Source organism: Vibrio sp. SCSIO 43009 (assembly GCF_023716525.1).
In the GTDB taxonomy this organism is placed as follows: Bacteria; Pseudomonadota; Gammaproteobacteria; order Enterobacterales; family Vibrionaceae; genus Vibrio; species Vibrio alginolyticus.
Map to the genome: position 1 here is coordinate 3,055,136 of NZ_CP071842.1, position 55,190 is coordinate 3,110,325.

Sequence of the window (55,190 nt, forward strand, 5' to 3'; positions counted from 1 at the left end):
AGGCAAACTGACTTGCCAACCGCCTTGTTCTGTTAACGACCCCGAAGTCGAAAGATTACCGCTGATATCCCCTTCGGCTTCTTTCCACTGCAATCCTGGTTGAATGTTCTTCAGGTTTAAGTCAGCTTGCCAGTTGATTGGCGCGGCCCAATTGGCCATGACTTTCCCAGAGAGTTCGCCCCCTAAGGTTTTCACTACAAGGCTTTCGAGGTCAATTTGCTCTAACGTACCTTTGCCGTTTAGTGCGACATCAACGGCGGGAATATCTTTGCCCGAAGCTTTGGTTTCTAATGCGACTTCGTAGCCATCAAGTGAGCCTTTTGCCGCCAAGCTTGGTACAGAAACCTGGTAATCGCTTTGTCCAAATAGCGGCCATTGCGCCTGTACATTTTTAATCGCGACATCAAACGGTAACTGCGTTTTAAGCGGTTGAATATCACCTTTGATCTCCGCTTGTACAAGCTCAGAAAGCGTAGCATTTAGTGACAAATCACCAACCGAACCCGAGACCGAAAGCGACAGTTTTTGTCCCTTCGCATCCGCTTGCTTCACTAACGCGTCCAATTGCGCTTTGATAGGGTAATCAGAAGAAAGCGTCACTTGTGTGCTCAACTTGCCTTCCACTTCTGGCATGTCGAGCTCTAACGTTTTGACATCAACACGTTCACCGCCTGCTCTTGCAACCAAACCAAGATGATTGACGATCACTGGCGTTTCACCCGCCAGTTTGAAATTGTGAATATCAAGACGACGCGCTTCAACCGTCAGTGGAATCCATACTTCGGGTAACACAATATCTTGCGGCGTAACGTCAGTTTCTTTCGGCTCCTCGGCAGCCGCTTCAGGTTCAGCCTCACTTGGTGCTAAAGCCACATTAATGTCTTTCAACGCGGTAGGTGCGATCACCAAACGATCACCCTGCATCGACAAAGCGGTCGAGAATGTTTGCCAATCAATTTGATTGCCCAGCACATTGACATTGATGTCATTAAAGCTGACTTTATTAACAAAAATTGGCACTGGCGTACTGATAGAACGCAGTGGTGGTGTTTCCTCTTGCTCCTCGCTTGCTGGCGGTAGCTCTGGCATCTTAAAGTCAAGCCCCTGCAGTCTTAACTCATCGACACAGACCTTAGGGTCAAAGAAACAGCGGAAGTTCACTGCCAATGCTAAACGCTCGACTTTGGCGTCGATATTCAAAGACTCATCGACAAAACTGACGTTATGCAGTTCGAAGCGAGGAAACAATGAACCCTGCACTTTTTCAATCTGCAATTGTGGTAGTGCTTTTTCGGCTCCCCACAAGGCAAATTTGAGGCCTGGGTGGGTAAATAAAACTGTCGCGACAATAATGATGAGCAACAGCAATAGACCAATCAAACTGAGCGACAGCCATTTGGTCCACTTAAACATCATTTTGATCATAGCTCAGGCCCCAATGAGAAGTGGATACGAAACTCTCGTTCTGGTTTTGCATCCAACCCCCATGCAAAATCAAAACTAACAGGGCCCACCGGAGACGCCCAGCGGATACCAACACCAGCACCTGATTTCCAATCTGGTGTTTCATTAAACGCATCACCAATATCGTAAAACGTTGCAGCCCACCAGTTTCCATAAACACGATATTGGTATTCTAATGTACTGCTAACAATGTATTTACCCCCCGTCAGGGCGCCACTCTCATCCACAGGTGAAATAGATTCATAGCCGTAACCACGAATATTATTGTCACCACCAGCGAAGAAACGCAGCGACGGTGATAGTTTTTCAAGTTCATCGGTAATATTCGCACCACCTTCTAAGCGGAACAAACCACGATGATTCTCTCCAATACCACGAATCCAAGAAGTCGAGCCAATTAAGCGGAGCACTCTAGTTTCAGAAAGCATAGCGGTATCACCATACTCAATAGTGATGCTTTGCTTGTCTCCCCACATTGGCATATTGCCCCCTCGAACCCTAGTCCGAGAAAATGTCGCACCTGGAAGTACGAAGTTGAATTCATCATCTTGTAAACCTTGCGTAAAGCTCTCGTACAAATGACGAACATAAACGGTATTATGCCAACCACCGTCTGCTAACCAATGACGCTCCACTGCAAGGTTAGACTCGATACTCTGCGTGTCACGGTTGTCTAGGTTTTTAAGCCCATATTGAACTTGATAATAATCGTTAGCGACATCTTCTAAAGGAATTTTGTAAGAAGCAGTCACGGTTTGCTCTGGCTTAGATAGGGATAAAGCGGTGTTGAAACTGTGTCCTCGGGAGCTCACCCAAGGTTTCTTCCACTTCAACGTTCCTCGAACGCCGACATCCGTTGAGTAACCAATACCCGTCTCGATCTGATTCTTCGAAGCAGGAGATAAAGACACTTTAATTGGCAAGTCTCGGCCATCATCAAGCCTATCCAATTCAGGCTCAACAAAAACTGAGGAAAACCACTCCGTATTTGATAGCTTCTGGTTAAACTCGCCCAGCTTCGAAACGTTGTATGGGTCCCCTTCTTTAAAAGGTTGTAGTGATGCGACACGGTCTTCCCAGATGTGGTTGCCAATAAAAGAAACGTCGCCAAAATTGAAACGTATTCCACTGCTGTAGTGCAAACGGACATTAGCTTCGTTCAGATCAGGGATAACCTCTAATCGACTTAGCGTAAACTCACCGTTGAAGTAACCACGCTGAAGCGCCAAGTTACGAATGCCTGACTTAAGGCTGTCGTATTGGCCTTGATTCAAAACTTGACCAACTTTGAGCGGAGAGCGCTCAATAAGTTTTGCAAACTCTTCATCGTCTTTAGCCTCTCCGGTGATGGCCACATCCATGACTTTCACTTTCACTGGCAAGCCCGGCTTGATGAGCACAATTAACTCATCATTCGCTTCAGGAATAGAGTATGAAATTTTTGCATGATAATACCCAAGCGCGTTAAGCGCTTCAGTGATACTTTGATCTAATCTCGCTTGAAAACGCAGAGAAGTGGAGTAATCCTTCTCTGGAATAGATGATAGATACGCACTGACATTCTCTTCTAAAGCGCCATCAATGCCTTTCAAAGTCAAAGAAACATCGGCATAGGCACCATGAGAAAAGGCAAACAGGCCAACAATGGTGGGGAGAGCTTTTTTTATCATGCTTTTATGGCTGAATGAGGTTAAGTAAACGTAAATAATGATAACGCCAATTAGATTCTAAGTCTGTAATATTAATAGGTTTAACGCGGTCTATGTCATCACAGCATCAGATACAGACGAAATGAAAAAGTTCGCAAATTTAAGACACGTATTGAAGGACAAATACCATGCTCAACAAACAAACATTGATCAGTATAGAAGATGCCTTGCCAGGTAGAGATCAACCAATGCAGATTGACGATCATCATTTTGTAAATAAATCTAACCTAAAGGCGCCTCTGACGTCACACCAACAGCAGATTTTGCTCGGAATGGGCTGTTTTTGGGGCGCTGAGCGCGTATTTTGGCAACTCGACGGCGTTGTATCCACTTCGGTCGGTTACGCTGGGGGTTACACACCCAATCCCACCTATGAAGAGGTCTGTACAGGTAAAACGGGTCATACAGAAGTCGTACGAGTCGTTTTCGATGAACGCGTCATCTCATTAGAAAAGCTACTGGCTGTTTTTTGGGAAAAACACGACCCAACTCAGGGAATGCGTCAAGGTAACGACTTAGGTACTCAATATCGTTCTGCAATTTACACTTATTCGACGGAGCAACTCGAGAGCGCAGAGAAATCGAAACTCTTGTATCAACAAGCACTGCAAGAAGAGCAACGCGCGAACATCACCACCGAAATACAACCAGCAGGTCCGTATTACTTTGCGGAAACCTACCACCAGCAATATTTGGCGAAAAACCCTGATGGTTACTGTGGCATCGGAGGAACGGGAGTTTGCTTCCCACTAAGCCTCCAAGGATAAACCTAACCAGCAACAAAAAGAGCGACCGATATGGTCGCTCTTTTCTAAATCTAAGTGGGTACCAAGCTAACTAAGCCGATAATGATGCTATCACTTGGTTGACTTCTTTAAAGATGGTGAGCCTTTTATGATCGTTGACGTCAGGTAGTAACACTTTGCCATTGTCGAACTGAAAACAACCAACCCCGACAATAAAAAACTGACCTTTGAACAACGTTTTAACAAAACGGGCCACTTGTAATGGTCGATATACAGCAAACTCACGTAGCATAACTCACCTCAATTCCTTTGAGAAAACACGGATTGCTTATTTTTCCTCTGCAATCTTAATGCGCAATTTGCGACGGAACTCATTTTAGCAAATTCTAAATATAACGCAAGATTACACCACCCCATACGTTAAATAAATGTTATAAACGGTCCTACAAATTTCTAAGATCTGGATATATACTGGAAGCTTCCAAACCTCGTACGGAATATAACAATATGAAAACTAAGACTCTCCTAGCTCTACTACTGGCCTTAACGCCAAGCTTGACCTTTGCACACAACTTGTCAGTAGGAAAAAGCGTTCCTCCTGTCAATGTTGCCGCTTACGGCGAGATTGTTTTACAAGGCGAAGGCGTTGCATACCAACCCTGGGCAACTCAACATATGCAAGGCAAAGTTCGTGTTATTCAAGCCATCGCAGGCCGTAGCAGTTCAAAAGAGATGAATGCCCCTTTAATGTCGGCAATAACAGCGGCAAATTTTCCACAAGAAAGCTACCAGACCACGACTATCATCAACCAAGATGATGCAATTTGGGGGACAGGCTCGTTCGTGAAGTCTTCAGCTCAAGACAGCAAAAAAGAGTTTCCTTGGTCATCCATGGTTCTTGATGAAAATGGCGTAGTTGCTAATACTTGGGACCTGAAAGAAGAAAGCTCGGCCATTATTGTTCAAGACAAAACGGGCAAAGTTCTGTTTGTCAAAGAGGGCGCACTTGAGCAAGATGAGATAACAAAAGTCATTGAGCTTATTAAACAGAACATCTAGCTTCATTGAATGGCTCCTTGTTCTTGTTGTAAGGAGCTATATGAATTTGATTAGAAGCATGGGCAGTGACAACTCTGCTCTTTATAAGTGCGACACTTCCACAGAGAGTATTACCAATATTTTTCGGCACGTATGTGTGGAGTTAAATTTTTCTGCTAGCCAACAAAAGAGTGAACTTTTATTCATTATGGGTGTTATATTATAACAGTCGGTAAGAGGAGCTCAGATGTACCACCACCAGCAAAAACCACTAAGATATTGGTATCGCACTGCTTTATTTTTCAGTGTTGCGTTGCTGATCGCTTGGAACTTTGCGGTTGTACTCCATCAAGTCGATCTGACGCCCGACCATCATACCCATCATCATTGCCAATTATTTTCTGGTGTTCAGCACGGTATAGCAAAGGTACAACCTACCCTCTCTACACCGACTTTTACGCGCGCCCAGCATCATCATGTTTTTTTGCATCTCGTGTACGGCGAAGAAGTTCTTGGCGCTGCTCGTGCCCCTCCTTATTTTGCTTAATTTCCAAACTATTCCACACTCAAAATTATTGAGTTCATTCCCGCACCTAGTGTGTCAGGGAACAATAACTTAGTGAAACTCGAATCTGAGCAATACCGCCTTTGGTTAATGCCAGTAAAATTAGGAAAAATACAATGTCATCAAAACACGTTTTAGCCCTTGCTATTGGCCTCACTTTATCGACAGCAGCGAATGCAAACGAATACCGCCAGCATGGTGCTCATGTGCATGGTCACGTCGAGTTTAATATCGCCCAAGATGGCAAAGATCTGTTAGTAGAGATCACAGCTCCTGGAGCTGATGTTGTGGGTTTCGAGCATGCTCCAGAAAACGCGCAACAAGAGCAAGCGCTTAAACAAGCCGTCGCTACACTCGAAGACAGCAACGCATTGTTCGCTATTAACTCACAAGCTGATTGTAATATTGAAGAAGCTTACGTGAGCCACAACCTAAGCGAAACTCATGAGGAACATGATCATAGTGAGCACGACCATGATGACCATGCACATCACGATCATGAAGGGCACGAACATCATGATCATAATGATAAACATGACCACCATGACGATCATGATGAGGCGCACGATCATGGCGGTCACGGTGAATTTTCGGTGCAATATCGCTTCAGTTGCGAACAAGTTAATCAGCTTAGCCAAATCCAAACCGATTGGTTTAACCAATTCCCAACTACAGAGTCCATCAGCGTCAATATATTCACTGATACCATGCAATCAGCAATTAAATTAAGCAAAGATAACACCCAAATCGTAATCAAATAACACGAGTGGCGTGTAAGTACCCACTTACACGCCACAGCTTTGGTGATTTAATATGACTGAAACCACACCAAATGTTGTCGAGCTAGAGGATGCCCAATTTTTCTGGCCCGGTTCAACCAACGCAACCATCCGCATCCCCAAATTACACATTACACAAGGCGAGCATGTGTTTATCAAAGGTCCAAGTGGCTGCGGTAAATCGACCTTGCTCGCTTTGTTGACGGGGATTAACACATTAACTTCAGGCTCTCTATCTGTACTCGATACTGACCTTGCTAGTTTAAGTGCCAGTCAGAGAGACCGCTTTCGCGCCAATCATATTGGCTACATCTTTCAACAGTTCAATTTATTGCCGTACCTTAACGTACTTGAAAACGTATTATTGCCATGTCAGTTCAGTAAAATACGACGTGACCGTGCCCATTTAGGTGCCTCATCTCAAACGTTAAATGAACAGGCTCAGGCCCTACTAGAACGACTGCACTTGCCAAACGAGCTTCATACACGCCCTGTCTCTGAATTGAGTATTGGTCAACAACAACGTGTGGCTGCGGCTCGAGCTCTGATAGGACATCCAGAGTTAGTGATCGCTGACGAACCAACCTCAGCTTTAGACTATGACAATCGTAAAGCATTTATTGAGCTCCTTATGGAGCAAGCGAATCAAGCCAATGCCACACTGGTATTCGTTAGCCACGACCCAACACTCGAACCCTTATTCGATCGCACGCTCAATCTACCCGACATTAATCAAGTATCTAGCCTAGGAGCCATATCATGAGTGCTGTTGTAAAGCTCGCCTGGAAAAGCTTGATGAACCGCAAAGCGACGGCAATTCTAACCATCATGACCGTTGCGATTTCTGTGGTACTCCTCTTGGGCGTCGAGCGTATCCGAACTCAAGCCAAGGATAGCTTCGCCAATACAATTTCAGGCACAGACCTCATTATTGGTGGACGCTCTGGGCAAGTGAACCTATTGCTCTATTCTGTGTTTCGTATTGGTAATGCGACCAACAACATCGATTGGAAAAGCTACCAAGAGTTTGCCAATCATCGTTCAGTCGATTGGGCTATTCCAATCTCGCTTGGCGACTCGCATAAAGGCTTCCGAGTTATGGGAACCAATCACAGTTACTTTGAGCATTACAAGTTTGGAAGTAAGCAACCACTAACATTTGGCAAGGGTAGAGAATTCAATGGTTTATTTGAAACCGTGCTAGGTTCTGATGTCGCTAAACAACTTGGTTATGATATCGGTAGCGAAATCATCATTGCCCACGGCATTAGCGACGTTGGCTTTAGCCGTCATGACAATCTGCCATTTAAAGTTGTCGGTATCCTTGCACCTACAGGAACACCAGTCGACAAAACTGTCCATGTATCATTGGAAGCCATCGAAGCCATTCACGTCGGATGGGAAAGTGGTGCGCGTTTGGGCCCGACACCCAAGGCACAAGATCTCAAAAACAGAGACTTTCAGCCCAAACAAATTACCGCTATGCTCGTTGGTTTGAAATCTCGTATTCAAACTTTCGCCCTGCAAAGACAAATTAACACCTACCCCAAAGAGCCGCTCAGCGCCATTATGCCCGGCGTTGCGTTGCATGAGTTATGGGGAATGATGTCGGTTGCAGAGCAAGCCCTAATGGCAGTATCTGGTTTTGTCGTGATCGCAGGGTTGTTAGGTATGTTAAGCAGTCTATTAACTAGCCTACAGGAACGCCGCCGTGAAATGGCGATTTTGCGTGCCATGGGAGCAAGGCCTCGTCATGTTTTCTCACTCTTAATTAGTGAAGCCAACTTGCTTACTGCTGCTGGTATTATTACTGGCGTTACTGGGCTGTATGCCATTCTTGCTATCGCGCAGCCGATCATCCAACAGCACTATGGAATACATCTCACCTTAAGCATCTTATCTACTTATGAGTGGATGCTATTAGGTTTCGTACAATGCGCTGGTATTGTGATTGGTTTCATTCCCGCACTCCGCGCCTACCGACAGTCACTGAGTGACGGAATGACAATAAGGATTTAATAAAATGTGGAAAAAAATACTCGCAAGTTGCTTGCTGGTCGTCGCATTCACAGCGCCTGTTATGGCCAGCGAAGAACCATTAAAGCTTGACTGGATTGACCTTGTTCCAGAAAAAGAGCGTAAATTGTTCGACAGTATAGGCATGCCCGCATCTGATCACAGTGGTGGCGCAGCCCAGCAGTCCAAGATTGGTAACGTTCGACCAGAACTGAACGGAAGCCAAGTTAAAATTCCGGGGTTTGTTATCCCACTTGAAGGTGATGCCGATACCGTCACCGAATTTTTATTGGTGCCATATTTTGGAGCTTGTATTCACGTGCCACCACCGCCTCCAAACCAGATCATTTACGTGAAGTTTCCGAAAGGCGCGCCTGTTCAAGAGTTGTGGGATGTTATATATGTGGTTGGAACGTTGAAAACCGAGACGATAAACCACGAACTGGCAGAAACGGCTTACGTTATTGAGGGATCAGAAATAGAAGCCTACGACGATATGTAATTTAAGTCGTCGATAAGCCTCGCTACACCTAAGGCGTCACACTGGCGCCTTTTTTAGCTTTGTGCTACACGATATAACGAGATAAATACGCTAACACGCCCACATAAATAACCAAAAGAAACGCTATCGACAGGTGCTTTTTGAGTTTACCTGCTTCTGAGAACTTCATAGCCCCTCCAAAATAACGATAACAATTTTAACAACTCATTATCATTTTGAATAGCCCTATTCGTTCAAAAACTGAGAACTCCTGTCTGGTCGCTTGGTCAGATAAGGTGTAAATTTAAACGTGCGAACCGCGCAGTTCTTGGTAGGAAAACGAATGGCAGACCCGACAAAGCAACCTGTTGTCATCGAACATCAGTCAGACACAAAAAAAAATACGCAACAAGAAAAGAAACAAGGCTACATAAAAGACAGTGCTAGTAAGGTAAAAACCATAGCCCAAATACACGGTCTTGACGCCTTACTGCAAACCGAACCGCCAGCCAAATCTGCGTTTGAAAGAGCCCAATTGCGAGAGCAACGACGCCAAGAACAGCGACAAAAAAACTTAGAACAGATTTTAAAATTAGCGCACAGTTCATGCCGAGATGAGACAGCGGGAGAGCCAGACCAAGATTGGTTGCATCGATTTTTTGAGATGGCTCAAGACATCCATAACAGCGCGATGCAAAAGCTATGGGCTCAAGTGATGAAGCGTGAAGTGACCAATCCGGGTTCAACGTCCATGAAAGCGTTGAAAACCCTCAAGGATATGTCACCAAAGGAAGCACAAACTCTGCAAAGAGCCGCCTCTTTAGCGTGCAGTTTTGGAGGGGATCACAGCAGAAAACTGCTGATTGGTTACAAAGCCCAAGGAGGCATATTTAGCTTCGGCAAGCGAGACGTCGCTAACAGCCTAAATATGGGAAGTTTTCAACTGCCGTATTCAAGCTTGTTGCTCTTAATTGAATTAGGGCTGCTGCACAGTGCCGAACTTGAATCTGGCGAAATTAGTATCGAAACACCGTTGGTCCTCACCTACCAAGGTAAAAACTTGTCACTGAACGTAAACAGTAAAGGTGTCCGCCTTTTATATTACCGCTTCACACCCACAGGCAATGAGCTCTGTACCTTGCTCGGAAACAAACCACATGCCGAATACTACGATCAAATGCTTGCACTGTTAAATCATAGATTTAGTGTCCATAGTGAAGCTAAAAGTACGGTTCATCATACCGTCTAGCCAGCTTGAGAAGCATTTGATCACCTATGATCCAAATACTTCTCCAGCTGCTCAAAGAGCTTTAGGTCACCTATGATCTAAATGCTTTTTTATCGGATCACACCGCGTTGTTTAAGATCGATTAAGCACAAATCCACCAGCTCATCGACACTCTTTTCTCCCGCGGGCAAATCGATTTCAGGGTTCTCTGGCGCTTGATATTCCGAATCAATACCAGTGAAATTAGGAATCTCTCCCGCACGGGCTTTACGGTATAAACCCTTAGGATCTCGACCTTCGCAAACCTCTAGAGATGCATTGACATACACTTCGATAAACTCGCCTTCTGGCAATAAATCGCGCACTAACTTCCGCTCTGCACGATGCGGTGAAATAAACGCCGACAGAACAATTAAACCCGCATCTGCCATCAACTTCGCCAGTTCACCAATACGACGAATGTTCTCGCGACGGTCCTGTTCAGAAAAACCTAAATCGCTACACAAACCATGTCGTACATTGTCACCATCCAATAAATAGGTGTGGTAACCCAATGCTGCAAGGCGATTTTCCAACGCCCCCGCTACGGTTGATTTACCCGCTCCAGATAAGCCAGTGAACCACAATACGGCAGGTTTTTGCTTCTTTAATTCAGCACGAAACTGTTTATCAACCGAATGCTGGTGCCAAACAATGTTTTCATCTTTTACCGTCGTTTCGGCAGTCATAACGTATCCTTGTAAATATCGGAATTAAAACGGGAAAAAGACCGGGATCAAAGTAAGTACTAATACAGAGTACACAATCGAAATTGGCACTCCAATTCTCACGTAGTCGGTCAATTTGTAATTTCCTACGCTGTACACCAGCAGGTTAGTTTGGTAACCGTAGGGAGAGATAAAGCTCGCACTCGCGCCGAACAAAACCGCCATGATGAATGGCATCGGATCCACGCCATAACCCACCGCCATGCTATAGCCGATAGGAAAAGAAAGCGCAGCCGCGGCATTGTTTGTCACCAATTCAGTGAGTACCAATGTCATGATATAAGTCGCCACCAAGGCACCAAATACTCCCCAGCCATTAAACGCTTCAATAAACATCACTCCCATTCTTTCTGACAATCCAGAAGAGATCATCAGTTGAGCAATAGACAAAGCGGAACCGACAATCACGACGATATCGATCGGAAAACGGCGGCGCAGTTCTGAAATCTGCACAATACCAAACGCAATAAGCGCGATAAGGTACGCAGCTAGACCTTTAATAATCGGTACTAACTCTAATAGAGCGCATCCAATTACGGCTGCAAAGCCCAGTAATACAATGGAAGACTTATTCGTATCAAGCCGAGCGCTAGAGTCCAAGTCATGCACTAAAACAAACTCTTTACGATGAGCTCGGCGTTCAGACTCAAAACGCTTTCCTGGAACCAGAACTAACGTGTCCCCAGGCGCTAAGGTAATACTACCCAAGCCACCTTCTAGGCGTTCGTGGCCTCGGCGAATCGCCACAACAACGGCATCGAATCGGTCGCGGAATCGGCTCTCTTTGAGGGTTTTGTAGCAAAATGTCGCCGACGAGCTCACCACAACTTCGATAAAGTTTTGCCCATTTAAGTGCTGCTGACCAAACAACTTGAGGCCCGGAATTTCTTGCAGGGTCGCGACGCTCTCAACATCGCCACAAAATAACAGGCGGTCTTTTGCATTGAGCACAAAATCCGGTCCCACAGAAGAAACAGTAACACCATCGCGCACCACTTCTGCAAGAAACAGTTTGCGCAGCGCACGTAAATTATTCTCGCTGATCGTACGCCCAACTAGCGGTGAGCCTGGCTCAACGCGAGACTCAAGAAAGTAAGGTAAATCTTCTTGACTTTGATCATCATAATTCGGTAGCAAGTAGCTCAGTGGGATAAGAATCAGCATCCCTCCCACCAGCACAGCCAAACCTATCATCGTAGGTGTAAAGAAGCTCAGGCTCGGTAAGCCTGCGTCTTCGACAAAGCTGTTGATGATTAAGTTAGTCGACGTACCAATCAAAGTTAACGTGCCACCAAAAATGGCGGCATAAGACAAGGGAATAAGTAATTTCGAAGGTGCATGCTGCTGATTACGCTTAATCGCCCCAATCAATGAGACAACCACAGCGGTATTATTCGTAAATGAAGAAAGCAAGGCGGTCGACACACCGAGCTTAGCAATCACGCTGCCTAACTGACCCTCAGAGATACTTCGGCTCACCCAACTGATCAGCAGTGTTTTTTCTAGAGCACAGGATGCAAGAATCAATAGAACCAGGGTTAACAATGAAGAGTTGGTAAAATTGGATGCGATAGTGGCTGAATCCATCATCCCAGCCATGAATGCAATAAAAGCGGCACCCGCAAAGACGTAACTAGGCTTAATTTTCGTGACAAGCAAGCAAGTGATAATGCCAAGCAAAATCGCTAACACAAACCCTTGTTCCCACATAGCCTTTCCTTACCAAATAGCCCCAAAGGGCACAACAACGACTCATTTATCCATGAAACACCGACAAACGAGTAAACAGACAAAAATCAGCGCAAGCGAAAAGAACATCAGAATGCTCGGTTTTCTTGGGCTCCACCGAAGCATTCTGGTATTAGGAGAATACCTAACGACATTTCGCAATTCAGTTAGGTAGCGACGCCCCAAGTACAACAGCAGACAGAGCCTGAAATTATCGTACTTGGGTAAGCCAGTTACTTTTTCAGAAACTGGCTGACGTCTTTTGCTTCCCAGTGTGGGAAGTGTTTACGGACAAGCGCATTAAGCTCAACTTCAAACGCAGAGATGCCCGTCAAATCGCGCTCAACCACGGCGAGGCTCTCTTTAACCATGCCAGCACCAACCGTCACGTTTGTCAGACGATCGATAATGATAAAGCCACCGGTATCTGCACAGTCTTGATAATTGTCCAGCGCGACTGACTCATTAAGAGACCATTCACACAAACCAATACCATTCAATGGCAGCTCTGCCGAGCTATGAGTCGAGAGATTATTAATGTCATATTGATGACGAATCGCTTCAACATGACCTACGGTTTTCTTACCTGCGATTTTGATGTCATAGTCACGACCCGGTTGCAGGGGGTGCTCTGTCATCCATACCACATCGGCAAGCAAATGGTTTGTGGTTTCCACTTGAGCATTATCTAGAACAATCAAATCGCCACGGCTAATATCGATCTCATCGCTTAGCGTCAGAGTGACAGCTAATCCGGCACGAGCTTCTTCGATATCACCATCAAAGGTCACAATACGAGCCACAGTTGACGTTTTACCCGATGGCAATGCTTTAATGGCATCACCGACTTTGATCGAACCAGAAGAAATGGTCCCCGCAAAACCACGGAAATCGAGGTTAGGACGATTAACGTATTGCACAGGGAAGCGGAATTCACCCGCGCCTTTTTCTTGATCCACATCGACCGTTTCAAGAAGCTCAAGCAATGATGGGCCTTTAAACCAAGTCAGGTTTTGGCCTTTATCCACCACATTGTCCCCTTCAAGCGCTGAGATCGGGATGATTTGAATATCAATATCCCCTGTCAGATTCTCAGAGAACTTCAGATACTCATCGCGGATCTCTTCAAAGCGCTCTTGGGAGTAATCCACTAAGTCCATCTTGTTGATCGCGACAACAAAGTGCTTCAAGCCCAACAGGTTGGAAATGAAAGAGTGACGACGAGTTTGATCGAGAATGCCCTTACGTGCATCAACCAGAATCACAGCTAAGTCACATGTCGATGCACCTGTAGCCATGTTACGTGTGTACTGCTCGTGTCCAGGAGTATCTGCAATGATGAATTTACGTTTCTGCGTCGAGAAATAGCGGTAAGCTACATCAATCGTGATCCCCTGCTCGCGCTCAGCTTGTAAGCCATCGACCAACAACGCAAGGTCAGGTTTTTCACCCGTGGTGCCCACACGTTGGCTGTCTGAATGCACTGCCGCTAGCTGATCTTCATAAATTTGTTTTGAGTCATGGAGTAAGCGACCGATTAATGTACTTTTACCGTCATCCACCGAGCCACAAGTCAAGAATCTAAGTAACGACTTGTACTGGTGTTGTGTTAAATAGCCTTCGATACCAAGCTCGGCTAATTGAGCTTCAACTGCACTGTTCATTATCTTTCCTTAGATCCTTTAGAAGTAACCTTGACGTTTCTTAAGCTCCATCGATCCTGACTGATCGTGGTCGATCGCTCGGCCTTGGCGCTCACTCGACGTTGCCACTAGCATCTCTTCAATAATGCCAGTTAAAGTGTTTGCTTCAGACTCGATGGCCCCGGTCAATGGATAACAACCAAGGGTACGGAAGCGCACACTCTTCTCTTCAATCACTTCACCCGGTTGAAGCTCCATACGATCATCATCAACCATGATCAGCATGCCATCGCGTTCAACAACTGGGCGTTTGTCCGCGAGGTAAAGCGGCACGATCTCGATGTTTTCTAAATAGATGTATTGCCAGATATCAAGCTCAGTCCAGTTAGACAGCGGGAATACACGAATGCTCTCACCCTTATTGACCTGGCCGTTGTACGTCTTCCATAGCTCAGGACGTTGGTTTTTAGGATCCCATGTATGGTTCTTATCGCGGAATGAATACACGCGCTCTTTCGCCCGTGATTTCTCTTCGTCGCGGCGCGCACCACCAAAGGCCGCATCAAAACCGTACTTGTTCAGCGCTTGTTTTAAGCCTTGAGTCTTCATGATGTCAGTGTGCTTAGAAGAACCATGAACAAACGGACTACAGCCCATGGCTAGACCTTCTGGATTCTTATGTACCAAAAGCTCAAAACCGTATTTGGCCGCGGTGCGATCACGAAATTCAATCATCTCGCGGAACTTCCAATCGGTGTCGACATGCAGCAATGGAAATGGAATCTTACCTGGGTAAAAAGCTTTACGCGCTAGGTGCAGCATCACTGATGAGTCTTTACCAATCGAATACATCATGACTGGGTTATCAAACTCAGCCGCAACTTCGCGGATAATATGGATACTCTCCGCTTCGAGTTGTTTAAGGTGAGTTAAACGTTGTTGGTCCATGTTTTGTATTTCCTTTTTAAGCTTGAAGGCGCATTACGTCTCTAATCTTTGGTCTGAAATTATATGGAGTTGGCAATAGCACTTTTGTTGAATTCAGTACTAGACAAAAACCAGTCTAACTTTTGAGACAGTCGCACTACCTCTCCGACAACAATCAAAGATGGCGATTGTGCTTCCTTCGATAAATCAGAGAGTTGGGAGAGTTCTCCCGTAAATACTTTTTGTTGAATCTGCGTGCCACGCTCAATAATGGCAATCGGAGTCGACGCTGAACGGCCATGCTTAATGAGTTGATTCTGAATATAGTGTGATTTCATCAGCCCCATGTAGATCACTAAAGTCTGATTCCCACGCGCCAACGTGGACCAATCCATCTCATCACTTTCTTCTTTCAAGTGGCCAGTCACAAAGATGGCCGATTGCGCATAATCACGATGAGTCAGTGGAATACCAGCATAAGCGGTTGCGCCAGCTGCTGCGGTAATGCCAGGGACAACTTGAAAACGAACGCCGGCATCAGCAAGCACTTCTAACTCTTCACCACCACGACCAAATACAAACGGATCCCCACCTTTAATGCGCACTACTTTGTAGCCCTGCTTGGCAAAATCCACCAAAAGCTGATTCGTCTTCTCCTGCGGCACACTGTGATGCCCAGCTCGCTTCCCAACGCACACCAAAATCGTATCGCTTGGAATCAATGCCATGATTTCTTCAGACACCAAGTAGTCGTACAAAACCACGTCAGCTTGCTGCAAGCAGTTCAGTGCTTTCACCGTCAGAAGTTCAGGATCGCCTGGTCCTGCACCTACTAAGGCGACTTCACCAGGCTGTAGCGATTGCTTTGCAAAACGAGTAACACCAGCGACTGGGTTGTCAGAAACTAACCGGGGCTTTGGTTTAGGAAAAGAAGTGACTGAATCGTTCGTTGCCATGTGCTTGCTCATCGTCCATTGATATCGTCATGCAAGCATTATGGCGGGGCGTTTATATTACCTGAAATTCTAAAATTTCATTTTTTATTCAAAAATCTGCTAAGAAGTTTTTGTTTGGTCTCATTCAAAAGCGTGAAAAAGTCGGCGGTTAATATGAATAAGGTTCAGTAAACTGATTAATGTTCACAGTTTTCTGTATCTTTATCATCGAGTTGCATCTGTGTTTGATACATTACGCAGTGCGATTTCCCCTTATCATTGAATTGGAGCACCAAATGAAAGTGGCAGTTCATCCTATTTCCCTCGCAGTATTAAGTGGCATGCTAACGCTTGCTGGCCCAACAATGGCCGATACCATCAAGCTTCGTATTATCGAAACCACCGACATTCACACCAACGTGATGGATTACGATTACTACAAAGACCAACCATCACAGCAAATCGGTTTAAGTCGCGCAGCGACAATAGTGAAACAAGCTAAGTCCGAGACAGAAAACACGGTACTAGTAGATAACGGTGATTTAATTCAGGGCAGCCCAATGGGCGATTACATGGCGGCGAAAGGGATTAACGCTGGCGAAATCCACCCGGTATACAAAGCGATGAACCAGTTGGATTACGATGTGGGTAACATTGGTAACCACGAATTCAACTACGGCCTTGAGTTCCTGAAAAACTCTATCGACGGTGCGAACTTCCCTTATGTTAGTGCTAACGTTTTCGACAAGAAGACAGGCGAGCACTACTTCAAACCTTATCTAATTAAAACGCACACGTTCAAAGACACTGATGGTCAAAGCCACGAAATCAAAGTGGGTTACATCGGCTTCGTCCCGCCACAAATCATGGTATGGGATAAGAAGAATCTAGAAGGAAAAGTCTTCGCTGAAGACATTAAGGAAACAGCAGAGAAACTGATTCCTCAAATGAAGAAAGAAGGCGCAGACGTTATTGTGGCGATTCCACACTCAGGCATTTCTACTGATCCATACAAACTAGGCGCTGAAAACTCTGTTTACTACCTCACAGAAGTTGAAGGTATTGATGCGATTGCTTTTGGCCACTCTCACGCCGTCTTCCCAGGGAAAGACTTCGCAAACCTACCTGGTGTTGATATAGATAAAGGGACCATCAATGGTGTAACGTCCGTGATGCCGGGCCGCTGGGGAAGTCACGTAGGTGTGATGGATTTGATGCTGAAAGAGAAAGACGGCAGATGGCAAGTCGTCGAAGGCCAAGCAGAAGCACGCCCTATCTTCGATAAAGTAAATAAGAAGTCATTAGCTAAAGCCGATGCAGATATTGTGAAAGCGTTAGAAGAAGATCACAAAGGCACTCGTGAATTTGTAAACCAACCAATCGGCAAAGCAAATGATGTCATGTACAGCTTCTTGGCATTAGTGCAGGACGACCCCACCATTCAAATCGTTAACCTTGCTCAGAAAGACTACGTAGAACGCTTTATTCAAGGCGACCCAGACCTTTCTGACATTCCAGTACTGAGTGCGGCAGCACCATTTAAAGTCGGCGGTCGTAAGAACGATCCGAATAACTTTACAGAAGTAGAATCCGGTCAGCTCACCTTCCGTAATGCGGCCGATCTTTACTTATATCCAAACACCTTGGTTGCGATGAAAGTGAAAGGTAAAGAAGTTCGCGAATGGCTAGAGTGCAGTGCGGGTCAATTCAACCACATCGACATCAACAATCCTAAACCGCAATCTTTGATTGATTGGGATAATTTCCGTACGTACAACTTCGATGTTATTGATGGGGTTAACTACCAAATCGACGTTACCCAACCGCCGAAGTACGATGCGGATTGTAAAGTGATTAATCCAGATTCTCAGCGCATTGTGAATCTGACGTTCAATGGTAAGCCTGTCAATCCGAAGCAAGATTTCATCATCGCAACCAATAACTACCGTGCTTATAGCAATACTTTCCCTGGTACAGGCCCAGATTTCATTGCATTTGACGCACCAGATGAAAACCGCTCTGTCGTCGCCACTTATATTTCTCGCGTGAGTGAAGAAAAAGGAGAAGTGACACCAAGCGCTGACAACAACTGGTCTTTCGCACCGATTAAGTCCGATAACAAGCTAGATATTCGTTTCGAAACCTCCCCTAGCGATAAAGCGGCGCAGTTCATCAAAGAGAAAGGACAATACCCAATGAAACGCGTGTCAACAGACGACATTGGTTTCGCAATTTATCAAATCGATCTGAATAAATAAGGTTGATTTGACAGCAACATTAAGCGGCTCTCATGAGCCGCTTTTTTGTTATCAATAAAACCCGTTAAAATAAAGAAAACCGTTTCCGAGTTATCACATGCACATCGATCTTTTTTCAGACTTAGTCAATCATGGCTTTTTAGAGACAGAAGCAAACCAACTTATTGAAAATGGTGAGTTGCTCGAACTGCCTACACGCCACATTCTTAATCACCAAGGGGAGTTGAGCTCACACCTTTACTTCATCATTGAGGGGTTATGCCACGCAAGCTATCTCACGGAGCACGGCAAAGAATTCAGTAAAGAATTTTATTGGGAGAAGGACTGGGTTATCGGGTTTGAGAGCATAATAAAGGACCAACCTTCGCCTTACTTATTGGAAACGCTGAGCGCTTGTCAGCTATTTTGCTTGCCAATTGAAACGTTGCATCACTGGCGAGCAGAAAAGCACGCCATTTACTTAAAGCTACTCGAAAACCAACTGGTTAATAAAGAGAATAAAGAACGCTTTATGTTGCTCTACTCTCCAGAGGAACGATATCAATTATTTTGCGCTCATTACCCAGATTTAAAGCAACGTATTACCGATAGTCAAATTGCGGCCTACCTGGGCATTACGCCAATCAGTTTGAGTCGAATCAAAGCACGCTTAACCAAAGATCACACTCTCAAATAAACTCAAAAAAGAAAAAAGCTCTTCAAACGAAGAGCTTTTTCTCTGCTATTTGAGCTATTTAAGAATTCGCGCCCGGAACTGGCGCCCTTTCATCTTGCCGTTACTAATGGTTTGTAGAGCCTTTTTAGCCACAGATTTTTCGACGGCAACATAAGCGCGCACAGGGAACAGGTGAATCTTTCCGACTTGAGAGCCTGGAATACCATTTTTTCCTGTCAAACAACCTAAAATATCACCCGGTCGTACTTTCTGTTTCTTACCGCCATCAATATTAATCGTCACCATCTTCGCTTGGTATGGCTGCTGATTTGATTTGGCAGGCAATGTTGCTGGTACCACGTCCATCTCTAGGTATTCTTCAATACGAGCTACACGTAAACCGTCTTTCTCACCAAAAAAGCTGAACGCTAAACCTTTACTACCCGCACGACCTGTACGACCAATACGGTGCACATGAACCTCAGGATCGCGCGATAGCTCAAAGTTAAAGACAGCATCAAGATTATCAACGTCCAAACCACGCGCCGCAACGTCTGTTGCAACAAGGATAGACACACTCTTGTTAGCAAACTGCACCAATGCTTGGTCGCGTTCACGCTGCTCTAAGTCCCCATGGATATCGATAACGCTGAATCCTTTGTGATGCAACTCATCTGCGACACTTTGCACTTCTTTTTTGGTATTACAAAAAACAACCGCGGACTCTGGTTGGTGAGTCAGCAGCAAATTCGCCAACGCTTCATCACGCGCTTCCGAGCCTTCAACTTTATAGAAGTACTGCGCAATGCTTGAAGTATCATGCGTCGATTCCACCTTAATCACTTCCGGTGTCTGCATTATACGCTGCGCAATTTGCTCAATTTTTTCTGGAAAAGTAGCACTGAAAAGTAGAGTTTGACGCTGCTTTGGCGCTGCATCGATGATTGCATCTAATGCGTCTTGGAAACCCATGTCCAACATGCGATCAGCTTCATCTAGCACCAAGGTATTCAGTTCGCTAAGATCAATTCGGCCTTTTTCAAGGTGATCCAAAATACGACCAGGAGTACCAACTAGGATATGCGCACCATGCTCTAACGAACCAATTTGTGGCCCCATAGGCATCCCACCGCAGAGAGTAAGCACTTTAATATTATGAATGCCGCGACCTAAAGTACGAATTTCCTTCGCTACTTGGTCTGCAAGCTCACGTGTTGGACACAATACTAATGACTGGACACGAAAGCGTTTGACGTTGAGGTTCGATAAAACCCCTAAACCAAATGCAGCGGTTTTACCTGAGCCCGTTTTACCCTGCCCGATGACATCACGATGTTTTAGGATTGCAGGCAAGCTCAAAGCTTGAATTGGCGTCATGTGGGTATAGTTCAGGGAATCAAGTGTGGCGAGTAACGCTGGGTTCAGCCCAACTTGATCGAATGCTTGTTTGCTCACGGGGATATCCTCAGGTGAGATGGAAAGAGGGCACATTATCACCAGATTTGGTGGGAAAACCAGTGCTAATTAACCTTTGTTAATGAGTATGAGCTCAAAACAAAGTAAAGTCAGTCACTCTATTCTCATTACGGATAACAACATGCTCACTTGGATTACTTTGCCCTTTGCTCAGCTAACAACCACACAGCTGTATGAAATGATGAAATTGCGTGTGGATGTATTCGTTGTTGAACAAACCTGCCCTTACCCTGAACTTGATGGTAAGGACACGCTGGAAGGCGTTTATCATCTAATAGGCTATCACGGTGATGAACTGGTTGCTTGCGCAAGATTACTGCCCGCAGGCACGACGTATGACAATGTGAGTATTGGTCGAGTGGTGACAAAGCAGACCGCGCGAGGCGGTGGCTTAGGTCATAAGTTATTGGACAAGGCCTTGGTACAATGCGAAACATTATGGCCAGGACAGACAATAGATATAGGTGCTCAAGAACACCTCATCCAGTTTTATGCTAGTCATGGATTCAAGGTTATCTCAGAGTGCTATCTTGAAGATGGTATCCCTCATGTGGATATGCGGAAAGAGTCCGTAGCGCTATAAGCTTCAACTCGATTGGTTACTATGAAAACTAATCGCTATGAAAAACTGACTAAAAAGACGCGATATCTTCGCGTCTTTTCATTTGAAGCGTTTACTTGTTACGTCCAAAGGTCCCATCCGATAAACGGAAAAACATAACGGACCGCCCGCTTTTTTCCAGCTGTAGCATATCTAACTCACCTTCGTCACTAAGCTTAAAGCGAATCAACTGTCCCTGCTTTATTTGGCTTAGCGGCTTATCACTGCCTTCTATTTTGACCAGAGCGCTAAGATCCGCCATAGAGAGCTGATTACTTCTGAAAACCTGCGCTAATGTATCACCATTTTTAACCGTGTACTCTTTCCAGTCTTCAGATTTCGGTCCAGAGTTCTGAGAGGTTCTCTGCTGGCTTAAACTCTGCGCGTTCAGCTCAATCGCTACGCGTTGATGATCGACCTCAGTCTGCTCAACTGGCTGGTCTGTTTTATTAGGCAAAGGAATAACAAGGAGTACCAGAATCAATGGCACTAAGACCATCAAAGCACGCTGATGAAATTTAGGCAGACGCAACCAAAACTGCTTAACAGGTTGTATACGCTCCAACCATTGCTCTTTGTTGAACGGCTGCTTCCAGTCGATAGCAGCGAATTTTTGTTTAACCAATTCGACATAGTCGACTTGCTGCTTTTTCTTTCTGCGACGATTCATTGTAATGAGTCCCTTAATACTTCTACGGCCAGTATAAAAATACCGACGCGGAGAGTATATGTTTTTCACCAAACTAAAATGGAATTGGGATTAAATTAGCAGAAATTTCACTTGGAGTAAGAGATAAGTCACAACCTGGCCGCCTCAATTAAGCATTCGGTCGCAATCATTTAAACCTAAGCTCGAAACTGATATCCTGTTACCTTTATCACTCCTAATAAGAGCGACATTCATGTCTGAAATTAAATTTGAAACTGCAGAACAAAAAGCAAGCTACGGCATTGGTCTGCAAATGGGTCAGCAACTTGCAGGATCTGGTCTTGAAGGTCTTAGCGTTGATGCTATCGCAGCAGGTATTGCAACAGCACTAACTGGTGACATGCCATCAATCGAAATTGATGAAATCAACAAAGCACTACAAGAACTTCACACTCGTGCAGAAACAGCTCGCCAAGAAGCAGCAAAAATTGCGGCAGCAGAAGGCGAAGCGTTCCTAAAAGACAACGCTCTACGACCTGAAGTTAACGTTCTAGACTCTGGTCTTCAGTACGAAATCATTTCTGAAGGTACTGGTGCAGTTCCTACAGCAGAAAGCTCAGTTCGCGTTCACTACCACGGTGAGCTAACTGACGGTACTGTATTCGATAGCTCTGTATCTCGCGGTCAACCTGCTGAATTCCCTGTTACAGGTGTAATCAAAGGTTGGGTAGAGGCACTACAACTAATGCCTGTTGGCTCTAAGTGGAAGCTATACGTACCACAAGATCTTGCGTACGGTGAGCGTGGCGCTGGTGCGGCTATCCCTCCATTTGCAGCTTTAGTTTTCGAAGTAGAACTATTAGATATTATCTAATTGAAACCATTTTCAATTATGATTAAATAAAACGGCGCACTAGCGCCGTTTTTTTGTCTAAACTGAATAGACTTTCTCACCTCTGAACCTTTCACTCTGATAGCCTTTAAAAATAAAATCACTTTTAAAAAACGCTCAACCTTTGGAGGTACTATGCGTAAAACACTCCTAACTCTAGCACTCCTATCAATCAACATTGGTAGTGCGCACGCATTCTTAGATTCAGTCACTCAAAAAAGTAAAGAAAGTGGCCTGATGGACATGGTCGGCAGCAGCTTGAACACCGAGTCATCTCCATTAACAGACATGTTAACTAGCCAATTACCAGTATCCACTGAGCAAGCAGCCGGAGGCAGTGGTGCGCTACTTGCTTTGGCTCAAAGCCAGCTTTCGCAAGAAAATAGTAGTGAATTACAGTCTTTGATTCCTGGACTTTCAAACTTGCAAGGAGCACAAAGCTTACTAGGAAATATTGAGAATATCAGTGCAGTCAAAAGTGCATTCGATACGTTAGGTTTAGACCCATCTATGATCAGTCAGTTTGCTCCAGTCATCTTGGATTACTTGAACAAGCAAGGCGCTAGCGAAGGGCTTCTAAGTTCGTTGGGCGGGTTGTGGAATACTAGTAAATAAGCGTAAGTGATAATCACTTTTTAAATTGCCAGTCTGCATGGGTTGAAATAAATGCAGGCTGGATATAAAGGTTTACTGAATTACAGATACAAAAAAGCCGAGCTAATGCTCGGCTTTCTCGTTCTTACGAACTGATTACTCAGCAGCTTCTTCAGCAGCTGGGCGATCTACAAGCTCAATGTAAGCCATTGGAGCTTTATCACCAGCACGGAAGCCAGCTTTTAGGATACGAGTGTAACCGCCCTGACGAGCAGCAAAACGTGGACCTAGTTCGTTAAATAGTTTTGCAACTACTTCGTTGTCACGAGTACGTGCAAATGCTAGACGACGGTTAGCAACACTGTCAGTCTTAGCTAGTGTAATCAAAGGCTCAACTACGCGACGTAGCTCTTTTGCTTTTGGCAAAGTAGTCTTGATAACTTCATGACGTACTAGAGAGCTAGCCATGTTGCTGAACATCGCTTTGCGATGTGAGCTGTTGCGGTTGAGTTGACGACCACTCTTACGATGGCGCATGACCTAATCCTTCTAACTAGTATCGATTAATCTTCAGCGATTGATGCAGGTGGCCAGTTTTCTAGGCGCATGCCCAGAGACAGACCACGTGACGCAAGTACGTCTTTAATCTCAGTAAGAGACTTTTTACCAAGGTTAGGCGTTTTAAGTAGCTCAACCTCGGTACGTTGTACTAGATCACCGATGTAGTGAATCGCTTCTGCTTTCAGACAGTTAGCAGAGCGAACTGTTAGTTCAAGATCGTCTACAGGACGCAGTAGGATCGGATCGAATTCTGGCTTCTCTTCCTTCTCCTCAGGAACTCGTACATCACGAAGATCTACGAATGCATCCAATTGTTCAGCTAGGATTGTAGCTGCACGACGGATTGCTTCCTCAGGTTCTAGAGTACCGTTTGTTTCCATATCGATAACAAGCTTGTCTAGATCAGTACGCTGTTCTACACGAGCTGCTTCTACAGCGTAGGCAATTTTGTCTACTGGGCTGTAAGTAGCATCTACTAGTAGGCGACCGATAGGACGCTCGTCTTCTTCGTTATGGATACGCGCAGAAGCTGGAACATAACCACGACCACGTTCAACTTTGATACGCATTGCGATCTCAGCGTTGTCATCCGTTAGGTGACAAATTACGTGTTCAGGGTTAGCGATCTCTACATCACCATCATGGGTGATGTCACCTGCAACCACAGGGCCCGAGCCTGATTTGTTCAAAGTAATGAACACTTCATCTTTGCCTTCGGCAACGCGCACAGCCAAACCTTTAAGGTTTAGAAGAATTTCAAGAATATCTTCTTGAACGCCTTCTTTCGTGCTGTACTCATGAAGTACGCCTTCAATTTCTACTTCTGTTACAGCACAACCTGGCATAGAAGATAGAAGGATGCGGCGAAGTGCATTACCCAGAGTATGACCAAAGCCACGCTCTAATGGCTCAAGAGTTACTTTTGCGTGAGTCGAGCTGATTTGTTCGATGTCAACTAGACGTGGCTTAAGAAATTCTGTTACAGAACCCTGCATTGTGTCCTCTCTTTAGTTTAAACCTTACTTAGAGTAAAGCTCGACGATCAATTGTTCGTTGATGTCAGCTGATAGATCAGAACGCTCAGGCATACGCTTGAATGTACCTTCCATCTTGCCACCATCTACTTCAATCCAAGTTGGTTTTTCACGTTGTTCAGCAACTTCTAGAGCTGCTTTGATACGAGCTTGCTGTTTAGCTTTCTCGCGAATAGAAACAACGTCATTAGCCGCTACTTTGAAAGAAGGAACGTTTACAACTTTACCGTTTACTAGGATAGCTTTGTGGCTAACTAGCTGACGTGCTTCTGCGCGAGTTGCGCCAAAGCCCATGCGGTAAACTACGTTATCAAGACGACCTTCAAGAAGCTGAAGTAGGTTTTCACCAGTGTTGCCTTTTAGGCGAGCAGCTTCTTTGTAGTAGTTACGGAATTGTTTTTCTAGAACGCCGTACATACGACGTACTTTTTGCTTCTCACGAAGCTGAACGCCATACTCAGATAGACGACCGCGACGAGCGCCGTGTACACCTGGTGCGTTATCAATTTTACACTTGGTATCGATCGCGCGAACACCAGACTTAAGGAATAAGTCAGTGCCTTCACGACGGCTAAGCTTCAGCTTAGGACCCAAATATCTTGCCATGATTCTTCTCCAATTGTCCTAGAAACGTTATACGCGACGTTTCTTAGGTGGACGACAACCGTTATGAGGGATTGGTGTAGCATCAACGATGTTTGTGATGCGGAAACCAGCGGCGTTTAGTGCACGAACAGTAGATTCGCGACCTGGACCAGGACCCTTAACCATAACTTCCAAGTTCTTTAGGCCGTATTCTTTAGCCATTTCAGCACAACGCTCAGCAGCAACCTGTGCAGCGAACGGAGTAGACTTACGAGAACCACGGAAACCAGAACCACCTGCAGTAGCCCATGCAAGAGCGTTACCTTGACGGTCAGTAATGGTTACGATTGTGTTATTGAAAGAAGCATGGATGTGCGCAACGCCATCTGCAACTTGCTTGCGTACGCGCTTACGAGCGCGAGTTGGTTGTTTAGCCATTGTACTCTACCTTCCCGATTATTTCTTGATCGGCTTACGCGGACCCTTACGGGTGCGAGCGTTGGTTTTAGTACGCTGTCCACGTAGTGGTAGACTGCGACGATGACGAAGACCACGGTAACAGCCAAGGTCCATAAGACGCTTGATGTTCATAGATACTTCACGACGTAGATCACCTTCTACAGTGTACTTAGCTACACCATCACGCAGTTGATCGATCTGCTCTTCAGTTAGTTCACTGATCTTAACATTTTCAGCAATACCCACTTCAGCTAGGATAGCTTGAGAGCGAGTTTTACCGATGCCGTAGATCGCTGTTAGAGCGATTACTGCATGTTTCTGATCAGGAATGTTAATGCCTGCTATACGGGCCATTATTCACTCCTAAGTGTTTCTATAAAAGAATTAGCCGCAGCAAAGCCCGTTATGGATACGCTGCGGAATACTACTTCTTTTGCACGCAAAAGGTAGGCCGAGGAATATACTCGACCCAACCTTCATTTTCAAGTAAAAATTTCTGCTAATTAGCCTTGGCGCTGTTTGTGCTTTGGCTCACTGCAAATCACGCGAACGACACCGTTACGCTTGATTACTTTACAGTTACGGCAGATTTTTTTAACGGAAGCACGAACTTTCATTGCTAAACTCCGTAAATGAAACTGAGTCTACCGCCGGATTAACGGCCGTAGCCTTTCAGATTCGCTTTCTTCAACACAGAATCATACTGTTGAGACATCAGATGAGTCTGTACCTGTGCCATAAAGTCCATAATTACAACAACTACGATTAGTAGCGATGTACCGCCGAAGTAGAAACGTACGTTCCACGCGACCATCATGAACTCGGGAATCAGACAGATAAAGGTAATGTACAGTGCACCAGCAAGGGTTAAACGTGTCATTACTTTATCAATGTATTTCGCTGTCTGCTCACCTGGGCGGATACCGGGTACGAATGCACCAGACTTCTTCAAGTTATCTGCTGTTTCACGCGGGTTGAAAACCAACGCCGTGTAGAAGAAACAGAAGAAGATAATTGCTGCTGCATAAAGCATTACATACAACGGTTGACCTGGGCTAAGAGCCAAAGACACGTCAGTTAACCAACCGAACGCGCTGCTCTCACCGTTTTGACCAAACCACTGAGCCAATGTTCCTGGGAACAAGATAATACTTGATGCAAAAATCGCTGGAATTACACCTGCCATGTTAATTTTAAGAGGCAAGTGCGAGCTTTGCGCAGCAAATACTTTACGACCTTGTTGACGTTTCGCATAGTTAACGACGATTCGGCGCTGACCACGTTCCATGAAAACAACGAAGTAAATTACTGCAAAAGCTAATACCGCGATTAGCAACAGAAGAAGTACATGCAATTCACCTTGACGCGCTTGCTCGATTGTTTGACCGATTGCAGAAGGCAATCCAGCAACAATACCTGCAAAAATCAGTATCGAAATACCGTTACCAATTCCGCGCTCTGTAATTTGTTCACCTAACCACATCAAGAACATGGTACCGGTTACTAAACTTACGGTAGCAATTAGCGTAAACATGGTTTGGTTGATAACAACCAGATTGTCGACCATGTTTGGTAGGCCAGTTGCAATACCTATAGCTTGGAAGGTTGCAAGTACAAGCGTGCCGTAGCGTGTGTATTGGCTTATCTTACGACGGCCTGCTTCACCCTCTTTTTTGAGTTCAGCTAACGCTGGATGAACTACAGTTAGCAATTGGACAACAATAGATGCCGAAATATACGGCATGATGCCCAATGCTAATATAGATGCACGCTCAAGAGCACCACCGGAGAACATGTTAAACATTTCAACGATGGTACCTTTTTGCTGTTCGAACAAATCGGCAAGTACAGCAGCGTCAATACCAGGAATCGGCACAAAAGAGCCGGCTCGGAATACTAAAAGTGCACCAATTACGAATAACAAGCGCGACTTTAGTTCACTTAAGCCGCTCTGAGCACTACGAAAATCTTGTCCTGGTTTCTTAGCCATCTGTACCTCGTTCCTCGAGATTATTCCTCGATTTTACCGCCTGCAGCTTCGATTGCAGCTTTAGCGCCTTTAGTCACACGTAGACCTTTAACAGTCACTGCTTTATTGATTTCACCAGAAAGAACAACTTTTACAAATTCGATGTTCTTAGTGATGATGTTAGCAGCTTTAAGACTGTTTAGATCAACTACGTCACCAGAAACTTTCGCTAGCTCAGCTAGACGAACTTCAGCAGACACTAGGCTCTTACGAGAAGTGAAACCGAATTTTGGTAGACGTTGTTTCAGAGGCATCTGACCGCCTTCGAAACCTGGACGAACACTGCCGCCAGAACGTGATTTTTGACCTTTGTGACCACGGCCACCAGTTTTACCTAGGCCTGAACCGATACCACGACCTACTCGCTTCGCAGAAGTTTTCGCGCCAGCAGCCGGTGCTAGAGTATTCAAACGCATTCTGATTACTCCTCAACTTTAACCATGTAGTAAACCTTGTTGATCATACCGCGAATACACGGAGTATCTTCAAGTTCTACTGTGTGGTTGATTTTACGAAGACCTAGACCGCGCAAAGTAGCTTTGTGCTTTGGCAGACGACCAATTGAGCTTTTAGTTTGAGTTACTTTAATAGTTGCCATGGTGTTCTTACTCCGAAATAGATTCAACAGTTAGACCACGTTTAGCAGCAACCATTTCTGGTGACTTCATGCTACCTAGTGCATCGATCGTTGCACGAACGATGTTGATAGGGTTCGTAGAACCGTACGCTTTAGATAGTACGTTGTGTACACCAGCAACTTCTAGTACTGCACGCATCGCACCACCTGCGATAACACCAGTACCTTCTGCAGCAGGCTGCATGTAAACTTTAGAGCCCGAATGGCGACCTTTCACTGGGTGGTGAAGAGTGCCTTCGTTTAGAGCGATCGTAGTCATGTTACGACGCGCTTTTTCCATTGCTTTTTGAATCGCTGCAGGTACTTCACGAGCTTTGCCGTAACCGAAACCTACACGACCGTTACCGTCACCAACTACTGTTAGTGCAGTGAAGCTCATGATTCGACCACCTTTAACCGTTTTAGAAACACGGTTAACTGCGATTAGCTTTTCTTGCAAATCATTCGCTTGAACTTGTTGTTCTTTAGCCATCTTCCAACCCTACCTTAGAATTTCAGACCAGCTTCGCGAGCAGATTCTGCTAGCGCCGCTACTCGACCGTGGTATTGGAAACCAGAACGATCAAATGCAACTGCAGTTACGCCCTTCTCTAGAGCGCGCTCAGCAATAGCTTTACCCACTGCTTTAGCTGCATCAACGTTACCAGTGTATTTCACTTGCTCACGGATCGCTTTTTCTACAGTAGAAGCTGCTGCGATAACCTCAGAGCCGTTAGCCGCGATAACCTGTGCGTACACGTGACGAGGAGTACGGTGTACAACTAGGCGAGTCGCACCCAGTTCTGCAATCTTACGACGTGCACGTGTAGCACGACGGATGCGAGATGCTTTCTTATCCATAGTGTTACCTTACTTCTTCTTAGCTTCTTTAGTACGCACATTTTCATCTGCGTAACGAACACCTTTGCCTTTGTATGGCTCAGGCTCACGGTAAGAACGAATGTCAGCCGCAACTTGACCAACTAGTTGCTTGTCAGCACCAGTGATCACGATTTCAGTTTGGCTTGGACATTCAGCTTTAATACCCGCTGGCAACTCGTGCTCAACTGGGTGTGAGAAGCCTAGTGTTAGACCTACAGCGTTGCCTTTGATAGCAGCACGGTAACCTACACCTTTAAGAGTTAGCTTCTTAGTAAAGCCTTCAGTAACACCAACAACCATGTTGTTAACTAGAGCGCGAGCAGTACCTGCTTGAGCCCATGCGTTAGCAACACCTTCTTTAGGACCGAAAGTCAGGTTATTTTCTTCCTGAGCGATTACAACTGCGTTGTTAAGAACGCGAGTTAGTTCGCCTTTCGCACCTTTTACAGTGATTTCTTGGCCGTTTAGTTTCACCTCTACGCCAGCTGGAATAGCGACAGGTGCTTTTGCAACACGAGACATAGTCTACTCCTTATTAAGCTACGTAAGCGATGATTTCACCACCAAGACCTGCTTTACGTGCAGCGCGGTCTGACATAAGACCCTTGGAAGTAGAAACGATAGCAATACCAAGACCACCCATTACAGAAGGAAGTTCATCTTTCTTCTTGTAAACACGTAGACCTGGACGAGAAACACGTTTAAGTTGCTCGATTACTGGTTTAGCTTGGAAGTACTTAAGTGTAACTTCTAGCTCAGGTTTTGCTTCGCCTTCAACAGCGAAGTCAACGATGTAACCTTCAGCTTTTAGTAGTGCAGCAATTGCAACTTTAAGCTTTGAAGAAGGCATTTTTACAGCAACTTTGTTTGCTGCCTGACCGTTACGAACGCGGGTCAGCATATCCGAAATCGGATCTTGCATGCTCATATGATTTACTCCAAATGATTAAGTGGCAATTACCAGCTAGCCTTACGAAGACCCGGAATCTCGCCTTTCATGCAAGCTTCACGAACCTTAATACGGCTTAGACCGAACTTACGTAGGTAACCGTGTGGACGACCAGTTTGGTTGCAACGGTTGCGCTGACGTGATGCACTTGAATCACGTGGAAGAGATTGCAGTGTAAGAACCGCGTTCCAACGATCTTCTTCAGATGCGTTTACATCGCTGATGATAGCTTTTAGCGCTGCACGCTTTTCAGCGAACTTAGCTACTAGCTTCGCACGTTTTGCTTCACGTGCTTTCATTGAATTTTTAGCCATAACAGTAACCCTTCACCTTACTTACGGAATGGGAAGTTAAAGGCAGCCAGCAGAGCACGGCCTTCCTCATCAGTACCAGCAGACGTCGTAATAGTGATGTCTAGACCGCGTACTCGATCAACTTTATCAAAGTCGATTTCCGGGAAGATGATTTGCTCGCGAACGCCCATGCTGTAGTTACCGCGACCGTCAAAAGACTTAGCGCTAACACCACGGAAGTCACGTACACGTGGAAGAGCGATGTTAATTAAACGCTCAAGAAAATCCCACATACGTTCGCCACGCAAGGTTACTTTACAACCGATAGGGTAGCCTTCACGGATTTTGAAACCTGCAACAGATTTGCGCGCTTTTGTGATAAGTGGCTTTTGACCAGAGATCGTTGCCATATCAGACGCTGCATTTTCTAGCAGTTTCTTATCGTTGATTGCTTCACCAACACCCATGTTTAGGGTGATTTTCTCGATTCTAGGGACTTGCATGACGCTTGTGTAACCGAACTGTTTGGTCAGTTCAGCGACTACAGACGACTTGTAGTAATCATGCAGTTTCGCCATAGTAGAACTCCAAATTACTTCTATTAGTTAGAAACGGTTTCGCCGTTAGACTTGAAGAAACGAACTTTTTTGCCGTCTTCAAAACGGAAACCGATACGGTCAGCTTTACCAGTAGCTGCGTTAAAGATAGCCACGTTAGAAACGTCGATAGCTGCTTCTTGCTCTACGATACCGCCTTGGATACCCATAGCTGGAACAGGTTTCTGATGTTTCTTAACTAGGTTGATACCTTCAACGATAACTTTACCAGTTGCTAGAACCTTAGTTACTTTACCTTTCTTGCCTTTGTCTTTACCAGCAAGAACGATTACTTCGTCATTACGACGGATTTTAGCTGCCATTTCTACGTGCTCCTTACAGAACTTCTGGAGCCAGTGAAACGATCTTCATGAACTTATCGCCACGAAGTTCGCGTGTCACAGGACCAAAGATACGTGTACCGATTGGTTGCTCAGTATTGTCGTTTAGCAATACGCAAGCATTTCGGTCGAAGCGAATGACAGAACCGTCAGGACGACGTACGCCTTTACGGGTGCGCACTACCACCGCCTTCAGAACATCACCTTTTTTAACTTTACCGCGAGGGATTGCTTCCTTCACAGTAACTTTGATGACGTCACCGATATGTGCATAACGGCGGTGAGAGCCACCCAGAACCTTAATACACATTACGCTGCGTGCGCCTGAGTTATCAGCTGCGTCCAGCATACTTTGCATTTGGATCATGTTAGTGCTCCGCTAAATATTAATAACTAGACCCATCACGGGTCGGGCTGCCTCTTTAAAAGGGACGCGAATTGTACCACCCTTTTTTGTGATTGGGTAGTCAAAAAATAAACGGCTCCAAAAATATTTTGGAGCCGCTTTAGTTTCATAGAATTAACGAGATTAAATCTTCGCCTTTTCTAGAACTTTTACCAAAGTCCAAGACTTAGTCTTAGACAGTGGACGACACTCTGCGATTTCAACTGTGTCGCCTAGGCCACACTCGTTGTTCTCGTCATGTGCGTGTACTTTAGTCGTACGTTTTACGTATTTACCGTAGATTGGGTGTTTTACGAAACGTTCGATAGCAACAGTGATAGACTTGTCCATCTTGTCGCTAACAACACGACCTTGTTGAGTACGTTTTACTTCGCTCATTATGCGCCTGCCTTCTCAGTCAAAACAGTTTTCACACGTGCGATATCACGGCGTACAGCTTTCAGAGTATGAGTTTGCTGTAGTTGACCAGTCGCAGCTTGCATGCGCAAGTTGAACTGTTCACGTAGCAAATTCATTAGCTCAGCGTTAAGCTCTTCAACGCTTTTCTCGCGTAGATCTTGTGCTTTCATCACATCACCTGCTTAGTTACAAATGTAGTTTTGAAAGGCAGTTTACGTGCCGCAAGACGGAACGCTTCACGTGCCAATTCTTCAGGTACACCACCCATTTCGTACATAACCTTACCAGGTTGGATTTGGGCTACCCAGTACTCAACGTTACCTTTACCCTTACCTTGACGAACTTCAAGTGGTTTTTCTGTGATTGGTTTGTCTGGGAACACACGGATCCAGATTTTACCTTGACGCTTAACGTGACGTGTCATTGCACGACGTGCCGCTTCGATTTGACGAGCAGTTAGACGACCACGGCCAACAGCTTTAAGACCGAATTCGCCGAAGCTTACATCAGTACCTTTAGCTAGACCACGGTTACGACCAGTCTGAACCTTACGGAACTTAGTACGTTTAGGTTGTAGCATCTGTCGACTCCTTACTTACGGCCTTTACGCTGCTTCTTAGGCTTGTCGCCTTTAGGCTCTACAGCGTTAGCTGCTGGCATACCACCTAGGATTTCACCTTTGAAGATCCAAGTTTTAATGCCGATCACACCGTATTGAGTGTGAGCCGAAGAAGTTGCGTAATCAATGTCAGCACGTAGAGTGTGTAGAGGCACACGGCCTTCACGGTACCACTCTGAACGTGCGATTTCAGCGCCGCCTAGACGACCGCTTACTTCCACTTTGATACCTTTAGCGCCTAGGCGCATTGCGTTTTGTACTGCGCGCTTCATAGCACGACGGAACATAACACGACGCTCTAGCTGAGACGCGATGCTGTCACCAACAAGTTGCGCATCTAGTTCAGGCTTACGTACTTCAGCGATGTTAATTTGCGCTGGTACACCTGCAATTTTAGCTACAGCTGCGCGTAGCTTCTCAACGTCTTCACCTTTCTTACCGATAACAACGCCTGGACGAGCAGTGTGAATAGTCACACGGATGCTCTTAGCAGGACGCTCGATAACGATACGTGATAGAGACGCTTTTTTCAGTTCACTTGTAAGGAACTGACGTACCTTGAAGTCGCCGTCTAGGTTGTCAGCGAAATCTTTGGTGTTAGCAAACCATGTAGCATTCCAAGGCTTAACGATGCCTAGACGAATACCATTTGGATGTACTTTTTGACCCATTGCTTACTCTCCTAGTCTCTAGCGATCTGCTACAACAACAGTGATGTGGCTTGAACGCTTCAAGATACGATCCGCACGACCTTTAGCACGAGGCATAATACGCTTCATGGTTGGGCCTTCATCTACAAAGATTTTTGCGACATTCAGATCGTCAATATCTGCACCTTCGTTGTGCTCCGCGTTAGCGATAGCAGACTCTAGAACTTTCTTAACTAGTGCAGCAGCTTTTTTGTTGCTGAACGTTAGGATTTCTAGAGCTTGGTCAACAGATTTACCACGGATTAGATCCGCAACTAAGCGAGCTTTCTGAGGCGAAATGCGAGCAAAGTTATGTTTAGCAATTGCTTCCATTATCTACTCCTTAGCGCTTCTTAGCTTTCTTATCCGCAGCGTGACCGCGGTAAGTGCGTGTTGGTGCGAATTCACCCAGTTTGTGACCGATCATTTCATCAGTTACAAATACTGGTACGTGCTGACGACCATTATGGACAGCGATGGTCAAACCGATCATCGTAGGGATGATCATTGAACGACGGGACCAAGTCTTAATAGGCTTTTTGTCTCCGCTTTCCACCGCTTTCTCTACCTTCTTCAGCAAGTGTAGGTCAATAAAAGGACCTTTCTTGAGAGAACGTGGCATGGCGATTCCTCTTTATATAGATTACTTGTTACGACGACGTACGATGTACTTGTCAGTGCGTTTGTTCTTACGAGTCTTGAAGCCTTTAGTAGGCATACCCCAAGGAGATACTGGGTGACGACCACCAGAAGTACGGCCTTCACCACCACCATGTGGGTGGTCAATCGGGTTCATTACAACACCACGAACCGTTGGACGGATACCGCGATGACGTGATGCACCTGCTTTACCAAGTTCACGTAGCATGTGCTCAGAGTTACCAACTTCACCGATTGTTGCACGGCCTTCAGAAAGAACTTTGCGCATCTCGCCAGAACGTAGACGGATAGTTACGTACGCACCGTCGCGAGCAACGATTTGAGCGTAAGCACCAGCCGAACGAGCTAGCTGACCACCTTTACCAGGCTTAAGTTCAACGTTATGTACTGTTGAACCTACTGGGATATTACGCATTGGTAGAGTGTTACCAGCTTTGATTGGTGCATCAACACCAGACTGAATAACATCACCAGCTACAACACCTTTAGGTGCTAGGATGTAGCGACGCTCACCGTCTTTGTAAAGAACTAGAGCAATGTTTGCGCTACGGTTTGGATCGTATTCAAGACGCTCAACTGTCGCTGGAATACCATCTTTAGTACGTTTGAAGTCAACTACACGGTAGTGATGCTTGTGACCACCGCCGATGTGACGTACTGTGATACGACCCTTGTTGTTACGACCACCGTTCTTAGAGTTTTTCTCTAGAAGAGGTGCGTATGGCTTGCCCTTGTGTAGGTCAGCGTTAACAACTTTAACAACGTGACGACGACCAGGGGAAGTCGGCTTACATTTAACAATAGCCATTTTTAACTACTCCTGTTATTCCGCGCCGCCAACGAAGTCAAGATCTTGACCTTCTTTCAAAGTAACGTACGCTTTCTTAACGTCGCTGCGGCGACCTTGGCGTAGACCTTGACGTTTGGTCTTACCCTTAGTGATAAGAGTATTTACAGACTTAACTTCAACTTCAAATAGCTTTTCTACAGCTGCTTTGATCTCTTTTTTAGTCGCATCTTTAGCTACTTTGAAAACGATAGTGTTCGCTTTCTCAGCTGCCATAGTTGCTTTTTCAGAGATGTGCGGTGCACGTAGAACTTTTAGGATACGCTCTTCAGTGATCATGCTAGCATTTCCTCTACTTGCTTAACTGCTTCTGCAGTCATTACAACTTTGTCAAACGCGATTAGAGATACTGGATCGATACCAGCAACATCACGTGCGTCAACTTTGTATAGGTTACGAGCAGCTAGGAATAGATTCTCATCTACTTCGCTAGTCACGATTAGAGCGTCAGTTAGCTCAAGCTCTTTAAGCTTAGCAACTAGCTCTTTAGTCTTTGGTGCTTCAACTGAGAAGTTATCAACAACGATTAGACGCTCTTGACGAACAAGCTCAGAAAGAATGCTCTTCATAGCACCACGGTACATTTTTTTGTTTACTTTTTGGCTGTGATCTTGTGGTTTCGCAGCAAAAGTAACACCACCTGTACGCCAGATTGGGCTACGGATTGTACCAGCACGCGCACGGCCAGTACCTTTTTGACGCCATGGCTTAGCGCCACCGCCAGAAACTTCTGAACGTGTTTTTTGAGCACGAGTACCTTGACGAGCACCTGCTGCGTACGCAACAACTACTTGGTGTACAAGAGCTTCGTTAAACTCACGTCCGAAAGTAGTTTCGGAAACAGTTAGTGCATCGGCACCTTTAACCATTAGTTCCATTACTTACTCCTGAGACGTTATGCTTTAACAGCTGGTTTAACGATCACGTTGCCGCCAGTTGCGCCTGGGACTGCACCTTTAATAAGAAGCAGGTTGCGCTCAGCGTCAACACGTACGATCTCTAGGTTTTGAGTCGTTACACGCTCAGCACCCATGTGACCTGCCATTTTCTTGCCTTTAAATACGCGACCTGGAGTCTGACATTGACCGATAGAACCAGGAGCACGGTGAGACAATGAGTTACCGTGAGTCATATCTTGAGTACGGAAGTTCCAACGCTTAACAGCGCCTTGGAAACCTTTACCCTTAGATGTACCAGTAACGTCTACTTTCTTAGTTTCGTTGAATAGTTCAACAGTTAGTTCTGAACCAACTTCGAACTCTTCGCCGTTTTCTAAACGGAATTCCCAAAGACCGCGACCAGCTTCAACGCCAGCTTTAGCAAAGTGACCTGCTTCAGCTTTGTTTACACGGTTAGCTTTCTTAGAACCAGCTGTAACCTGGATTGCTGCGTAGCCGTCAGTTTCAAGAGTTTTCACTTGAGAAACACGGTTAGCTTCAACCTCAACAACTGTTACTGGGATAGAAACGCCTTCTTCAGTAAATACGCGGGTCATGCCCACTTTACGACCGATTAGACCAATCATACTTCTAATCTCCCTTAACCTAGGCTAATTTGAACGTCAACGCCCGCAGCAAGGTCTAGACGCATTAGAGCATCAACAGTCTTGTCTGTTGGCTCAACGATGTCGATTAGACGCTTGTGAGTACGGATTTCGTACTGGTCACGTGCTTTCTTGTTAACGTGTGGAGAGATAAGAACTGTGAAACGCTCTTTACGAGTTGGCAGTGGGATTGGACCACGAACCTGTGCGCCAGTGCGCTTAGCTGTTTCAACGATTTCCGCTGTAGAAGCATCGATTAGTTTGTAATCGAAAGCTTTTAGGCGGATACGGATACGTTGGTTCTGCATGAGACAGAGCTCCAAATTTAATAAATTACACAAACAATATCGCCACTCAAACTCGTCAAGACGAGAGAATGCCGATTGATTTATGTGAAACCGTAGCATCCAAGATTAGGACGCATTGTCAGTTAATTTTCGATTAACTATCCCTATATGCCAAAGTCACCTTTGAGGATAGTTTTTCCGAAGAAAAGATAGCTAATTGTATTAACCGCGAACATAAGCTGAGTATACATTACCTCGCAAATCCTTAGATTTGCTCGCTCCTCACTGCTCATTGGTTCACAACTGGCTTAACCAGTGCGCTGCATTATACAGATCACACTTTAGGTTGCAAGCGCTGAGTGAAAAATAATCGGGAATATTCCAAACCCCATACATTCCTCTTCGCTTGGTAGCCATTAAAACAAAAAGGACGCCGAAGCGTCCTTTTCTAAACTGTAATCGTAATAGCGGCTGCTATTATTTCTTACCGCTTGATAGTGCACCGAAACGCTTGTTGAAGCGATCAACACGGCCGCCTGTATCAACGATACGTTGCTTACCAGTGTAGAATGGGTGACACTTGTCACATACGTCTAGGTGGATAGACTCTTTACCTAGAGTAGAGTTGAACTCAAAAGAGTTGCCGCAAGAACAAGTCGCTTTTACTGCTTTGTATTCTGGGTGGATACCAGCTTTCATGGGATAACCTCAATAGTAGGCCGTGTCGCTATACGAATCTAAGCCGCACACCACACGCAATTAATAATAAAATGGGATACCGCATCAACTAATTGCCGAAGCCATATCTCAAGGCGCGATATAGTAAAGAATCACATTGATCGGATCAACACATTTGGCAACTTTTTCGCCACTTTTTTAGCCAGACTAATCATAGAGGCACGATTCATGCTGAATCGCATTGCTTTACTCGAATTTCCATACCGATTTTAATAGACTCTCATTTCCTTTCCCTCTTTTTTAATAGCTAAAAATTTATGCGTCCAACCATTGCTAGAGTGGCATTACCCGTTCCGCTCGACAAACAATTTGATTACGCCATTCCGGGGCACCTGTTTCCGATCATTGGTGGACGCGTTTCCGTACCTTTTGGACGCCAAACCTTAGTTGGCATCGTCACCGCGATGGTTAATCACTCGGACTTTCCCAAAGATCAACTCAAGCCAATCAAAGCAGTTCTTGATTCTCAGCCGATATGGTCTGAAAAGCTTTATTCGTTGCTGACTTGGTGCAGCCAGTTCTACCAATACCCACTTGGAGATACGCTACACAATGCGATGCCAGCAGCTCTACGTAAAGGAAAGCCTGCAGATTTTGCGACGCTACAAGAGTGGCAAATTACCGAATCCGGTAAAGACAAGCTGATGCAAGGGCTTGATCGTCGAGCGGTCAAACAACAGAAGGTCTTGCAAATGTTGGTTAACGGCGCTTTGCCTCACCAGGAATTTGTCGACCAAGAGATAGCCTCAACAGTACTAAAGTCTTTAGAAGAGAAAGGCTGGATTGAACGTATCGAGAAGAAGCCTGTAATCACCCAGTGGGGACAGCACGTTGAATGCGACGTCGAAAAGCCAAAGCTCAACCACGAACAAGCGCTGGCTATTGCGAGTGTAAATAGCCAAACAGGTTTTGCCTCCTATTTATTAGAAGGCGTCACGGGCTCAGGTAAGACAGAAGTGTACCTCAACCTGATCAAGCCGGTCTTAGAGAAAGGTAAACAAGCCTTGGTTTTAGTACCAGAGATTGGCTTAACACCACAAACCATCAACCGCTTTAAACGCCGTTTTAATGTGCCAGTTGACGTCATCCACTCTGGGTTAAACGAGACGGAGCGTCTGAATGCGTGGCTTTCTGCACGCGACAAAGCGGCCGGAATCATTATCGGCACACGCTCAGCCCTACTCGCGCCTTTTGCTGATCTCGGGATTATCATTGTGGATGAAGAGCATGACTCCTCTTATAAGCAACAAGATAGCTTGCGTTATCATGCACGCGATGTTGCTGTCATGCGCGCCCATAAAGAGCAAGTACCGATTATCCTCGGCTCAGCGACACCAGCATTAGAAACCTTGCATAATGCGCTGTCTGGTAAATATCACCATTTAACACTAACCCAACGAGCTGGCTCTGCCGTACCAACCACCAATAAAGTGTTAGATGTAAAAGGTCAGTATTTAGAAAGTGGTTTATCTGCCCAACTGATTGTCGAAATGCGCAAGCATTTAAAAGCGGGCAATCAAGTAATGTTGTTTCTTAACCGTCGAGGCTTTTCGCCCGCTTTGATGTGCCATGAATGCGGTTGGATTGCAGAATGTAAACGCTGTGATGCGTACTATACGTTCCACCATTACAGCAACGAAATACGCTGCCATCACTGCGGCTCACAACAACCGGTGATTCATCAATGTCAGGGGTGTGGTTCAACCCAATTGGTTACCGTCGGCGTAGGAACGGAACAACTCGAACAACAATTGGCTCAGTTATTTCCAGAATACAACGCCATTCGCATCGACAGAGACAGCACACGTCGCAAAGGTAGTTTGGAAGATGCCCTTGAATCGATTCGCAAAGGTGAACATCAAATTCTGATTGGCACCCAAATGCTGGCTAAGGGGCACCATTTTCCAAATGTAACGCTCGTTGCTCTTTTGGATGTTGATGGCTCTCTCTATAGTAGTGACTTCCGCGCTTCCGAGCGACTAGCGCAGTTGTTTATTCAGGTCGCAGGTCGTGCCGGCCGCGCAAGTAAACCTGGCGAGGTTATCCTACAAACCCACCATCCTGAGCACAGCTTGCTGCAGGCCCTGCTTCAAAAAGACTATCGCCACTTTGCTATGACTGCTCTGGAAGAACGCAAACTGGCTCAGCTTCCGCCTTATAGTTTCTTGACTCTGTTTAAAGCAGAGGCGAACCAAAGTGAGGTAGTTGAAGACTTCCTGCGTCAGGTTCGCTTTACGTTAGAGTCACACCCTCTGTTCGATGATTCCTGCATGGTGTTAGGCCCAACTCCTTCACCTTTGGCCAAGCGGGCTGGTAAATACCGTTGGCAACTATTACTGCAAACTCAGCATCGTTCATTGATGCAAAAGTTATTAACCAGTGCCAAACCTGCTATTGAGTTGTTGCCAAATGCTAAGAAAGTGCGCTGGAATTTAGACATAGAACCACAAGATCTCAGCTAGCAAACGTTTAACTATGTAATGAATTACCATTTAATGTGACCAGTATCACACCAAGATTACAATTTTTGTTAAACAGACCGTAACTTTCACTTTAGAAATGAATAGACTATCCAAATTAGAAAAGTCTAAAGTGACTTGTTTGCACAGGCTTAGATTAAAACAATGACTATTCCCACAAATTGATATCGCGGTGAAGAATCCATTTTCCCACTCGTTAACACGAACTGAGCGAAGAGCAAACACAGCTCTAACTCGGTTTGATTACTCTGATTTCAAACCGGAATAACGTCATCTTGGCAAAAAATAAATGAGAGGTTAAAAACTATGGCGACAATGAAGGATGTTGCCCAGCTTGCGGGAGTGTCTACGGCTACGGTATCTCGAGCCTTAATGAATCCAGAGAAAGTCTCTTCTTCTACAAGAAAGAGAGTAGAAGATGCCGTACTTGAAGCGGGTTATTCTCCAAACTCATTAGCGCGTAACTTACGTAGAAACGAATCAAAAACCATTGTTACTATCGTTCCCGACATCTGTGATCCTTATTTTTCTGAAATTATTCGCGGTATTGAAGATGCAGCCATGGAACATGGCTATCTAGTCCTGCTGGGCGATAGCGGACAACAGAAGAAACGCGAAAGCTCTTTCGTTAACCTCGTATTTACTAAGCAGGCAGATGGAATGCTACTGCTTGGTACAGATCTACCATTCGATGTCAGTAAGCCAGAGCAAAAGAACTTACCTCCGATGGTAATGGCGTGTGAATTTGCGCCAGAGCTCGAGCTTCCGACAGTACATATTGATAACCTGACCTCAGCATTTGAAGCGGTGAATTACCTGACTCAATTAGGTCATAAACGCATTGCTCAAATCTCTGGACCAGATACAGCAATATTGTGTCAGTTCCGCCAGCAAGGCTACCAACAAGCCCTGCGCCGTGCCGGCATCAATAAAGATCCACAATATAGTGTCATTACTGAGTTCTCTTTTGATGGCGGAGCAAAAGCCGTTCGTAAACTGCTCGAATTGCCAGAACCACCAACGGCTATTTTCTGTCACTGTGACACAATGGCCATCGGCGCAATTCAAGAAGCGAAAAAGCTTGGCTTACGAGTACCGCAAGATCTCTCTGTTGTGGGCTTTGATGACATTAACTTCGCTCAGTACTGCGATCCACCGTTGACCACCATCTCTCAACCTCGCTATGAGATTGGTCGACAAGCGATGCTAATGATGCTCGAGATGTTAAAAGGCCACGACGTGCATTCAGGCTCGCGTCTGCTTGAAACTAATCTCGTCATTCGTGGAAGTGCAGCGCCACCACAGCGTCCTTAACCTAAAGATTAGGTATTCATCCCCAAAGCGGTGCTGAGGCGCCGCTTTTTTATTTACCCCTCCTGCTTTTTGTGTATCCCTGAATAAATGTAAGTGAGAACGGAAACACACTCCTACACTCGGGCGTTGTCGCGCTTTAACTATCAAGATTCTATCAATAGGGTGTTTTCTCAACTCGTTCTGGATTAACATATTTGCAAGAATCCTTGATGACCAGAAATAACCGTGGCAAATAGAGATTATGTAAGACGGGGGCGAGGCGCCCCAAAAAAGTCGACAAAAAAACAGCCGCCGAGAAGAAAAAAACCTTGGCGCAGTGGCCTGCTCGCTATCTTGCTCGTGGGCGGTTTTGGCTATGGTCTTTACCTTTTGAGTAGCGACCCAGAACCTAAACAACCAGTCGTGAAGCAGCCAACAACCACTGTCAGCAAACCAAAGCCGAAAAAAGACTTGCCGCCACCACCAGAAGAAAAATGGGAATATGTTGAGTCACTACCGAAACGTGAAGTTGAAGTTGTGGCTAAAGAAATTGAAGTTTCTAAAATTCCTTACATCATGCAGTGTGGCGCGTACAAAACTCAGGCACAAGCGGAAGAGCGCAAGCTTGCAATCGCGTTCCAAGGGATGTCGAGCAAGATTCGTAAGAAAGAAGGCAGTTCATGGTATCGTGTGGTGCTAGGTCCGTATAAGTTCAAACGTGATGCAGAACGTGACCGTCATAAACTGCAACGCGCGAAAATCGAGCCGTGCGCGATTTGGAAAGAAAATCTTTAAACTCAGGCCCTAGGAGCTAAGATCCTAGGGCCTTTCTTTTTTCCCCCTTGAATCCCCATTTCTCCTCCCCCATATACTGAATTAAATCCAAAGAGAAATAATCAAGAGGTCGACTGTGACTACCATTGTATCTGTACGTCGAAATAATAAAGTCGTCATCGCGGGTGATGGCCAAGTATCTCTAGGCAATACCGTAATGAAAGGTAATGCGCGCAAAGTTCGCCGCCTATACAACAACCAAGTACTAGCGGGCTTTGCCGGCGGTACTGCGGATGCCTTCACCCTTTTTGAGCGCTTCGAAAGCAAACTGCAAATGCACCAAGGTCACCTAACCAAAGCGGCAGTTGAGCTAGCCAAAGACTGGCGTAGCGATCGTGCTCTGCGCAAGCTCGAAGCCTTACTTGCCGTTGCCGACGAAACCGCATCGTTAATCATTACCGGTAATGGTGATGTCGTACAGCCAGAACACGACCTGATTGCGATTGGCTCTGGTGGTGCTTACGCACAAGCTGCCGCAACCGCCCTACTAGAAAACACAGATCTAGATGCTCGTGAGATCGCGGAAAAAGCTCTCAATATCGCGGGTGATATTTGTGTCTTCACTAACCATCACCACACGGTAGAAGAGCTAGACTCAACAGTAGAGCCTGAAAAGACAACCGCGTAATCGTAACGAAGTAAGGAAAGAATATGTCTGAAATGACGCCTCGCGAAATCGTTCATGAATTGAACCGCCACATTATCGGTCAAGAAAAAGCCAAGCGTTCGGTTGCGATTGCACTTCGTAACCGCTGGCGCCGCATGCAGCTTGAAGAAAGCTTGCGTGCCGAAGTGACGCCAAAAAACATCTTGATGATTGGCCCTACTGGTGTTGGTAAGACTGAAATCGCACGACGCCTCGCAAAACTGGCAAATGCCCCTTTCATCAAAGTTGAAGCGACAAAATTCACCGAAGTGGGTTACGTTGGTAAAGAAGTTGAAACCATCATCCGTGACCTAACAGATGTCGCTGTGAAAATGACGCATCAACAAGCGATGGAGAAAGTGAAATTCCGCGCAGAAGAGCAAGCAGAAGAACGCATTCTTGATGCGCTACTGCCACCAGCACGTGATAGCTGGGGTCAAGCAGAGCAAACGGAAGAGTCTTCTCACACTCGCCAGATCTTCCGTAAGAAACTGCGTGAAGGCCAACTAGACGATAAAGAAATTGAAATCGACGTAGCCGCACCACAAATGGGCGTAGAGATCATGGCGCCTCCTGGTATGGAAGAGATGACTAACCAGCTGCAAGGCATGTTCCAAAACCTCGCTGGCGACACCAAGAAAAAACGTAAGCTGAAAATCAAAGACGCAATGAAAGCGTTAGCGGAAGAAGAAGCGGCGAAACTGGTTAACCAAGAAGAGCTAAAAGAAGCGGCGATTTTCAACGTTGAAAACAACGGCATCGTATTTATCGATGAGATCGACAAGATCTGTAAACGCGGCGAGAGCTCAGGCCCAGACGTTTCACGCGAAGGTGTTCAGCGCGACCTACTTCCATTAATTGAAGGCAGCACGGTATCAACCAAGCACGGCATGGTAAAAACAGACCACATTCTGTTTGTTGCATCTGGTGCATTCCAAGTGGCAAAACCATCTGACTTGATCCCAGAATTGCAAGGTCGTCTACCAATTCGTGTTGAGCTAGAAGCACTAAGCAGCAACGACTTCAAACGCATTCTGACAGAACCAAAAGCCTCTCTAACAGAGCAGTACGTTGCGTTGATGAAAACGGAAGATGTGGACATCGAATTCACAGAAGACGGCATCACGCAAATCGCGGAAGCGGCATGGACGGTCAACGAAAGCACAGAAAACATCGGTGCTCGTCGCTTACACACCGTTATGGAACGCTTAATGGATGAAATCTCTTACGACGCAGCGGAGCAATCTGGCGCTAAATTCGTTATTAATTCCGCTTATGTGAAAGAGCGCCTAGGCGACACGATTGAAGATGAAGATCTAAGCCGCTTTATTCTTTAACCGCAATCTATCCCACCAAAGCCCAGAACCTTGTTTCTGGGCTTTTTGTATAGAATGACGACCACTGTGACAACACCTAAATCAAAAGATCTCGTCATTCTAGCGAGCTCAAGCGAGGCTAAGAATCTGCTAACAGCAGACGCCTATTCTTTCTCTCTCACCTTAACCACTGCACAATCGGATGATGGATTCTGAATCACACTCGTTCCTCGCTGTTCAGAATGACGGTCACTTAGACGACATCTAAATCAAAAGGTCTGGTCATTCTAGCGAGATCTAGCGAGACTAAGAACCTGGTAACAACAGACGCCTATTTTTCCTCTCTCACCTTAATCACCGCACAATCGGACGATAGATTCTGAATCACACTCGTTCCTCGCTGTTCAGAATGACGGTTACTGTGACAACACCTAAATCAAAAAGATCTCGTCATTCTAGCGAGCTTAAGCGAGACTAAGAATCTGCTAACAGCAAACGCCTATTCTTTCTCTCTCACCACAACACTTCACAATCGGATGATAGATTCTGAATCACACTCGTTCCTCGCTGTTCAGAATGACGGTGACTTAGACAACATCTAGATCAAAAGCTCTCGTCATTCTAGCGAGCTTAAGCGAGACTAAGAACCTGCTAACAGCAGACGCCTTTCTTTCCCACTCACCTTCACCACTGCACAACCGGATGATAGATTCTGAATCACCCTTTGACTTCTAGTTGAGTTGTTTTAGGTCAATAGCGTATCTGCCTCTTTGTGCTTATACTGGGCACATTGGTTACTAGCACGAAATTTCCATGAAACAATCTCTACAGATCTGGCTTGAAGCCGCTCGTCCAAAAACATTACCTCTGGCATTAGTCTCTATCTTAACAGGTAGTGTACTCGCCTACTCGGCGGGTCATTTCTCACTGACGATTGCCATCATGGCTTTCGTAACCGCGACATTGCTGCAAATTCTGTCCAACCTGGCAAACGACTATGGCGATGCCGTTCAAGGTACAGATAACGACAAACGCCTCGGCCCATTACGAGCGATGCAGTCAGGCGCGGTAAGTGCGAAACAGATGAAACAGGCGATTATCTTTAACATCGCTCTGACCGCCATTTCAGGCTTGGTGTTAGTTTTCTATTCACTAAGTTCACTGGAAAGTATTGTTACTTTTATCGGGCTGGGAATTCTGGCCATTCTCGCAGCCATTGCTTATACCATGGGTAGCAAACCATACGGTTACGTGGGGCTTGGCGATATTTCAGTTTTCTTGTTTTTTGGTTTACTCGGCGTATCCGGTACTTATTTCTTGCATACTGGTCACGTAGATACCACGCTATTCTTACCTGCTCTAGGCTGCGGTTTACTCGCCGTTGCAGTACTCAACATCAACAATATGCGTGATATCGAGAACGACCGAGAGTGTGGTAAACGCACAGTCGCAGTGCGATTGGGTCAACGCAACGCCAAGCAGTACCACTTTGTTTTACTTGGCGGTGCTATTCTTGCCTTTGCGGCTTACTTGTTAATTCAAGACAAACCCGTTTGGATTAGCTTGCCATTTTTACTTAGTATTTATTTCGTGGCCGATCATGGTAAAGCGGTTTGGCATACACAAAAGCCCGCTCAGATAGCACCAATGATGCCAGTCATCGTGAAATGCTCTTTAGTCACCAACGTTTTGTTTGCAACAATTGTGGTAGCTCAAACTCTAGTAAGTTAAAAAAGGATTGTCATTGCATTGACTTAATGCCTAGATATACTCAAAGACAACCAATTTCTGTTTAGAAAGGTACGCTATGGAATACAATACCTCAGCACTCTGTGATATCTACCTCGATCAGGTAGATGTGGTTGAACCAATGTTCAGTAACTTTGGCGGTCGCGCTTCATTTGCCGGGCAAATCACCACCATCAAGTGTTTTGAAGATAATTCGTTGATCCGCGAGACATTAGAGCAAGATGGACTTGGTCGCGTTTTGTTAATTGACGGTGGCGGTTCCCTACGTAAAGCCCTTATCGATGCAGAAATCGCAACCATTGCGGAAGAAAACGAGTGGGAAGGCATTGTCGTTTACGGTTGTGTTCGTGAAGTCGATGAACTTGAAGATATGAATTTAGGCATTCAAGCCCTCGCTTCTATTCCTGTTGGAGCGACCAGCCAGGGTATTGGTGAATTGGATGTACCAGTCAACTTTGGCGGCGTCAGCTTCTTACCTGAAGATTATATTTATGCTGATAGCACCGGAATTATCCTGTCGCCTGAACCATTGAATATTGATTTAGAGTTGGATGAAGAAGCATAACGAGTCTTAGGCGCCTAAGTTATAGGGTCTTCTCTTGGCTCTTAGCGCCTAGCCTTGTCTTAACATTTTCTACTTCCCTAAAACACAAACACCCGCTTAACGCGGGTGTTTTTAATTTGGAATGAAGAAGCCGAATTATTCCACTTCGTCCATTTTGCCAAGTAGTGCACGAATGCGCTCTTGCCATTGTGCGTGCTCTTGCTGTGCTTGTTGTGCTTTTTGCTCTAGCTCTTCACGTTGAGAGCGAAGCTCGTTCGCTTCTTCCGCAAGTTTAGCTTTATCTTCTTTCAGCTCTTCGACTTCCATCTGAAGAAGAGTGATTGTGTCAACTGCAGTTTGAATTTTAGATTCTAGTTGTTCTAGTACTTCAAAAGACATCTTGGCCTACCTATGTTATTCCGTTGGGACGATGTGCGAGATTGATGCACACCTAACCTATATAAGGTTCATTCTACTCAGCGTCGCGATGAGAAACACTCACTATATTCGATATTTTGCATCATTCGGTCAAAAAATCAGCGCAATCTCACTAAACGCTGACTTTTCTTGTCGCCGAAGCATTTTTGAGCAAGGATTTTGCGTCTCGCTACGCTGAAAATCGCCCTAAGTATTGATCAAATTCAAGTTAGATAAAGTAAAAGCCTCGCAAAAAGGCAAACGTTTACTCGACCTTGTGATAGAATCGCCGCGCAAATTCTTCTTCCCTCTTGCTTACTTGGAGACATCATGAAACGCGATTTAGCAATGGCATTTTCCCGTGTGACTGAAGGTGCAGCTCTGGCTGGTTACAAATGGCTTGGCCGTGGCGATAAAAACGCAGCCGATGGCGCTGCTGTTGAAGTTATGCGCACGCTACTGAACAAAACAGATATCAGTGGTGAAATTGTCATTGGTGAGGGTGAAATCGATGATGCGCCAATGCTGTACATTGGTGAGCAAGTGGGTATTGGTGGTGATGAAGTAGATATTGCAGTCGACCCGATTGAAGGAACGCGTATGACGGCAATGGGACAATCGAACGCACTAGCCGTACTTGCCGCAGGTGAGAAAGGCAGCTTTCTTAAAGCGCCAGATATGTACATGGAAAAACTGGTTGTTGGCCCTGGTGCAAAAGGCGTAATTGACTTAGAAAAGCCGTTAAAAGAAAACCTAGAGAACGTAGCAAAGGCCCTGAACAAGCCACTTGATACCCTAGTCGTTATTACCCTTGCGAAACCTCGCCACGATAACGTTATTGCAGAAATGCAAGCAATGGGCGTGCGTGTCTTTGCGGTGCCTGATGGTGACGTGGCTGCCTCTATTCTGACTTGTATGCCAGACAGTGAAGTGGACATGATGTACTGTATTGGCGGCGCGCCAGAAGGGGTTGTATCAGCAGCGGTAATTCGAGCGCTAGACGGTGACATGCACGGTCGTCTGCTTCCTCGTCACGAAGTAAAAGGCGATACTGAAGAAAACCGCATTTACGGCGCAGATGAACTAAAACGCTGCGATGAAATGGGCGTAAAAGCGAATGTTGTCCTCAAAATGGAAGACATGGCTCGTAGCGACAATGTGGTATTTTCAGCTACAGGCATCACTAAAGGTGACTTGCTGGAAGGTATCTCTCGTCAAGGCAATATGGCGACCACAGAAACGCTGCTCGTGCGCGGTAGATGCCGAACTATTCGCCGCATCAAATCGACTCACTACTTAGATCGTAAAGATCCAGAAGTGCGTGATATTATTCTTTAAGCATTTCTCGAGGCTCTCGCTCAATCTGAGTTTGAGCCTTTCTTTCCGCACAACGGGCAATAGATTCTGAATCACTCTCGTTCCTCGATGTTCAGAATGACGGTGACTTTAATAAGCTCTAAATCAAAAGAACTCGTCATTCTAGCAAGCTCCAGCGAGACTAAGAATCTGGTAACAGCAGGCTCCTATTCTTTGCTGGTCACCTTAACCACTGCTCAACCGGACGATAGATTCTGAATCACCTCGTTCCTCGCTGTTCAGAATGACGGCTACCATAGCAAGCTCTAAATCGAAAAAACTCGTCATTCTAGCGAGCTCCAGCGAGACTAAGAATCTGGTAACAGCAAACTCCGCTTCTTTCCCGCTCAACTAAGCCACTGCACAGCCGGACAGTAGATTCTGAATCACACTCGTTCCTCGTTGTTCAGAATGACGGTGACTTTAATAAGCTCTAAATTAAAAGAACTCGTCATTCTAGCGAGCTCCAGCGAGACTAAGAATCTGGTAACAGCAACCTCCTATTCTTCCTGCTCGCCTTAACCACTACACAGCCGGGCAATAGATTCTGAATCACACTCGTTCCTCGCCGTTCAGAATGACGACATATATTGGCTCATATGAACATAGCCCCTACAAATCCACACTCAAATTAAGTCAACACTTTTCTTTACTAACCCTATCGCGCATAATATGTACTGACGTATAAATGGTGGGTATATGAAGACCGTAGATAGGATATTGCAAATCGTTAAGCGTGATGGCTCCGTCACTGCAAAACAACTCTCTTCTGAGCTAGGTATGACAACCATGGGGGCTCGTCAGCACCTGCAAAGTTTAGAAGATGATGGCATTCTTTCTATCCATGACGTAAAAGTAAAAGTTGGTCGCCCTGCTCGTCATTGGTCTCTCACTCAAAAAGGTCATGAGCAATTTGCTGACCGTCACGGTGAGTTGACCATTCAGTTTATAGAAGCTGTCGAACATATCTTTGGCAAAGATGGACTGGAAAAAGTCACATCAGAGAGGGAAAAACTCACGTTACAAAGTTATCGTCAGCATCTTGAGCAATGCGACTCTCTGCAAAGCAAACTAGAAACACTCGTCACATTAAGAGAGCAAGAAGGCTACATGGCTGAACTCGAGAAAGATGAGAACGGATTTATCTTAATCGAAAATCACTGTCCGATTTGTAAAGCCGCAACTCGCTGCCCAAGCTTGTGCCAATCAGAATTAAGTGTCTTTCAGTCTTTACTTGGACGTGACACCAAAGTAGAGCGTACCGAACACATCATTAGTGGCCAAAGACGCTGCGTTTACCGCATCCAACAACTGCAGTAACCACCACAACCAAACATCGACATGCCGCACTTATTCAATCTCAAGCTTGAAAGCTTCTCTTATAAGTGAGACGGCTAAAGAATTCATCCTCTCTCCTCTTTCTAGTGGTATAGGCTTTTAGTAACTAAAGGCAACTTCCATAAGGATTTGGAGAGCATCGATGTCTAATCTACGTCATATCCCATCCCAAACGCTTCCTCCATTCGATGAAATGGTTCGAATGGCAGAGCGAGATCCAGAAGCTTTTGAGCAATTTCGTCATGAGATGGCGAAAGAGATGATCGAAAGCGCATCAGAAGATATGAAAGAAAGATTGTGGGCTCAACAAAGCCATATTGATAGAGTCATCAGCACGTGTAAAAACCCTCATCACACCAATGTGGTATTGATGAACGAGTTGCAAAAACAGGTCGTAAAGTTCAAAGCAGCGCTAGAAGGGGAAGCGGCACCGACACAAAAAGCGGATGTGGTTAGCTTAAATGCGTTTAAAGATAGGGATGATTTTTACTGATACTCAGTAGATAGATCGAGAAAGTTAGGGTTCGTTTCTCTTACCAAGGCTAACTTCCACTCACGCTTCCACTGCTTGAGCTGCTTTTCTCGGTTTATAGCATTAGCCATATCGTCGAATAACTCAAAGTAAACGAGCTTATGAACGTTGTATTTCTTAGTAAATCCTTCCACTACTCCATTTTTATGTTGCCATATTCTTTGGGGCAGCTGACTGGTAACACCTATGTAGAGAACGGCGTTGTTATTTGACGTTAGGATATAAACGCAAGGTGTCTTATCGATGATTCATTCTCCTTCATTATTCGCTGTTACTTTTCCATTGTAATTCGCAAGCTCAGTCAGTTTATTTCGAACTCGGAGCGCTCTATGCGTAGATTCTGAATCACCTCGTTCCTCGCTGTTCAGAATGACGATGGCTTTCACAACCTCTAAATCAAAAGAATTCGTCATTCTAACGAGTCTCGGCAAGGCTAAGAACCTGCCAACAGTAAACTCCTATTCTTTCCCGCTCAGCTTAACCACTGCTCAACCGGACGATAGATTCTGAATCACGCTCGTCCCTCGCAGTTCAGAATGACGATGACTTTAAGAGCCTCTAAATAAAAAGAGTCCGTCATTCTAGCGAGCCGCAGCGAAACTAAGAATCTGGTATCAGCAAGCTCCTACTCTTTCACACACAGCTTAACCAGGGCTCAAGCGGACGATAGATTCTGAATCACACTCGTCCCTCGCTGTTCAGAATGATGATGACTTTAACAGCCTCCAAACCAAAAAGGATCGTCATTCTAGCGAGCCTTAACGAGACTAAAAATCTCGTAACAGCAAGCTCCTATTCTTTCCCGTTCACCTAAACCACCGTACAATCGGATGATAGATTCTGAACCACACTCGCACCTCTCTGTTCAGAATAACGATGACTTTATCAGCCTCTAAACCAAAAAGGAGCGTCATTCTAGCGAGCCTTAGCGAGACTAAGAATCTAGTAACATCAAGCTCCTATTCTTTCCCGCTCAGCTTAACCACTGCTCAAGCGGACGATAGATTCTGAATCACGCTCGTTCCTCGTTGTTCAGAATGACGATGACTTTAAGAGCCTCTAAATAAAAAGAGCTCGTCATTCTAGCGAGCCTCAGCGAGACCAAGAATCTACTTTCAGCACGCACGATACTTGAGGCGATTACTCCGGCTCAGGGCCATATTGGTTTGGTCCTGATGTTCCCTTTAAGAAACCACATTCAATTAGAATCCATAAACCACAAATCAGAGAAATGGAAGCAACGAACATCTGTGGGGTCGACGGCTCTTGCGCGGCAGGGCTGGTCATTGGCGTGGCAATTCGTCCGATAATCAACGGAATATTCAGTGCTAGCCAATAGATCGATTTGTTGCGGTCGTGCCAACGCTTGGTGGTGATCGCCAAATCAGGGATCAACAGAACCACCAAGAAAATAGGAAGAAGCACATAGGAGAGAGTAGGAAGCAGTTGGCTGATACCGGCACCAAAGCCTAGAATGGACACATAGTAAATGACGTTCCAAATCCAGTAGGTTTTACGGTTTATACGTCCTTGAAAAGAAAACAGTAACTCTTTAGTCGACATCAAATTTTACCCCAAAGTAGAAAGGTTATAGATTAGCCGAGTCGATATAGTTTGGAAAGGACACCGATAGCTTGGGTGCCCACAACGACCTTACAATAAGCAGAGCCAGGCTGAGAATTCGTAACAATAACCCCTCGCTATTCTCGGGCAATTCAGCGCAACCTAGTTCACTACCTTTTGGAAGCTATCTATATCCATATCTCGGATATTGACCGTTAAACTGTGCACGTGACTAGCTTGCTCTTGAAGTATCGCCATCAAGGCTCGTGACAGTTCTCGCTTTTGTTCTTGGGAGCGACCAGATAACAAATCAAAGTTGATATGGATAAAGTCGAGGCTATCACCCTCCTCTCCTATCAACCAATTGTGGCACCGGAGCGTTCTAGATTTCACTGACGCGAGTTCAAAAAGGCCACTTTCTAACGCCGTTTTATGTAAATCCTCCAGCAACCCCTGAACATTGACGCGTTCTTCCACCGAGTTTGAATACTCTAAAACGAGATTTGGCATTTCGATTCCTTTCTACAACAATTAATTCCAGCGCGTAGTAATACCAATCTCAGCAGCAATTTCCGAGGAATGAACTATCATTCTGTCTACGCGATCACCAATCGGTTGCTTTTGACAAAAATAACAGGATCGATGCTTGGTCGAATCAACAAAGAAAGCCGGACAAGACATGACGCCAATCATGATCTGTTCACATTATTCTGTTATATTCCTACGTAGATTTTTTACATTAATTGACTATTTACATTAAAGATAAGGGAGATATTCCTATGCGTCGTCCTGTAGTGATGGGTAACTGGAAACTAAACGGCAGCAAAGCAATGGTAACTGAGCTGCTAACTGGTCTTAACGCTGAACTTGAAGGCGTTGAAGGTGTTGACGTAGCAGTCGCTCCACCAGCACTTTACATCGACCTAGCAGAGCGCGTAATCGCTGAAGGCGGTAACAAGATCATCCTGGGTGCTCAAAACACTGACCTAAACAACAGCGGTGCGTTCACTGGCGATATGTCTCCAGAAATGCTGAAAGATTTCGGTGCTACTCACATCATCATCGGTCACTCAGAGCGTCGTGAATACCACAACGAATCTGACGAGTTTATCGCTAAGAAATTCAACTTCCTAAAAGAAAACGGCCTAACACCTGTTTTCTGTATCGGTGAGTCTGAAGCGCAAAACGAAGCTGGCGAAACTGAAGCTGTATGTGCACGTCAAATCAACGCAGTTATCGACACTTACGGTGTTGAAGCTCTAAACGGCGCAATCATCGCTTACGAACCAATCTGGGCTATCGGTACTGGTAAAGCAGCAACTGCTGAAGACGCACAACGCATCCACGCTTCTATCCGCGCACTAATCGCAGCGAAAGACGAAGCAGTTGCAGCACAAGTAATCATCCAATACGGCGGTTCTGTTAAGCCAGAAAACGCTGAAGCTTACTTCTCACAACCAGACATCGACGGCGCTCTAGTTGGCGGTGCTTCTCTAGACGCTAAAAGCTTCGCAGCAATCGCTAAAGCAGCGGCTAAAGCAAAAGCTTAATCTCGTTTTTACTGAGAGTAGAAATAACAAAGGGATGCATCATGCATCCCTTTTTGTTTGTGTTGTACCGTCGGAGTACCTAATAGAAAGTTCCGACTTACGCTGGCTCAGCAATTTTCACGGTTGGCTTTTTCGCGAGCTCCGCACTGGAATCTTTCTTATAAAGGTTCTCGTAGCAGTAATTTGTGGCTTCAATGTAGCCTTCTACGCTACCGCAATCAAAGCGCTGACCTTTAAATTTGTATGCCAAAACACAACCAGATTGAGCTTGTTGCATCAGCGCATCGGTGATTTGAATCTCACCACCTTTACCTGGCTCTGTATTTTCAATCAGTTCAAAGATATCAGGTGTCAGAATGTAGCGACCAATAATCGCTAGATTGCTAGGTGCAGTGCCTGGCTCTGGCTTTTCAACCATGTTATCAATGCGGAAGATATCATTTTTGATCATCTCGCCAGCAATCACACCGTATTTATGTGTTTCTGATTCTGGCACTTCTTGTACTGCAACGATTGAACAGCGGAACTGTTTGTACAGCTCAACCATTTGAGCTAGAACGCCTTGATCCTCATTCACACAAAGGTCATCCGCGAGCACAACAGCAAACGGTTCATCACCGACCAGTTCACGTCCCGTAAGAATAGCGTGACCTAAGCCTTTCATTTCACGCTGACGGATGTAAGTGTAACTCGCAGAATCAATCAAAGAACGAATATCATCAAGCAGCGCTTCTTTACTTGTACCGCTAATTTGATGCTCTAGCTCGTAGTTTTTATCAAAGTGATCCATTAACGAGTGCTTACCACGACCAGTGACGATGCACATACCGTCCATGCCGGCTTCAATCGCTTCTTCAACACCGTATTCAATCAATGGCTTGTTCACCACTGGCATCATTTCTTTCGGCATCGACTTAGTTGCAGGAAGGAAACGTGTGCCGTAACCCGCTGCAGGGAATAAACATTTTTTAATCATAACCATTACCAACTAAAAAAAGGCTCCCTTAAGGGAGCCTATTATATTATTTGAATATAAAGACTAATTAATCGCTGCCAAACAAGTCGCGCGTGTAAACTTTATCCGCTACATCGGCTAACTCTTCGACCATTCGGTTAGAAACAATCACATCTGCACTTTGTTTGAACTCATTCAGGTCTTTAATCACTCGAGAGTTAAAGAAATCTTCTTCTTTGAGTACTGGTTCGTAAACTACGACCTCAACACCTTTCGCCTTGATGCGCTTCATGATGCCTTGAATAGAAGAAGCGCGGAAGTTATCCGATCCCGCCTTCATAATTAAACGGTAAATACCGACAACTTTTGGTTCGCGCTTAAGAATAGCTTCAGCCACAAAGTCTTTACGAGTGCGGTTAGCATCCACAATCGCACCAATGATGTTGTTTGGTACATCTTGGTAATTGGCTAAAAGCTGTTTAGTATCTTTTGGTAAGCAGTAACCACCATAACCAAATGATGGATTGTTGTAATGATTACCGATACGAGGATCTAAGCCAACACCTTCAATGATTTGGCGAGCATCCAAGCCATGAGCTTCTGCGTAAGAATCCAACTCATTAAAGTACGCAACACGCATAGCAAGGTAGGTGTTTGAAAATAGTTTGACTGCTTCAGCTTCTGTCGAGTCTGTAAATAAGACTTGAATATCGTCTTTTACTGCCCCTTCCACCAGCAAGCTAGCAAATACTTCGGCACGTTCACTGCGTTCACCAACAATGATACGTGATGGGTGAAGGTTATCATAAAGCGCTTTGCCCTCTCGCAAGAATTCAGGTGAGAAGATGACATTTTTACATCCCAACTCATCCTTAATGCGAGCAGTATAGCCAACAGGAACAGTAGACTTAATCACCATTACTGCATCAGGAT

General features: G+C 45.3%; 69 protein-coding genes (2 of these 69 running past the window's edge). 24 read left to right on the plus strand and 45 right to left on the minus strand.

Going from position 1 to position 55,190, the window contains the following annotated elements; translation table 11 throughout:
• Together tamB and tamA are read right to left on the minus strand one after the other, a co-directional pair.
• On the minus strand, positions 1-1,425 hold the beginning of the coding sequence (gene tamB / locus J4N43_RS14095) for an autotransporter assembly complex protein TamB (RefSeq protein WP_053306846.1). 2,340 nt of this gene lie to the left of the window's left edge; the window shows 1,425 of its 3,765 coding nt (coding positions 1-1,425); the start codon lies at positions 1,423-1,425; its stop codon lies off the left edge, out of view.
• Positions 1,422-3,134 carry an autotransporter assembly complex protein TamA gene (tamA, locus tag J4N43_RS14100; RefSeq protein WP_053349698.1) on the minus strand — a complete coding sequence of 571 codons (1,713 nt, stop codon included), beginning with the start codon at positions 3,132-3,134 and terminating at the stop codon, positions 1,422-1,424. The genes tamB and tamA overlap by 4 nt, the downstream gene beginning before the upstream one ends.
• 167 nt (positions 3,135-3,301) lie before the next feature.
• Between tamA and msrA the strand changes: the two genes are divergently transcribed.
• Positions 3,302-3,940, plus strand: coding sequence for a peptide-methionine (S)-S-oxide reductase MsrA (gene msrA / locus J4N43_RS14105; protein ID WP_053349699.1), 639 nt, complete (start codon positions 3,302-3,304; stop codon positions 3,938-3,940).
• 70 nt (positions 3,941-4,010) lie between these two features.
• Here the strand turns inward: msrA and J4N43_RS14110 are convergent, their stop codons facing one another.
• Positions 4,011-4,211 carry a DUF1107 domain-containing protein gene (locus tag J4N43_RS14110; RefSeq protein ID WP_005379612.1) on the minus strand — a complete coding sequence of 67 codons (201 nt, stop codon included), beginning with the start codon at positions 4,209-4,211 and terminating at the stop codon, positions 4,011-4,013.
• A 215-nt stretch (positions 4,212-4,426) separates the two neighbouring features.
• Here J4N43_RS14110 and J4N43_RS14115 point away from each other — a divergent pair, with 215 nt between their 5' ends.
• From J4N43_RS14115 to J4N43_RS14145, 7 genes are all read left to right on the plus strand, one after another.
• Positions 4,427-4,978, plus strand: a complete 552-nt coding sequence (locus J4N43_RS14115) for a YtfJ family protein (RefSeq protein WP_053349700.1) — start codon at positions 4,427-4,429, stop codon at positions 4,976-4,978.
• Positions 4,979-5,204: 226 nt separating this feature from the next.
• Entirely contained in the window at positions 5,205-5,504 is a 300-nt protein-coding gene (locus tag J4N43_RS14120; protein ID WP_080996830.1) for a DUF2607 family protein, read from the plus strand.
• Positions 5,505-5,638: 134 nt separating this feature from the next.
• Positions 5,639-6,283, plus strand: a complete 645-nt coding sequence (gene zrgA, locus J4N43_RS14125; RefSeq protein WP_053349701.1) for a zinc uptake protein ZrgA — start codon at positions 5,639-5,641, stop codon at positions 6,281-6,283.
• 52 nt (positions 6,284-6,335) lie between these two features.
• Entirely contained in the window at positions 6,336-7,064 is a 729-nt protein-coding gene (locus J4N43_RS14130; protein ID WP_053349702.1) for an ABC transporter ATP-binding protein, read from the plus strand.
• On the plus strand, positions 7,061-8,320 hold the full coding sequence (locus J4N43_RS14135) for an ABC transporter permease (protein ID WP_158159546.1): 1,260 nt from the start codon (positions 7,061-7,063) through the stop codon (positions 8,318-8,320). Before J4N43_RS14130 ends, J4N43_RS14135 begins: the two co-directional genes overlap by 4 nt.
• Before the next feature lie 4 nt (positions 8,321-8,324).
• Positions 8,325-8,819: a DUF3299 domain-containing protein gene (locus tag J4N43_RS14140; RefSeq protein ID WP_005379600.1), complete on the plus strand. Its 495-nt coding sequence runs from the start codon at positions 8,325-8,327 to the stop codon at positions 8,817-8,819.
• A 322-nt stretch (positions 8,820-9,141) separates the two neighbouring features.
• Positions 9,142-10,047: a TIGR03899 family protein gene (locus J4N43_RS14145; RefSeq protein ID WP_005379599.1), complete on the plus strand. Its 906-nt coding sequence runs from the start codon at positions 9,142-9,144 to the stop codon at positions 10,045-10,047.
• An 89-nt stretch (positions 10,048-10,136) separates the two neighbouring features.
• Here J4N43_RS14145 and cysC read toward each other — a convergent pair whose 3' ends face one another.
• The 5 genes from cysC to cobA form a co-directional block, all read right to left on the minus strand.
• Complete coding sequence (gene cysC, locus J4N43_RS14150; RefSeq protein WP_005379598.1) at positions 10,137-10,754, minus strand: adenylyl-sulfate kinase; 618 nt, start codon at positions 10,752-10,754, stop codon at positions 10,137-10,139.
• A 24-nt stretch (positions 10,755-10,778) separates the two neighbouring features.
• Complete coding sequence (locus tag J4N43_RS14155; protein WP_047101907.1) at positions 10,779-12,503, minus strand: SLC13 family permease; 1,725 nt, start codon at positions 12,501-12,503, stop codon at positions 10,779-10,781.
• A 251-nt stretch (positions 12,504-12,754) separates the two neighbouring features.
• Positions 12,755-14,185, minus strand: a complete 1,431-nt coding sequence (gene cysN / locus J4N43_RS14160) for a sulfate adenylyltransferase subunit CysN (protein ID WP_047101905.1) — start codon at positions 14,183-14,185, stop codon at positions 12,755-12,757.
• A gap of 18 nt (positions 14,186-14,203) precedes the next feature.
• Positions 14,204-15,112: a sulfate adenylyltransferase subunit CysD gene (gene cysD, locus J4N43_RS14165; protein WP_005379592.1), complete on the minus strand. Its 909-nt coding sequence runs from the start codon at positions 15,110-15,112 to the stop codon at positions 14,204-14,206.
• 59 nt (positions 15,113-15,171) lie between these two features.
• Complete coding sequence (cobA, locus tag J4N43_RS14170; RefSeq protein ID WP_031780800.1) at positions 15,172-16,047, minus strand: uroporphyrinogen-III C-methyltransferase; 876 nt, start codon at positions 16,045-16,047, stop codon at positions 15,172-15,174.
• A 275-nt stretch (positions 16,048-16,322) separates the two neighbouring features.
• Here cobA and cpdB point away from each other — a divergent pair, with 275 nt between their 5' ends.
• Both cpdB and J4N43_RS14180 read left to right on the plus strand, forming a co-directional pair.
• Entirely contained in the window at positions 16,323-18,284 is a 1,962-nt protein-coding gene (gene cpdB / locus J4N43_RS14175) for a 2',3'-cyclic-nucleotide 2'-phosphodiesterase (protein ID WP_025768353.1), read from the plus strand.
• Between the two features lie 97 nt (positions 18,285-18,381).
• Positions 18,382-18,960, plus strand: coding sequence for a Crp/Fnr family transcriptional regulator (locus J4N43_RS14180; protein ID WP_005379584.1), 579 nt, complete (start codon positions 18,382-18,384; stop codon positions 18,958-18,960).
• Between the two features lie 54 nt (positions 18,961-19,014).
• Here the strand turns inward: J4N43_RS14180 and dbpA are convergent, their stop codons facing one another.
• On the minus strand, positions 19,015-20,394 hold the full coding sequence (gene dbpA, locus J4N43_RS14185; protein ID WP_062730762.1) for an ATP-dependent RNA helicase DbpA: 1,380 nt from the start codon (positions 20,392-20,394) through the stop codon (positions 19,015-19,017).
• Positions 20,395-20,536: 142 nt separating this feature from the next.
• Between dbpA and J4N43_RS14190 the strand changes: the two genes are divergently transcribed.
• Complete coding sequence (locus J4N43_RS14190; protein ID WP_062730763.1) at positions 20,537-20,998, plus strand: GNAT family N-acetyltransferase; 462 nt, start codon at positions 20,537-20,539, stop codon at positions 20,996-20,998.
• A 91-nt stretch (positions 20,999-21,089) separates the two neighbouring features.
• Here J4N43_RS14190 and J4N43_RS14195 read toward each other — a convergent pair whose 3' ends face one another.
• Positions 21,090-21,686: a LysM-like peptidoglycan-binding domain-containing protein gene (locus tag J4N43_RS14195; protein ID WP_017820296.1), complete on the minus strand. Its 597-nt coding sequence runs from the start codon at positions 21,684-21,686 to the stop codon at positions 21,090-21,092.
• Between the two features lie 232 nt (positions 21,687-21,918).
• Between J4N43_RS14195 and bamJ the strand changes: the two genes are divergently transcribed.
• Together bamJ and J4N43_RS14205 are read left to right on the plus strand one after the other, a co-directional pair.
• The gene (gene bamJ, locus J4N43_RS14200; protein ID WP_005383137.1) at positions 21,919-22,539 is read left to right on the plus strand and encodes a BamJ family beta-barrel-assembly machinery protein; all 621 of its coding nucleotides are present in this window, start codon (positions 21,919-21,921) and stop codon (positions 22,537-22,539) included.
• 153 nt (positions 22,540-22,692) lie between these two features.
• Positions 22,693-23,172, plus strand: coding sequence for a DUF2780 domain-containing protein (locus J4N43_RS14205; RefSeq protein WP_017820297.1), 480 nt, complete (start codon positions 22,693-22,695; stop codon positions 23,170-23,172).
• A gap of 135 nt (positions 23,173-23,307) precedes the next feature.
• Here the strand turns inward: J4N43_RS14205 and rplQ are convergent, their stop codons facing one another.
• The 29 genes from rplQ to rpmE form a co-directional block, all read right to left on the minus strand.
• The gene (rplQ, locus tag J4N43_RS14210) at positions 23,308-23,688 is read right to left on the minus strand and encodes a 50S ribosomal protein L17 (protein WP_005383141.1); all 381 of its coding nucleotides are present in this window, start codon (positions 23,686-23,688) and stop codon (positions 23,308-23,310) included.
• A 26-nt stretch (positions 23,689-23,714) separates the two neighbouring features.
• Complete coding sequence (locus J4N43_RS14215) at positions 23,715-24,707, minus strand: DNA-directed RNA polymerase subunit alpha (protein WP_005383143.1); 993 nt, start codon at positions 24,705-24,707, stop codon at positions 23,715-23,717.
• A 24-nt stretch (positions 24,708-24,731) separates the two neighbouring features.
• Positions 24,732-25,352 carry a 30S ribosomal protein S4 gene (gene rpsD / locus J4N43_RS14220; RefSeq protein ID WP_005383146.1) on the minus strand — a complete coding sequence of 207 codons (621 nt, stop codon included), beginning with the start codon at positions 25,350-25,352 and terminating at the stop codon, positions 24,732-24,734.
• A 27-nt stretch (positions 25,353-25,379) separates the two neighbouring features.
• Positions 25,380-25,769, minus strand: a complete 390-nt coding sequence (gene rpsK / locus J4N43_RS14225) for a 30S ribosomal protein S11 (RefSeq protein ID WP_001118870.1) — start codon at positions 25,767-25,769, stop codon at positions 25,380-25,382.
• An 18-nt stretch (positions 25,770-25,787) separates the two neighbouring features.
• The gene (gene rpsM, locus J4N43_RS14230; RefSeq protein ID WP_005383154.1) at positions 25,788-26,144 is read right to left on the minus strand and encodes a 30S ribosomal protein S13; all 357 of its coding nucleotides are present in this window, start codon (positions 26,142-26,144) and stop codon (positions 25,788-25,790) included.
• Between the two features lie 149 nt (positions 26,145-26,293).
• Positions 26,294-26,407, minus strand: a complete 114-nt coding sequence (gene rpmJ, locus J4N43_RS14235; RefSeq protein WP_000868186.1) for a 50S ribosomal protein L36 — start codon at positions 26,405-26,407, stop codon at positions 26,294-26,296.
• A 38-nt stretch (positions 26,408-26,445) separates the two neighbouring features.
• On the minus strand, positions 26,446-27,780 hold the full coding sequence (gene secY, locus J4N43_RS14240; RefSeq protein ID WP_005379562.1) for a preprotein translocase subunit SecY: 1,335 nt from the start codon (positions 27,778-27,780) through the stop codon (positions 26,446-26,448).
• A 20-nt stretch (positions 27,781-27,800) separates the two neighbouring features.
• Complete coding sequence (gene rplO / locus J4N43_RS14245) at positions 27,801-28,235, minus strand: 50S ribosomal protein L15 (protein WP_005383155.1); 435 nt, start codon at positions 28,233-28,235, stop codon at positions 27,801-27,803.
• A gap of 5 nt (positions 28,236-28,240) precedes the next feature.
• Entirely contained in the window at positions 28,241-28,417 is a 177-nt protein-coding gene (gene rpmD / locus J4N43_RS14250; protein WP_005379565.1) for a 50S ribosomal protein L30, read from the minus strand.
• 7 nt (positions 28,418-28,424) lie between these two features.
• Positions 28,425-28,928: a 30S ribosomal protein S5 gene (gene rpsE, locus J4N43_RS14255; RefSeq protein WP_004745894.1), complete on the minus strand. Its 504-nt coding sequence runs from the start codon at positions 28,926-28,928 to the stop codon at positions 28,425-28,427.
• A 14-nt stretch (positions 28,929-28,942) separates the two neighbouring features.
• The gene (gene rplR / locus J4N43_RS14260) at positions 28,943-29,296 is read right to left on the minus strand and encodes a 50S ribosomal protein L18 (RefSeq protein ID WP_005379568.1); all 354 of its coding nucleotides are present in this window, start codon (positions 29,294-29,296) and stop codon (positions 28,943-28,945) included.
• Between the two features lie 9 nt (positions 29,297-29,305).
• Positions 29,306-29,839: a 50S ribosomal protein L6 gene (gene rplF, locus J4N43_RS14265; RefSeq protein WP_005379570.1), complete on the minus strand. Its 534-nt coding sequence runs from the start codon at positions 29,837-29,839 to the stop codon at positions 29,306-29,308.
• Between the two features lie 13 nt (positions 29,840-29,852).
• Entirely contained in the window at positions 29,853-30,245 is a 393-nt protein-coding gene (gene rpsH / locus J4N43_RS14270; protein WP_005379572.1) for a 30S ribosomal protein S8, read from the minus strand.
• A 29-nt stretch (positions 30,246-30,274) separates the two neighbouring features.
• Positions 30,275-30,580: a 30S ribosomal protein S14 gene (gene rpsN / locus J4N43_RS14275; RefSeq protein ID WP_004410442.1), complete on the minus strand. Its 306-nt coding sequence runs from the start codon at positions 30,578-30,580 to the stop codon at positions 30,275-30,277.
• Positions 30,581-30,597: 17 nt separating this feature from the next.
• Positions 30,598-31,137 carry a 50S ribosomal protein L5 gene (rplE, locus tag J4N43_RS14280; protein ID WP_005379573.1) on the minus strand — a complete coding sequence of 180 codons (540 nt, stop codon included), beginning with the start codon at positions 31,135-31,137 and terminating at the stop codon, positions 30,598-30,600.
• A 23-nt stretch (positions 31,138-31,160) separates the two neighbouring features.
• A complete protein-coding gene (gene rplX, locus J4N43_RS14285) occupies positions 31,161-31,478 on the minus strand; it encodes a 50S ribosomal protein L24 (protein ID WP_005379574.1) in 318 nt (105 codons plus the stop codon).
• 13 nt (positions 31,479-31,491) lie between these two features.
• Complete coding sequence (rplN, locus tag J4N43_RS14290) at positions 31,492-31,863, minus strand: 50S ribosomal protein L14 (protein WP_004410450.1); 372 nt, start codon at positions 31,861-31,863, stop codon at positions 31,492-31,494.
• A gap of 162 nt (positions 31,864-32,025) precedes the next feature.
• Complete coding sequence (gene rpsQ, locus J4N43_RS14295) at positions 32,026-32,280, minus strand: 30S ribosomal protein S17 (RefSeq protein ID WP_005379575.1); 255 nt, start codon at positions 32,278-32,280, stop codon at positions 32,026-32,028.
• On the minus strand, positions 32,280-32,471 hold the full coding sequence (gene rpmC, locus J4N43_RS14300) for a 50S ribosomal protein L29 (protein ID WP_005379576.1): 192 nt from the start codon (positions 32,469-32,471) through the stop codon (positions 32,280-32,282). Before rpmC ends, rpsQ begins: the two co-directional genes overlap by 1 nt.
• Positions 32,471-32,881 carry a 50S ribosomal protein L16 gene (rplP, locus tag J4N43_RS14305; protein WP_005379577.1) on the minus strand — a complete coding sequence of 137 codons (411 nt, stop codon included), beginning with the start codon at positions 32,879-32,881 and terminating at the stop codon, positions 32,471-32,473. Before rplP ends, rpmC begins: the two co-directional genes overlap by 1 nt.
• Positions 32,882-32,892: 11 nt before the next feature.
• Entirely contained in the window at positions 32,893-33,591 is a 699-nt protein-coding gene (gene rpsC, locus J4N43_RS14310) for a 30S ribosomal protein S3 (RefSeq protein ID WP_005383161.1), read from the minus strand.
• An 18-nt stretch (positions 33,592-33,609) separates the two neighbouring features.
• On the minus strand, positions 33,610-33,942 hold the full coding sequence (gene rplV / locus J4N43_RS14315) for a 50S ribosomal protein L22 (protein ID WP_005383164.1): 333 nt from the start codon (positions 33,940-33,942) through the stop codon (positions 33,610-33,612).
• 10 nt (positions 33,943-33,952) lie between these two features.
• A complete protein-coding gene (rpsS, locus tag J4N43_RS14320; RefSeq protein ID WP_004394525.1) occupies positions 33,953-34,231 on the minus strand; it encodes a 30S ribosomal protein S19 in 279 nt (92 codons plus the stop codon).
• A gap of 21 nt (positions 34,232-34,252) precedes the next feature.
• Complete coding sequence (rplB, locus tag J4N43_RS14325) at positions 34,253-35,077, minus strand: 50S ribosomal protein L2 (RefSeq protein WP_005383168.1); 825 nt, start codon at positions 35,075-35,077, stop codon at positions 34,253-34,255.
• Between the two features lie 15 nt (positions 35,078-35,092).
• Complete coding sequence (rplW, locus tag J4N43_RS14330; RefSeq protein WP_004398471.1) at positions 35,093-35,395, minus strand: 50S ribosomal protein L23; 303 nt, start codon at positions 35,393-35,395, stop codon at positions 35,093-35,095.
• Entirely contained in the window at positions 35,392-35,994 is a 603-nt protein-coding gene (gene rplD / locus J4N43_RS14335) for a 50S ribosomal protein L4 (protein WP_005379556.1), read from the minus strand. The genes rplW and rplD overlap by 4 nt, the downstream gene beginning before the upstream one ends.
• A 17-nt stretch (positions 35,995-36,011) precedes the next feature.
• Positions 36,012-36,641: a 50S ribosomal protein L3 gene (gene rplC / locus J4N43_RS14340; RefSeq protein WP_005379555.1), complete on the minus strand. Its 630-nt coding sequence runs from the start codon at positions 36,639-36,641 to the stop codon at positions 36,012-36,014.
• Between the two features lie 14 nt (positions 36,642-36,655).
• Positions 36,656-36,967, minus strand: a complete 312-nt coding sequence (gene rpsJ / locus J4N43_RS14345; RefSeq protein ID WP_004410492.1) for a 30S ribosomal protein S10 — start codon at positions 36,965-36,967, stop codon at positions 36,656-36,658.
• A 456-nt stretch (positions 36,968-37,423) separates the two neighbouring features.
• Complete coding sequence (gene rpmE / locus J4N43_RS14350; protein WP_005379546.1) at positions 37,424-37,645, minus strand: 50S ribosomal protein L31; 222 nt, start codon at positions 37,643-37,645, stop codon at positions 37,424-37,426.
• A 296-nt stretch (positions 37,646-37,941) separates the two neighbouring features.
• Between rpmE and priA the strand changes: the two genes are divergently transcribed.
• The 7 genes from priA (at position 37,942) to rraA (ending at position 46,567) form a co-directional block, all read left to right on the plus strand.
• Positions 37,942-40,146 carry a primosomal protein N' gene (gene priA, locus J4N43_RS14355; protein ID WP_158159545.1) on the plus strand — a complete coding sequence of 735 codons (2,205 nt, stop codon included), beginning with the start codon at positions 37,942-37,944 and terminating at the stop codon, positions 40,144-40,146.
• 303 nt (positions 40,147-40,449) lie between these two features.
• A complete protein-coding gene (cytR, locus tag J4N43_RS14360) occupies positions 40,450-41,478 on the plus strand; it encodes a DNA-binding transcriptional regulator CytR (RefSeq protein WP_254901949.1) in 1,029 nt (342 codons plus the stop codon).
• 225 nt (positions 41,479-41,703) lie between these two features.
• Positions 41,704-42,252, plus strand: a complete 549-nt coding sequence (ftsN, locus tag J4N43_RS14365; protein WP_017820300.1) for a cell division protein FtsN — start codon at positions 41,704-41,706, stop codon at positions 42,250-42,252.
• A gap of 115 nt (positions 42,253-42,367) precedes the next feature.
• Entirely contained in the window at positions 42,368-42,919 is a 552-nt protein-coding gene (gene hslV / locus J4N43_RS14370; RefSeq protein ID WP_158159544.1) for an ATP-dependent protease subunit HslV, read from the plus strand.
• A gap of 23 nt (positions 42,920-42,942) precedes the next feature.
• Positions 42,943-44,274: an ATP-dependent protease ATPase subunit HslU gene (gene hslU / locus J4N43_RS14375; protein WP_047101881.1), complete on the plus strand. Its 1,332-nt coding sequence runs from the start codon at positions 42,943-42,945 to the stop codon at positions 44,272-44,274.
• A gap of 792 nt (positions 44,275-45,066) precedes the next feature.
• A complete protein-coding gene (locus J4N43_RS14380) occupies positions 45,067-45,984 on the plus strand; it encodes a 1,4-dihydroxy-2-naphthoate polyprenyltransferase (RefSeq protein ID WP_047101879.1) in 918 nt (305 codons plus the stop codon).
• Positions 45,985-46,060: 76 nt separating this feature from the next.
• Positions 46,061-46,567, plus strand: a complete 507-nt coding sequence (rraA, locus tag J4N43_RS14385; RefSeq protein WP_005379537.1) for a ribonuclease E activity regulator RraA — start codon at positions 46,061-46,063, stop codon at positions 46,565-46,567.
• Positions 46,568-46,702: 135 nt separating this feature from the next.
• On the opposite strand, the gene zapB is transcribed toward rraA, so the two are convergent.
• Positions 46,703-46,945 carry a cell division protein ZapB gene (zapB, locus tag J4N43_RS14390; protein ID WP_005379536.1) on the minus strand — a complete coding sequence of 81 codons (243 nt, stop codon included), beginning with the start codon at positions 46,943-46,945 and terminating at the stop codon, positions 46,703-46,705.
• Between the two features lie 348 nt (positions 46,946-47,293).
• Here zapB and glpX point away from each other — a divergent pair, with 348 nt between their 5' ends.
• The 3 genes from glpX to J4N43_RS14405 all read left to right on the plus strand — a co-directional run bounded on the left by glpX (position 47,294) and on the right by J4N43_RS14405 (position 50,150).
• Entirely contained in the window at positions 47,294-48,301 is a 1,008-nt protein-coding gene (gene glpX, locus J4N43_RS14395; protein ID WP_025768348.1) for a class II fructose-bisphosphatase, read from the plus strand.
• 717 nt (positions 48,302-49,018) lie between these two features.
• A complete protein-coding gene (locus tag J4N43_RS14400) occupies positions 49,019-49,639 on the plus strand; it encodes a helix-turn-helix transcriptional regulator (RefSeq protein WP_005379532.1) in 621 nt (206 codons plus the stop codon).
• A gap of 160 nt (positions 49,640-49,799) precedes the next feature.
• Positions 49,800-50,150, plus strand: a complete 351-nt coding sequence (locus J4N43_RS14405; protein ID WP_053303351.1) for a DUF3135 domain-containing protein — start codon at positions 49,800-49,802, stop codon at positions 50,148-50,150.
• On the opposite strand, the gene J4N43_RS14410 is transcribed toward J4N43_RS14405, so the two are convergent.
• The 3 genes from J4N43_RS14410 to J4N43_RS14420 all read right to left on the minus strand — a co-directional run bounded on the left by J4N43_RS14410 (position 50,144) and on the right by J4N43_RS14420 (position 52,262).
• The gene (locus tag J4N43_RS14410) at positions 50,144-50,437 is read right to left on the minus strand and encodes a GIY-YIG nuclease family protein (RefSeq protein WP_025768346.1); all 294 of its coding nucleotides are present in this window, start codon (positions 50,435-50,437) and stop codon (positions 50,144-50,146) included. The genes J4N43_RS14405 and J4N43_RS14410 overlap by 7 nt on opposite strands.
• 892 nt (positions 50,438-51,329) lie before the next feature.
• A complete protein-coding gene (locus tag J4N43_RS14415) occupies positions 51,330-51,752 on the minus strand; it encodes a DUF805 domain-containing protein (protein ID WP_005384868.1) in 423 nt (140 codons plus the stop codon).
• Between the two features lie 162 nt (positions 51,753-51,914).
• Positions 51,915-52,262 (minus strand): 5-carboxymethyl-2-hydroxymuconate Delta-isomerase, encoded by a 348-nt coding sequence (locus J4N43_RS14420; protein WP_053349707.1) that lies wholly within the window; start codon positions 52,260-52,262, stop codon positions 51,915-51,917.
• Positions 52,263-52,531: 269 nt separating this feature from the next.
• Here J4N43_RS14420 and tpiA point away from each other — a divergent pair, with 269 nt between their 5' ends.
• A complete protein-coding gene (gene tpiA / locus J4N43_RS14425; protein ID WP_005384863.1) occupies positions 52,532-53,302 on the plus strand; it encodes a triose-phosphate isomerase in 771 nt (256 codons plus the stop codon).
• Positions 53,303-53,399: 97 nt separating this feature from the next.
• On the opposite strand, the gene galU is transcribed toward tpiA, so the two are convergent.
• Both galU and J4N43_RS14435 read right to left on the minus strand, forming a co-directional pair.
• Positions 53,400-54,278 carry a UTP--glucose-1-phosphate uridylyltransferase GalU gene (galU, locus tag J4N43_RS14430; RefSeq protein WP_053349781.1) on the minus strand — a complete coding sequence of 293 codons (879 nt, stop codon included), beginning with the start codon at positions 54,276-54,278 and terminating at the stop codon, positions 53,400-53,402.
• A gap of 67 nt (positions 54,279-54,345) precedes the next feature.
• Positions 54,346-55,190 carry the 3' portion of a nucleotide sugar dehydrogenase gene (locus J4N43_RS14435; protein ID WP_053349708.1) on the minus strand. 322 nt of this gene lie beyond the right edge of the window, so 845 of the gene's 1,167 nt are visible here — the last part of the coding sequence; the start codon falls outside the window, past its right edge; its stop codon occupies positions 54,346-54,348.

Excerpts from the sequence above, each read along its gene's own strand:
- tamA (WP_053349698.1), bottom strand. The coding sequence starts at position 3,134 with ATGATAAAAAAAGCTCTCCCCACCATTGTTGGCCTGTTTGCCTTTTCT.
- msrA (WP_053349699.1), top strand. The coding sequence starts at position 3,302 with ATGCTCAACAAACAAACATTGATCAGTATAGAAGATGCCTTGCCAGGT.
- J4N43_RS14110 (WP_005379612.1), bottom strand. The coding sequence starts at position 4,211 with ATGCTACGTGAGTTTGCTGTATATCGACCATTACAAGTGGCCCGTTTT.
- J4N43_RS14115 (WP_053349700.1), top strand. The coding sequence starts at position 4,427 with ATGAAAACTAAGACTCTCCTAGCTCTACTACTGGCCTTAACGCCAAGC.
- J4N43_RS14120 (WP_080996830.1), top strand. The coding sequence starts at position 5,205 with ATGTACCACCACCAGCAAAAACCACTAAGATATTGGTATCGCACTGCT.
- zrgA (WP_053349701.1), top strand. The coding sequence starts at position 5,639 with ATGTCATCAAAACACGTTTTAGCCCTTGCTATTGGCCTCACTTTATCG.
- J4N43_RS14130 (WP_053349702.1), top strand. The coding sequence starts at position 6,336 with ATGACTGAAACCACACCAAATGTTGTCGAGCTAGAGGATGCCCAATTT.
- J4N43_RS14135 (WP_158159546.1), top strand. The coding sequence starts at position 7,061 with ATGAGTGCTGTTGTAAAGCTCGCCTGGAAAAGCTTGATGAACCGCAAA.
- J4N43_RS14140 (WP_005379600.1), top strand. The coding sequence starts at position 8,325 with ATGTGGAAAAAAATACTCGCAAGTTGCTTGCTGGTCGTCGCATTCACA.
- J4N43_RS14145 (WP_005379599.1), top strand. The coding sequence starts at position 9,142 with ATGGCAGACCCGACAAAGCAACCTGTTGTCATCGAACATCAGTCAGAC.
- cysC (WP_005379598.1), bottom strand. The coding sequence starts at position 10,754 with ATGACTGCCGAAACGACGGTAAAAGATGAAAACATTGTTTGGCACCAG.
- J4N43_RS14155 (WP_047101907.1), bottom strand. The coding sequence starts at position 12,503 with ATGTGGGAACAAGGGTTTGTGTTAGCGATTTTGCTTGGCATTATCACT.
- cysN (WP_047101905.1), bottom strand. The coding sequence starts at position 14,185 with ATGAACAGTGCAGTTGAAGCTCAATTAGCCGAGCTTGGTATCGAAGGC.
- cysD (WP_005379592.1), bottom strand. The coding sequence starts at position 15,112 with ATGGACCAACAACGTTTAACTCACCTTAAACAACTCGAAGCGGAGAGT.
- cobA (WP_031780800.1), bottom strand. The coding sequence starts at position 16,047 with ATGGCAACGAACGATTCAGTCACTTCTTTTCCTAAACCAAAGCCCCGG.
- cpdB (WP_025768353.1), top strand. The coding sequence starts at position 16,323 with ATGAAAGTGGCAGTTCATCCTATTTCCCTCGCAGTATTAAGTGGCATG.
- J4N43_RS14180 (WP_005379584.1), top strand. The coding sequence starts at position 18,382 with ATGCACATCGATCTTTTTTCAGACTTAGTCAATCATGGCTTTTTAGAG.
- J4N43_RS14190 (WP_062730763.1), top strand. The coding sequence starts at position 20,537 with ATGCTCACTTGGATTACTTTGCCCTTTGCTCAGCTAACAACCACACAG.
- J4N43_RS14195 (WP_017820296.1), bottom strand. The coding sequence starts at position 21,686 with ATGAATCGTCGCAGAAAGAAAAAGCAGCAAGTCGACTATGTCGAATTG.
- bamJ (WP_005383137.1), top strand. The coding sequence starts at position 21,919 with ATGTCTGAAATTAAATTTGAAACTGCAGAACAAAAAGCAAGCTACGGC.
- J4N43_RS14205 (WP_017820297.1), top strand. The coding sequence starts at position 22,693 with ATGCGTAAAACACTCCTAACTCTAGCACTCCTATCAATCAACATTGGT.
- rplQ (WP_005383141.1), bottom strand. The coding sequence starts at position 23,688 with ATGCGCCATCGTAAGAGTGGTCGTCAACTCAACCGCAACAGCTCACAT.
- J4N43_RS14215 (WP_005383143.1), bottom strand. The coding sequence starts at position 24,707 with ATGCAGGGTTCTGTAACAGAATTTCTTAAGCCACGTCTAGTTGACATC.
- rpsD (WP_005383146.1), bottom strand. The coding sequence starts at position 25,352 with ATGGCAAGATATTTGGGTCCTAAGCTGAAGCTTAGCCGTCGTGAAGGC.
- rpsK (WP_001118870.1), bottom strand. The coding sequence starts at position 25,769 with ATGGCTAAACAACCAACTCGCGCTCGTAAGCGCGTACGCAAGCAAGTT.
- rpsM (WP_005383154.1), bottom strand. The coding sequence starts at position 26,144 with ATGGCCCGTATAGCAGGCATTAACATTCCTGATCAGAAACATGCAGTA.
- rpmJ (WP_000868186.1), bottom strand. The coding sequence starts at position 26,407 with ATGAAAGTTCGTGCTTCCGTTAAAAAAATCTGCCGTAACTGTAAAGTA.
- secY (WP_005379562.1), bottom strand. The coding sequence starts at position 27,780 with ATGGCTAAGAAACCAGGACAAGATTTTCGTAGTGCTCAGAGCGGCTTA.
- rplO (WP_005383155.1), bottom strand. The coding sequence starts at position 28,235 with ATGCGTTTGAATACTCTAGCACCGGCTGCTGGCGCGAAAACTTCTGCG.
- rpmD (WP_005379565.1), bottom strand. The coding sequence starts at position 28,417 with ATGGCAACTATTAAAGTAACTCAAACTAAAAGCTCAATTGGTCGTCTG.
- rpsE (WP_004745894.1), bottom strand. The coding sequence starts at position 28,928 with ATGGCTAAAGAACAACAAGTTCAAGCGAATGATTTGCAAGAAAAGCTA.
- rplR (WP_005379568.1), bottom strand. The coding sequence starts at position 29,296 with ATGGATAAGAAAGCATCTCGCATCCGTCGTGCTACACGTGCACGTCGT.
- rplF (WP_005379570.1), bottom strand. The coding sequence starts at position 29,839 with ATGTCTCGTGTTGCAAAAGCACCTGTCGCTATTCCAGCTGGCGTAGAG.
- rpsH (WP_005379572.1), bottom strand. The coding sequence starts at position 30,245 with ATGAGCATGCAAGATCCGATTTCGGATATGCTGACCCGCGTTCGTAAC.
- rpsN (WP_004410442.1), bottom strand. The coding sequence starts at position 30,580 with ATGGCTAAAAATTCAATGAAAGCACGTGAAGCAAAACGTGCGAAGCTA.
- rplE (WP_005379573.1), bottom strand. The coding sequence starts at position 31,137 with ATGGCGAAACTGCATGATTACTACAAGTCGTCTGTAGTCGCTGAACTG.
- rplX (WP_005379574.1), bottom strand. The coding sequence starts at position 31,478 with ATGGCAGCTAAAATCCGTCGTAATGACGAAGTAATCGTTCTTGCTGGT.
- rplN (WP_004410450.1), bottom strand. The coding sequence starts at position 31,863 with ATGATCCAAATGCAAAGTATGCTGGACGCAGCTGATAACTCAGGCGCA.
- rpsQ (WP_005379575.1), bottom strand. The coding sequence starts at position 32,280 with ATGAGCGAAGTAAAACGTACTCAACAAGGTCGTGTTGTTAGCGACAAG.
- rpmC (WP_005379576.1), bottom strand. The coding sequence starts at position 32,471 with ATGAAAGCACAAGATCTACGCGAGAAAAGCGTTGAAGAGCTTAACGCT.
- rplP (WP_005379577.1), bottom strand. The coding sequence starts at position 32,881 with ATGCTACAACCTAAACGTACTAAGTTCCGTAAGGTTCAGACTGGTCGT.
- rpsC (WP_005383161.1), bottom strand. The coding sequence starts at position 33,591 with ATGGGTCAAAAAGTACATCCAAATGGTATTCGTCTAGGCATCGTTAAG.
- rplV (WP_005383164.1), bottom strand. The coding sequence starts at position 33,942 with ATGGAAGCAATTGCTAAACATAACTTTGCTCGCATTTCGCCTCAGAAA.
- rpsS (WP_004394525.1), bottom strand. The coding sequence starts at position 34,231 with ATGCCACGTTCTCTCAAGAAAGGTCCTTTTATTGACCTACACTTGCTG.
- rplB (WP_005383168.1), bottom strand. The coding sequence starts at position 35,077 with ATGGCTATTGTTAAATGTAAGCCGACTTCCCCTGGTCGTCGTCACGTT.
- rplW (WP_004398471.1), bottom strand. The coding sequence starts at position 35,395 with ATGATCACTGAAGAGCGTATCCTAAAAGTTCTACGTGCACCGCACATC.
- rplD (WP_005379556.1), bottom strand. The coding sequence starts at position 35,994 with ATGGAACTAATGGTTAAAGGTGCCGATGCACTAACTGTTTCCGAAACT.
- rplC (WP_005379555.1), bottom strand. The coding sequence starts at position 36,641 with ATGATTGGTCTAATCGGTCGTAAAGTGGGCATGACCCGCGTATTTACT.
- rpsJ (WP_004410492.1), bottom strand. The coding sequence starts at position 36,967 with ATGCAGAACCAACGTATCCGTATCCGCCTAAAAGCTTTCGATTACAAA.
- rpmE (WP_005379546.1), bottom strand. The coding sequence starts at position 37,645 with ATGAAAGCTGGTATCCACCCAGAATACAAAGCAGTAAAAGCGACTTGT.
- priA (WP_158159545.1), top strand. The coding sequence starts at position 37,942 with ATGCGTCCAACCATTGCTAGAGTGGCATTACCCGTTCCGCTCGACAAA.
- hslU (WP_047101881.1), top strand. The coding sequence starts at position 42,943 with ATGTCTGAAATGACGCCTCGCGAAATCGTTCATGAATTGAACCGCCAC.
- J4N43_RS14380 (WP_047101879.1), top strand. The coding sequence starts at position 45,067 with ATGAAACAATCTCTACAGATCTGGCTTGAAGCCGCTCGTCCAAAAACA.
- rraA (WP_005379537.1), top strand. The coding sequence starts at position 46,061 with ATGGAATACAATACCTCAGCACTCTGTGATATCTACCTCGATCAGGTA.
- zapB (WP_005379536.1), bottom strand. The coding sequence starts at position 46,945 with ATGTCTTTTGAAGTACTAGAACAACTAGAATCTAAAATTCAAACTGCA.
- glpX (WP_025768348.1), top strand. The coding sequence starts at position 47,294 with ATGAAACGCGATTTAGCAATGGCATTTTCCCGTGTGACTGAAGGTGCA.
- J4N43_RS14400 (WP_005379532.1), top strand. The coding sequence starts at position 49,019 with ATGAAGACCGTAGATAGGATATTGCAAATCGTTAAGCGTGATGGCTCC.
- J4N43_RS14405 (WP_053303351.1), top strand. The coding sequence starts at position 49,800 with ATGTCTAATCTACGTCATATCCCATCCCAAACGCTTCCTCCATTCGAT.
- J4N43_RS14415 (WP_005384868.1), bottom strand. The coding sequence starts at position 51,752 with ATGTCGACTAAAGAGTTACTGTTTTCTTTTCAAGGACGTATAAACCGT.
- J4N43_RS14420 (WP_053349707.1), bottom strand. The coding sequence starts at position 52,262 with ATGCCAAATCTCGTTTTAGAGTATTCAAACTCGGTGGAAGAACGCGTC.
- tpiA (WP_005384863.1), top strand. The coding sequence starts at position 52,532 with ATGCGTCGTCCTGTAGTGATGGGTAACTGGAAACTAAACGGCAGCAAA.
- galU (WP_053349781.1), bottom strand. The coding sequence starts at position 54,278 with ATGATTAAAAAATGTTTATTCCCTGCAGCGGGTTACGGCACACGTTTC.